This window comes from Arthrobacter sp. FB24, from assembly GCF_000196235.1.
Classification (GTDB): Bacteria; Actinomycetota; Actinomycetes; order Actinomycetales; family Micrococcaceae; genus Arthrobacter.
Genome location: NC_008539.1, coordinates 1 through 57,671 on the forward strand (window position 1 = coordinate 1; position 57,671 = coordinate 57,671).

The 57,671-nt window shown below is 64.4% G+C and carries 51 protein-coding genes; 35 read left to right on the top strand and 16 right to left on the bottom strand.

Going from position 1 to position 57,671, the window contains the following annotated elements; all coding sequences use genetic code 11:
• Positions 1-9 precede the first annotated feature (9 nt).
• From ARTH_RS22505 to ARTH_RS22525, 5 genes are all read right to left on the bottom strand, one after another.
• Positions 10-4,737 carry a helicase-related protein gene (locus ARTH_RS22505; protein ID WP_011689799.1) on the bottom strand — a complete coding sequence of 1,576 codons (4,728 nt, stop codon included), beginning with the start codon at positions 4,735-4,737 and terminating at the stop codon, positions 10-12.
• 329 nt (positions 4,738-5,066) lie between these two features.
• Positions 5,067-5,414: a hypothetical protein gene (locus ARTH_RS22510; RefSeq protein WP_011689800.1), complete on the bottom strand. Its 348-nt coding sequence runs from the start codon at positions 5,412-5,414 to the stop codon at positions 5,067-5,069.
• Positions 5,415-5,614: 200 nt separating this feature from the next.
• Entirely contained in the window at positions 5,615-5,935 is a 321-nt protein-coding gene (locus ARTH_RS22515; RefSeq protein ID WP_011689801.1) for a hypothetical protein, read from the bottom strand.
• Positions 5,936-6,706, bottom strand: coding sequence for a ParA family protein (locus ARTH_RS22520; protein WP_011689802.1), 771 nt, complete (start codon positions 6,704-6,706; stop codon positions 5,936-5,938).
• Between the two features lie 408 nt (positions 6,707-7,114).
• Complete coding sequence (locus tag ARTH_RS22525; RefSeq protein ID WP_232223693.1) at positions 7,115-8,731, bottom strand: hypothetical protein; 1,617 nt, start codon at positions 8,729-8,731, stop codon at positions 7,115-7,117.
• A gap of 864 nt (positions 8,732-9,595) precedes the next feature.
• Here ARTH_RS22525 and ARTH_RS22535 point away from each other — a divergent pair.
• The 4 genes from ARTH_RS22535 to ARTH_RS22550 all read left to right on the top strand — a co-directional run bounded on the left by ARTH_RS22535 (position 9,596) and on the right by ARTH_RS22550 (position 12,297).
• Positions 9,596-10,072: a hypothetical protein gene (locus tag ARTH_RS22535; RefSeq protein WP_011689804.1), complete on the top strand. Its 477-nt coding sequence runs from the start codon at positions 9,596-9,598 to the stop codon at positions 10,070-10,072.
• Positions 10,069-11,070 carry a hypothetical protein gene (locus tag ARTH_RS22540; protein ID WP_011689805.1) on the top strand — a complete coding sequence of 334 codons (1,002 nt, stop codon included), beginning with the start codon at positions 10,069-10,071 and terminating at the stop codon, positions 11,068-11,070. Before ARTH_RS22535 ends, ARTH_RS22540 begins: the two co-directional genes overlap by 4 nt.
• Positions 11,067-11,690 carry a hypothetical protein gene (locus ARTH_RS22545; RefSeq protein ID WP_011689806.1) on the top strand — a complete coding sequence of 208 codons (624 nt, stop codon included), beginning with the start codon at positions 11,067-11,069 and terminating at the stop codon, positions 11,688-11,690. Before ARTH_RS22540 ends, ARTH_RS22545 begins: the two co-directional genes overlap by 4 nt.
• Positions 11,691-11,841: 151 nt before the next feature.
• Positions 11,842-12,297, top strand: a complete 456-nt coding sequence (locus tag ARTH_RS22550; protein WP_011689807.1) for a hypothetical protein — start codon at positions 11,842-11,844, stop codon at positions 12,295-12,297.
• Positions 12,298-12,568: 271 nt separating this feature from the next.
• On the opposite strand, the gene ARTH_RS22555 is transcribed toward ARTH_RS22550, so the two are convergent.
• Positions 12,569-12,895: a helix-turn-helix domain-containing protein gene (locus ARTH_RS22555; protein ID WP_011689808.1), complete on the bottom strand. Its 327-nt coding sequence runs from the start codon at positions 12,893-12,895 to the stop codon at positions 12,569-12,571.
• Between the two features lie 128 nt (positions 12,896-13,023).
• Between ARTH_RS22555 and ARTH_RS22560 the strand changes: the two genes are divergently transcribed.
• From ARTH_RS22560 to ARTH_RS22590, 7 genes are read left to right on the top strand one after another with little or no spacing between them, the layout of a single operon-like run.
• On the top strand, positions 13,024-14,100 hold the full coding sequence (locus ARTH_RS22560; protein WP_011689809.1) for a CHAP domain-containing protein: 1,077 nt from the start codon (positions 13,024-13,026) through the stop codon (positions 14,098-14,100).
• Positions 14,097-14,615, top strand: coding sequence for a hypothetical protein (locus tag ARTH_RS22565; RefSeq protein ID WP_011689810.1), 519 nt, complete (start codon positions 14,097-14,099; stop codon positions 14,613-14,615). The genes ARTH_RS22560 and ARTH_RS22565 overlap by 4 nt, the downstream gene beginning before the upstream one ends.
• Before the next feature lie 41 nt (positions 14,616-14,656).
• Positions 14,657-16,114 (top strand): ParA family protein, encoded by a 1,458-nt coding sequence (locus tag ARTH_RS22570; RefSeq protein ID WP_011689811.1) that lies wholly within the window; start codon positions 14,657-14,659, stop codon positions 16,112-16,114.
• A 33-nt stretch (positions 16,115-16,147) separates the two neighbouring features.
• Positions 16,148-16,762, top strand: a complete 615-nt coding sequence (locus ARTH_RS22575) for a DUF6668 family protein (protein WP_011689812.1) — start codon at positions 16,148-16,150, stop codon at positions 16,760-16,762.
• Between the two features lie 11 nt (positions 16,763-16,773).
• Positions 16,774-17,043, top strand: coding sequence for a hypothetical protein (locus ARTH_RS22580; RefSeq protein ID WP_011689813.1), 270 nt, complete (start codon positions 16,774-16,776; stop codon positions 17,041-17,043).
• Positions 17,044-17,070: 27 nt separating this feature from the next.
• A complete protein-coding gene (locus ARTH_RS22585) occupies positions 17,071-17,817 on the top strand; it encodes a hypothetical protein (RefSeq protein WP_011689814.1) in 747 nt (248 codons plus the stop codon).
• 1 nt (position 17,818) lies between these two features.
• Positions 17,819-18,022 carry a hypothetical protein gene (locus ARTH_RS22590; protein WP_043431478.1) on the top strand — a complete coding sequence of 68 codons (204 nt, stop codon included), beginning with the start codon at positions 17,819-17,821 and terminating at the stop codon, positions 18,020-18,022.
• Positions 18,023-18,033: 11 nt separating this feature from the next.
• Here ARTH_RS22590 and ARTH_RS22595 read toward each other — a convergent pair whose 3' ends face one another.
• Both ARTH_RS22595 and ARTH_RS22600 read right to left on the bottom strand, forming a co-directional pair.
• Complete coding sequence (locus ARTH_RS22595) at positions 18,034-21,000, bottom strand: Tn3-like element ISArsp6 family transposase (protein ID WP_011689634.1); 2,967 nt, start codon at positions 20,998-21,000, stop codon at positions 18,034-18,036.
• A gap of 75 nt (positions 21,001-21,075) precedes the next feature.
• Positions 21,076-21,648: a recombinase family protein gene (locus tag ARTH_RS22600; RefSeq protein WP_011689635.1), complete on the bottom strand. Its 573-nt coding sequence runs from the start codon at positions 21,646-21,648 to the stop codon at positions 21,076-21,078.
• A gap of 575 nt (positions 21,649-22,223) precedes the next feature.
• Here ARTH_RS22600 and ARTH_RS22605 point away from each other — a divergent pair.
• The 4 genes from ARTH_RS22605 to ARTH_RS22620 all read left to right on the top strand — a co-directional run bounded on the left by ARTH_RS22605 (position 22,224) and on the right by ARTH_RS22620 (position 24,989).
• The gene (locus ARTH_RS22605) at positions 22,224-22,703 is read left to right on the top strand and encodes a hypothetical protein (RefSeq protein WP_043431415.1); all 480 of its coding nucleotides are present in this window, start codon (positions 22,224-22,226) and stop codon (positions 22,701-22,703) included.
• A 148-nt stretch (positions 22,704-22,851) separates the two neighbouring features.
• Complete coding sequence (locus ARTH_RS22610) at positions 22,852-23,493, top strand: DUF305 domain-containing protein (RefSeq protein ID WP_011689637.1); 642 nt, start codon at positions 22,852-22,854, stop codon at positions 23,491-23,493.
• An 82-nt stretch (positions 23,494-23,575) separates the two neighbouring features.
• Positions 23,576-24,466 (top strand): F510_1955 family glycosylhydrolase, encoded by an 891-nt coding sequence (locus tag ARTH_RS22615; RefSeq protein WP_011689638.1) that lies wholly within the window; start codon positions 23,576-23,578, stop codon positions 24,464-24,466.
• 115 nt (positions 24,467-24,581) lie between these two features.
• Complete coding sequence (locus ARTH_RS22620) at positions 24,582-24,989, top strand: four-helix bundle copper-binding protein (RefSeq protein WP_011689639.1); 408 nt, start codon at positions 24,582-24,584, stop codon at positions 24,987-24,989.
• Positions 24,990-25,457: 468 nt separating this feature from the next.
• Here ARTH_RS22620 and ARTH_RS22625 read toward each other — a convergent pair whose 3' ends face one another.
• Positions 25,458-25,850: a heavy metal-responsive transcriptional regulator gene (locus tag ARTH_RS22625; protein ID WP_011689640.1), complete on the bottom strand. Its 393-nt coding sequence runs from the start codon at positions 25,848-25,850 to the stop codon at positions 25,458-25,460.
• Positions 25,851-25,955: 105 nt separating this feature from the next.
• Here ARTH_RS22625 and merA point away from each other — a divergent pair, with 105 nt between their 5' ends.
• The 4 genes from merA (at position 25,956) to ARTH_RS22645 (ending at position 30,882) form a co-directional block, all read left to right on the top strand.
• Positions 25,956-27,386, top strand: a complete 1,431-nt coding sequence (gene merA / locus ARTH_RS22630; protein WP_011689641.1) for a mercury(II) reductase — start codon at positions 25,956-25,958, stop codon at positions 27,384-27,386.
• Positions 27,387-27,632: 246 nt separating this feature from the next.
• Complete coding sequence (locus tag ARTH_RS22635) at positions 27,633-29,132, top strand: alkaline phosphatase (protein ID WP_011689642.1); 1,500 nt, start codon at positions 27,633-27,635, stop codon at positions 29,130-29,132.
• Positions 29,133-29,220: 88 nt separating this feature from the next.
• Positions 29,221-29,754, top strand: coding sequence for a hypothetical protein (locus ARTH_RS22640; protein WP_011689643.1), 534 nt, complete (start codon positions 29,221-29,223; stop codon positions 29,752-29,754).
• 132 nt (positions 29,755-29,886) lie between these two features.
• Positions 29,887-30,882, top strand: coding sequence for an arsenic resistance protein (locus ARTH_RS22645; protein ID WP_011689644.1), 996 nt, complete (start codon positions 29,887-29,889; stop codon positions 30,880-30,882).
• A 67-nt stretch (positions 30,883-30,949) separates the two neighbouring features.
• Here the strand turns inward: ARTH_RS22645 and lpdA are convergent, their stop codons facing one another.
• From lpdA to resB, 4 genes are all read right to left on the bottom strand, one after another.
• The gene (lpdA, locus tag ARTH_RS22650) at positions 30,950-32,317 is read right to left on the bottom strand and encodes a dihydrolipoyl dehydrogenase (protein ID WP_011689645.1); all 1,368 of its coding nucleotides are present in this window, start codon (positions 32,315-32,317) and stop codon (positions 30,950-30,952) included.
• Between the two features lie 261 nt (positions 32,318-32,578).
• Complete coding sequence (gene lgt / locus ARTH_RS22655; protein ID WP_011689646.1) at positions 32,579-33,460, bottom strand: prolipoprotein diacylglyceryl transferase; 882 nt, start codon at positions 33,458-33,460, stop codon at positions 32,579-32,581.
• A gap of 116 nt (positions 33,461-33,576) precedes the next feature.
• On the bottom strand, positions 33,577-34,677 hold the full coding sequence (gene ccsB / locus ARTH_RS22660) for a c-type cytochrome biogenesis protein CcsB (protein WP_011689647.1): 1,101 nt from the start codon (positions 34,675-34,677) through the stop codon (positions 33,577-33,579).
• Positions 34,677-36,329: a cytochrome c biogenesis protein ResB gene (resB, locus tag ARTH_RS22665; RefSeq protein ID WP_011689648.1), complete on the bottom strand. Its 1,653-nt coding sequence runs from the start codon at positions 36,327-36,329 to the stop codon at positions 34,677-34,679. The genes ccsB and resB overlap by 1 nt, the downstream gene beginning before the upstream one ends.
• Before the next feature lie 224 nt (positions 36,330-36,553).
• On the opposite strand from resB, the gene ARTH_RS22670 reads away from it, so the two are divergent.
• The 12 genes from ARTH_RS22670 to ARTH_RS22725 all read left to right on the top strand — a co-directional run bounded on the left by ARTH_RS22670 (position 36,554) and on the right by ARTH_RS22725 (position 48,888).
• Positions 36,554-37,165 carry a TlpA family protein disulfide reductase gene (locus tag ARTH_RS22670; RefSeq protein ID WP_011689649.1) on the top strand — a complete coding sequence of 204 codons (612 nt, stop codon included), beginning with the start codon at positions 36,554-36,556 and terminating at the stop codon, positions 37,163-37,165.
• A gap of 288 nt (positions 37,166-37,453) precedes the next feature.
• Positions 37,454-38,500, top strand: a complete 1,047-nt coding sequence (locus ARTH_RS22675) for a cytochrome P450 (RefSeq protein WP_011689650.1) — start codon at positions 37,454-37,456, stop codon at positions 38,498-38,500.
• A 118-nt stretch (positions 38,501-38,618) separates the two neighbouring features.
• Positions 38,619-38,993: an ArsR/SmtB family transcription factor gene (locus ARTH_RS22680; protein ID WP_011689651.1), complete on the top strand. Its 375-nt coding sequence runs from the start codon at positions 38,619-38,621 to the stop codon at positions 38,991-38,993.
• Positions 38,990-40,942 (top strand): heavy metal translocating P-type ATPase, encoded by a 1,953-nt coding sequence (locus tag ARTH_RS22685; protein WP_011689652.1) that lies wholly within the window; start codon positions 38,990-38,992, stop codon positions 40,940-40,942. Before ARTH_RS22680 ends, ARTH_RS22685 begins: the two co-directional genes overlap by 4 nt.
• Positions 40,939-41,448, top strand: a complete 510-nt coding sequence (lspA, locus tag ARTH_RS22690; protein WP_011689653.1) for a signal peptidase II — start codon at positions 40,939-40,941, stop codon at positions 41,446-41,448. Before ARTH_RS22685 ends, lspA begins: the two co-directional genes overlap by 4 nt.
• Complete coding sequence (locus ARTH_RS22695) at positions 41,445-42,194, top strand: cytochrome c biogenesis CcdA family protein (protein WP_011689654.1); 750 nt, start codon at positions 41,445-41,447, stop codon at positions 42,192-42,194. The genes lspA and ARTH_RS22695 overlap by 4 nt, the downstream gene beginning before the upstream one ends.
• 55 nt (positions 42,195-42,249) lie before the next feature.
• Entirely contained in the window at positions 42,250-42,849 is a 600-nt protein-coding gene (locus ARTH_RS22700) for a cadmium resistance transporter (RefSeq protein WP_011689655.1), read from the top strand.
• Between the two features lie 48 nt (positions 42,850-42,897).
• The gene (locus tag ARTH_RS22705; RefSeq protein ID WP_011689656.1) at positions 42,898-44,262 is read left to right on the top strand and encodes a coenzyme F390 synthetase; all 1,365 of its coding nucleotides are present in this window, start codon (positions 42,898-42,900) and stop codon (positions 44,260-44,262) included.
• Positions 44,263-44,403: 141 nt separating this feature from the next.
• Positions 44,404-44,679 (top strand): hypothetical protein, encoded by a 276-nt coding sequence (locus ARTH_RS24585; RefSeq protein WP_011689815.1) that lies wholly within the window; start codon positions 44,404-44,406, stop codon positions 44,677-44,679.
• Positions 44,680-44,775: 96 nt separating this feature from the next.
• A complete protein-coding gene (locus ARTH_RS22715; RefSeq protein ID WP_011689816.1) occupies positions 44,776-45,837 on the top strand; it encodes a hypothetical protein in 1,062 nt (353 codons plus the stop codon).
• On the top strand, positions 45,824-47,332 hold the full coding sequence (locus ARTH_RS22720; RefSeq protein WP_011689817.1) for an SCO6880 family protein: 1,509 nt from the start codon (positions 45,824-45,826) through the stop codon (positions 47,330-47,332). The genes ARTH_RS22715 and ARTH_RS22720 overlap by 14 nt, the downstream gene beginning before the upstream one ends.
• A complete protein-coding gene (locus ARTH_RS22725; protein ID WP_011689818.1) occupies positions 47,332-48,888 on the top strand; it encodes a hypothetical protein in 1,557 nt (518 codons plus the stop codon). Before ARTH_RS22720 ends, ARTH_RS22725 begins: the two co-directional genes overlap by 1 nt.
• Before the next feature lie 59 nt (positions 48,889-48,947).
• Here the strand turns inward: ARTH_RS22725 and ARTH_RS22730 are convergent, their stop codons facing one another.
• From ARTH_RS22730 to ARTH_RS22740, 3 genes are all read right to left on the bottom strand, one after another.
• A complete protein-coding gene (locus tag ARTH_RS22730; protein ID WP_232223691.1) occupies positions 48,948-50,318 on the bottom strand; it encodes a hypothetical protein in 1,371 nt (456 codons plus the stop codon).
• A gap of 407 nt (positions 50,319-50,725) precedes the next feature.
• Complete coding sequence (locus ARTH_RS22735; RefSeq protein ID WP_011689820.1) at positions 50,726-51,076, bottom strand: helix-turn-helix domain-containing protein; 351 nt, start codon at positions 51,074-51,076, stop codon at positions 50,726-50,728.
• Positions 51,077-51,080: 4 nt separating this feature from the next.
• Entirely contained in the window at positions 51,081-52,172 is a 1,092-nt protein-coding gene (locus ARTH_RS22740) for a tyrosine-type recombinase/integrase (protein ID WP_052309843.1), read from the bottom strand.
• 227 nt (positions 52,173-52,399) lie between these two features.
• Here ARTH_RS22740 and ARTH_RS22745 point away from each other — a divergent pair, with 227 nt between their 5' ends.
• From ARTH_RS22745 to ARTH_RS22765, 4 genes are all read left to right on the top strand, one after another.
• On the top strand, positions 52,400-54,172 hold the full coding sequence (locus tag ARTH_RS22745; RefSeq protein ID WP_011689822.1) for a type IV secretory system conjugative DNA transfer family protein: 1,773 nt from the start codon (positions 52,400-52,402) through the stop codon (positions 54,170-54,172).
• A 14-nt stretch (positions 54,173-54,186) separates the two neighbouring features.
• A complete protein-coding gene (locus tag ARTH_RS22750) occupies positions 54,187-54,624 on the top strand; it encodes a DUF4913 domain-containing protein (RefSeq protein ID WP_011689823.1) in 438 nt (145 codons plus the stop codon).
• A 94-nt stretch (positions 54,625-54,718) separates the two neighbouring features.
• Positions 54,719-55,531, top strand: coding sequence for a serine/threonine-protein kinase (locus ARTH_RS22760; RefSeq protein WP_011689824.1), 813 nt, complete (start codon positions 54,719-54,721; stop codon positions 55,529-55,531).
• Between the two features lie 8 nt (positions 55,532-55,539).
• Positions 55,540-56,913 carry a hypothetical protein gene (locus ARTH_RS22765; RefSeq protein WP_011689825.1) on the top strand — a complete coding sequence of 458 codons (1,374 nt, stop codon included), beginning with the start codon at positions 55,540-55,542 and terminating at the stop codon, positions 56,911-56,913.
• Positions 56,914-57,671 lie beyond the last annotated feature (758 nt).

Genomic DNA, 57,671 nt, shown 5'->3' on the forward strand with positions numbered 1-57,671 from the left:
CTCCCGGGGTCAGCGTTCGTACTCGGTCTGGTGTTGTCGTTGTTGGTTCACTGTCCCGGGTTGGGCTTTCGTGCCGCCGGCCGGTGGGGCTGCGGTGCCTGGTTGTGCGGGGAAATCAGCGTTCATGAGCCGTTGCATCTTTGCCATGCGGGAGTCGATGTCGGCGGGGGTTTCGGGCTGCGCTGGTTCTTCCGGTTTCGCTGCCTCGGCCATGAGTTGGTTAATACGTGCCGAGTCCGTCAGGGCGGCTTTCAGGGCGTCGGCGTGTTTGAAAGGCTCCGCCAGGGCTTTGTCTGCCTGTTCGACGTGGGTGAGTGCATCTTGCCGTCGTCCTTCGACGTCGGCTGCCAGCTTCGGGAGGGATGAGACTCTGTTTTCGAGCTGTCTGATGGTGCCTAGATCGGCGGACAGCAGGCTGCGGCGGGCTATTTGTGTGGTTGCCCTGGGCACTCCCTCGATGCGTATTTCGACGGTTGCCCGGTCAAGGTCCCTGGCCGGCATGAGGCGGGCACGGAGTTCATGGCCGCCAAGGGTGGCGATCGTTCCCAGCTCGTCGTAGCCGTAGAGGTTCATGAGCCGGTGGCCGTGTTTGCCGGCCCATGCCCGGACCGCTTCGGCGGCATCCCCGCGGTTGTCGAGGAACGTTCCTTCGATGGTGGCTTTGAAGGCATCCGCGGTGGTGTCGAGGGTCCGCGCTGCTGCTGCCTGGATCAGGGGCAGGTCCTGGGCGGCGGCGTCGGCTGCCGATTGTTCACCGCGTTTGGTGTGTGCGACAGCAATCATATTGCGGTTGTAGGCCCGGTCCAGGCGGCTCAGGCGGGCTAGTTCCTGGTCGGCGACGGCTTTTTCCATCACCAGCGGGTTGCCGCTGGTGATGGCTTTGGCCTGGGCGAAGTTCAGGGTGTTGTCACCGATGTCCTCGATTTCGCGCACGTCCAGGCGTCCGCGCATGATCTGGTTGATGAACCGGGACTTTCTTTCAAGTCCCTGCCACATGAAGGAATCGAAGGATTCCTTGGTGACGACCTGGGAGATGCGGACCTCGGAGTTCTGGTTGCCTTGGCGCAGAATGCGGCCGTGGCGTTGTTCGACGTCGGAGGGCCGCCAGGGGGCGTCCATATCGACCAGGTGCACGGCGCGTTTTTGAATGTTGGTGCCAACACCCATTTTTGAGGTCGATCCCATCAGCACGGCGATCTGGCCGGAGCGGGCGGCGGCGAAGAGCCGGCCTTTCTCGGTGTCATTCTTGGCTTCGTGGATGAACCGGACCATGTGTTCGGGCACGCCGCGGCGCCGTAGCTGGTCTTTGAGTTCGCCGTAGACGTTCCACCGGTCAGAGGGTGTGCCGAAGTCGCAGAACACCAGTTGCAGGGCTCCGGGCACGGGGTCCGGTTCTCCGGTTTTCGGGTCGGTGTAAATGCGGTCCTTGTGTTCTTCGTACACGCTGGCCAGCAGGTCAGCGGTGGCGCTGATCTTGGTGGACCCCTGCTGGGACAATGCGGGGTCAACGAGTCGCATGTCCAGGGCGGCCTTCCGGCCGTCCGAGGAGACTTTGAGCATGTTGTCTTCCTCGGCGTCCACGAGCTTTTGCTGGATGCGGTCCACCCGCTGGCCGATGTCCTGGATGTACTCCCGCAGTTCCGGGCTGGGTTCCACGGTGAGCATGTTCGGCTGCCGCAGCCCGTCCCCGTCCCGTGCGGCGAGGGCCGGTACGGGGAGCTTCAGGTCCTCGGCGGTCTTCACGTCCGCGAAGGTGTGGAACATCTTCAACAGTTCGGGGACGTTCTGGAATTTCGCGAACCGGCTCTTGAGTTTGAACCGGTCGCCGCCGGCGACGGAGAGTTCCATTTCCTCGACGACCTGCCCGAAGGTTGCTGCCCAGGTGTTGAAGTCCTGGATTCCGGCAGCCTGGAGCAGGTCCGGGCGCAGGTAGCGCTGCATGACGTACATTTCCGTGACGGAGTTGGCGATGGGTGTCGCTGTGGCTCCGGTGATCACCCGCCGGCCCTCGCGCTGGCGCAGGAACTCTGTCTTCATATGCAGGTCCGATGCACGGTTGGAACCTTGGATTCCGGCGCCGGGGATGTTGCTGGGCGTCTCCAGGTTCTTGTAGTCGTGCAGCTCGTCCACCACGAGGTAGTCAATGCCGGTTTCCTCGAAGCTGATTCCCGGATCGGCGGCGGTATCGAGCTTGGCTTTGAGGCTTTCCTCCCGTCCCAGGACCACCTTTTCGAGCCGTTTGACGATGCTCGCGCTGGGCTGTCCGTTGACCTGGCCGCTGTCCCTGACTGCTTCCAGCTCGGCCCGCGCCTGGGCGACTTCGGCCCTCATGTACGAGACTTCCGCTTCGGGGCTGAGGCTCACGCGCTGGAACGCGGTGCGGGTCATGACGACGGCGTCCCACTCGTTGGCGGCCGCGCGGGCCACGAACTGCCGGCGCTTATCCCCGGCAAGGTCATTCGAGGATGCTGCGAGGATCCGGGCCTGCGGGTAGATCTGGAGCCATTCGCGGGCGAACTGTTCGAGCATGTGGTTGGGGATCACGACGGCGGGCTTGTTGACCATACCCAGACGGCGCAGTTCCATCACGCCCATGACCATCTCGGCGGTCTTTCCCGCCCCGACCTGGTGGAACAGGCCCACGGCAGGCTCCGAGAGCATCCGGGCCACGGCCGCGCGCTGGTGCGGGCGGGGGGAGAAGTCCTTGGCCATCCCGGGCAGCGTCAGCCGCTCCCCCTCGGTGGTGTAGTCGCGCAGCACGATGGAATTGAAGCGGCGGTTGTATTCGCCGATGAGACGGGTGGCCCGTTCGGGTTCTTCCCATACCCATTCACTGAAACGCTCCTGCAGCATCTGGGCTTTTTCCTGGGCCGCTGCGGTTTCTGTGGGGTTCAGGATGCGGCGCTTGTCCTCTCCTTCGTCCGTGACACGCACCGGGCGCTGTTCCAGGACCTGCTTGAGGACGTCGGAGGCGGGCATCCGCTGGGTGCCCCAGTTGCTGGTGGCGGCCAGGGTGTGGCGGTTGGCTTTGACGTCCCACATGGAGCCGGCTGCGTTGGAGACGGTGGCGTAGGGGTCGTTGAGGATTTCCCGGACAAATTCCTGGTGGGTGTCTGCGTCGATCCAGACCGCACCGAGGCGGGCTTCCACCTCATCCATGCGCAGCGGTTCCGGCATGGCTTCGGTGAGGGCCTGGACGTTGACGGCGAACCGATCATCGGAGAGCGCGGCTGCCTGGGCAATTTCAAGCTTCTCCCGCACGTTCCCGGAAAGGTATTCGGCCCGGGTCTGGAAACTCTCCCCGGTGCCGGGGATCTGGTAGATGCTCTCCCCCATGGCGGCCCGGGCGTCATCAGCACTGATGCCCAGCAGGGATGCTGCGTAGTCCAGGTCAACCTCGCCCACGGTGTCGAGGGTGACGGTGAGGGCTTCTTCTGCCGTGTCCACGCCAAGGACCGGTCGGCGCGGCTGGACCTGACGGGTCGAAAGCAGGGCGGCCGGTGCAGCTGTCTGCGTCGCTTCATCGAAGTTTTCCAACGCCATTACCAGAGGACCGAACGGGTCGCGGGAGACGATGGAGACTGCCTTGGGCGTCATGCGGGCCTGGATGGGCTCCTGCGTCTCTTCATCCACGCGCCCTGTATTCCGGAGCGTGTAGCGGTTGATCGGCCCGTAGGTTTCCGCGTACCGGCCGTAGGCGCTCTTCAGTTCCTCACGGAGCCCATCAATGCCGGCGGTGTCCTCGCGGCTTTCGGCCTCTGCGGTGAGCAGCAGCCGGGCGCTGTCGCGCAGCCCCAGCAGGGCCCTAAGTTCAGCGGCCTGGGTCTTCGGTACTGCCAACTCGGTGTGTGAGCCTTTTTCGACAACGGTAAAGCCGCTGTCAGCGGCGCTGATGTGGCCGTCCCACTCATGGGCGGCCGCCGGAACATAGGCGGCCCGCTGGCGCTCCTGGTCAGCGGTCCGCTCGGTCATCATCATTCCGGCGGTCCGGGCCTCGCGTACGACGTCGGCCAGGGCCGCGTTCAGCCGTTCCGGGACGGCGGAGAGCTCATCGGTGGTGAGCTGCAGGGTTTCGGCCCCGTACATGCCGTGGCTGACGTGCAGTTCGCCAAGGAGCCGTGCGGGGTATTCGTCGAAGTAGGAGTTCAGGCGGGTGATGGTTCCGTCGATCTGGCGGGCCGTGACGGTTTCCCAGAGGGTGGATGCCGGTTCCTGCCCGGGTTCCCGGCGGCGGAAGATCAGCAGGTCCGTCATGGCATCGGTGCCTGCAGCCTTGCGGTGTGAGCCGGTGGGTAGCCGGACGGCGCCCACGAGGTCGGCCAGCTGGTTCATTTCCCGGCGGGCTGAGGGATTTGTGCCGTCCAGGGTGAAGCTGGACGTCAGCACGGCGACCATCCCGCCCGGGCGGGTCAGTTCCAGGGATTTGAGTATGAAGTGGTTATGGATTGAATGGCCGCCGGCGTTGTGGCGGGGATCGTGCAGGGTGACGTTCGCGAAGGGTACGTTGCCGATAGCCAGGTCGAAGTGCCCGGTCGGCAGCTTGGTATCGGCAAAGGACTCGGCCCGGACGGTGGCCTCGGGGTAAAGGGCCTGGGAGATGGCCGCGGTGGTTGGATCCAGTTCCACACCGGTCATCTCGGCGGCATCCGGGGCGAAGCCCATGAAGGTGCCAACACCGGATCCCGGTTCCAGAACAGCGCCCCCGGTGAAGCCGAGCTCCTGGACGGTGGACCACATGGCCTGCACGTAGGCGGCGTCCGTGTAGTGGGCGTTGATCGTGGTCCTGCGGGCCGCGTCGTACTCGACCTCCCTCAGGAGGCTGCGAAGATGCTCACGGTCCCCGGCATATTCCTCGCGGGACTCATCGAAGATTTGGAAGACGCCTTGCGCTCCCCAACTCCCCCACCGCCCCAGTGACGCTTTCTCAGCCTCCGTGGCCTGGCGGTCCTCGCTCTGCAGCGTCCGCAGTACTTCAAGGGCTGCCAGGTTCGCCCGGATGCGGCTGCGGGCACCCGATGGTGCCAGGTCGTCCTGGGATGAGGGGCGGAACCTGTCGGGATCGGTGGCTAGAGTTGCTCCCTGAGCCTCTGCACCTCGGCCATAAACTCCAGGTGTTCCTGGATACTCGGGTTCACGTACTCGTCCTCCTCGTCCTCCGTCTCCGGTGGCGAGAGCAGGTCGTAACGGACGATCTCCTCGGCCTGGTTCCGCGCCGCGTTCAACCGGCCGACCTTCTCCAGATACCCCTCGCCCTGAGGATCCGGTCCCGCGATCTTCAGCAGCAACCCGTCCACCTGTTCCTGGGCTTCCTCCCCCAGCTTGGTGAAGAAGTCCTCCGGGTCCTGGATCTGGCTGTAGCGCGTCGGACTTGCTGCCTTCCAGGCTTCCTGAGCCTGCCTGCCGTACTTGTTCATCACGATCCTCCTCTGGTGCCGCCCACAGAGCCTCAAAGCTCAGCTGACCATCTACTTGCTTCTTACGCCCTGCCATGACCGAACCCCTCTACTGAAAATATTTCAGTATTCACGGTAGTCGGGTTGAAGGTGCATTGCCTTCCACGATGCGCGGATCGGCAGCGCGGCGACCTTGGGTTGATAATTCTGTCTAGACGGAATTATTTTTTTAGACGATCTCGTATCGCTTCATCAAGGAAGTCTGTAATCGTGATTCCGTATTCCTCGATGTAAGCATCCATTTCGTCGCGGAGGCCGATCTCGATCTTGGATGAAAACGGCTCCATCCTTCTCTTGCCTCTCGGCCGGCCCGGGCCCGGCCCTCTCGTACCAACAGGCTCGAGATTTGCCTGGGCCGACCGCGCCTCGACAACGGGCTGCACATCAGGCCTCAACGATGGTGCTTCCGCTCTAGACGTTAGGACATCAACAACATCGCCCGCTGGCGCCTTTCGAATGGATGACTTTCTATCGACGGCCATCTACTTCTCCCCATCCAAGTACCGTGCGTGGGCGACAAACTTCTCTGTCATGATGGCCGCTCCCCTGCTGTTGATTTTTGTCAGCGGCGCCCTACTGCTGATGGAATCCTGCATCGCCGTCCTAAGGGGCAGGTGCGGATCCATCACGTCGCTGCCATACTCCGCTTCCAGTTCGCCGATCTGGAACGCGTGCTCGCCGGTCAGTGGTGAGCTGGTTTTGTTGATGATGATGCCGATGAATTCCAGGGCAGGGTTCAGGTGAGGCAGCGACTGCACCTTCTTGACCGTTTCCAGGAATTCAGTCACTCCCTTGACGGAGAATGCGGCCGGCTCGGTCACAACCACGACTCGGTCAGCCCAGATCAGTCCATTCAGGGTTAGCCTCCCGAGAGCTGGCGGCAAATCAATGAGGACGTGGTCGTACTCTTCTAGTTCCTCTGCACCCCAAGCGGCAGCCTTGAGCCGCATCTCAGGAGTCATTATGCTTTCGGACTCCAGCCGCGCCAGCGACTCGGAACTCGGGATCAGGTCAATGCCAGCCCACGAGGTCGTGGTGATAGCTTGCCCGAGAGTACCGGCCTCCCCGCCGTAGAGGACGTCAAAAATGTCAAACTCTCCAGCCCCCTCAAGCGCGTCTGTGACGTTGGCCTGGGGATCCAGATCGATGACTAGAACTTTCTTGCCGATCAGCCGGAGCCCGGTGGCAAGTCCGAGGGTCACTGACGTCTTGCCCACCCCGCCCTTTCGGTTGCCTATGGCAGTCACTTTCATGTTGCTCCTTCGTTTGAATACAGACTGACAGATTGATAGATGTACGTCAATCTATCAATCTGTCATGACAGAATTATTTATGTAGTAAAAAAATTTCCATACTACGCGCGCTATGCCTCGTGCAGGTCTGCAGTCCACGGTCATCCTCTGGCATCGACCGACGCGCCCTCCTGAAATCTAAAGGCTCTGATGCAACGTGGCTCCTTCAAAGCCGGCAAGGCCCGATTGATAGACGTGCATCAATCCGTCAATCTGTCATGACAGAATTATTTAAATACATGGTTTACGCCGCCATAGCTTGATCCTCTCAACGTTCTGGGTCAGGCTCCGCCGCACAAAGAACATCGTTGCCGCCGAGCCAATTTATACCGGCAGTATTTGTTAAAGGTTCCATGATCGTGCAGAGCTTCAGGCCACTCGCCACAACGTCCCACCCCAATCCAGTTCACTTTCGGAGGGAGGGATCCAGTAGAGGTCCGATTCGCCGTCTTCCACTTCGTGTTCTGCAAGTTCAGGTACCAAGTTCCTGTCCAGCCATGCGTGCCAGGCCGCGCGCTGCAGTCGATGCCGGCGGATCTGCTCTGCTGCATCGTCAAGCGCCCCGAGCCGGCGGGCCAGCGCGGTAAGGCTTGTTGCGGCCGTAATTGCCCATTGTCCGTGCCGACGTTCGATCATGTTGTAGCTGCACATGACACCCAAGGCCGATTCAACGGCTGTACGACTGAGACCTGTAGACCGGACGATTCCTGCCGTGGTCGGGGAGAGGCGTCCGCGTTCGATAGATTCGTAGACCAAGGCAGCGGCGTCACCCAGGGCCCGGAACACAGGGCGGATGCCATGGATTTTTCCGCTGCGCCAGGAGAGTTCCCGGGCAAGTTGTTCAAAGTGCCGAGGGAGCTGGATCACGTATGCATCAGCGTTGCGGCCGCGGGCATCGGAGACTTTAGTCAGGATGCCATCTGAGGCTTGTTCGAGCGTCCGAAGGAGCCTGGCGACGGTGCCATGGTGTTTGCCCATGGCGGTAGCAAAAGTACGGCAGCCTACATCCAACAGATCGGTCTCCATGGTTCGCATGTAGCCAAGTACGGCCCGGAGCAGCAGGCGCAGGCTAAGGCCCTCGCGGCCGTGTTCTTTCAGCCGGTGGTCTAAGACTGCGTAGAGGACATTTTCGAGATCGTTCACGAGCTGGTGTGTGCCAGCCTTGCTGCTAGGTCTGCTGGCCCCCCCTGTGGGTTTTGGAGGGCTTGTGTCGTTAATACGGGTAGTCCTTTTCCCTGTTGGCGGGGTTCCCCGTTTTTGGATCCACCGGCAGGCCTCGGCCCACTCTTTGTCGATCAGGCGTTCCTGCCGGTCGGTGTTGGCATAGAGGGCCGCGAGGCCGGGGAACTGGCCGCCCAGCTCGAGGCGAACCTGATCCAGGGTCCAGCCACAGGCGGCGAAGTGGTTCAGCACCGCCATGCGGGCCTCCGACGGGCTGGCGTACTTGGCCGTGTCGTACAGGCCTGTACGGGCCAGCACCCGCAAGGGGGACTGGCTCCCACCGAAGGGAACGGGGGAAATACCGTGCGCCGTCGCGGTGGCGACCATCTTGGCGGCGCGGCCTTTGAGCTCGCGGGCGCGTCTGACCTCCGGCGCCAGAGCCAGCCGGAGCGCAGCGACAGCGCCGGCGGGATTACGGCGGCGCAGGATGTCATAGGCAGTAGCCAGGGGAGTGGTCAGGATCTGGTGACCGCCGGACTTATGCGCCGAACCCGGAACCCGGATACAGCCGTCGGTGACGTTCTGATGCGGACTGGGATCGAGACTCGGAGCCAGGAGCGTCATGGCTTCGACGAGTTCCCGGGCCTCCAGGCCGCTCACTCTTTCTGCGAGCGGGATGTAGAGGTGGCGCCCGCCGCTGGGAGAAACGTCAGCGACGTAGCGGACACCGCAACTTTCCAAGAGGTTCCCGAGCCGTTGGGCGTCGTCATCGACGACGCCCTGCAGCGCTTTGGAGGTATCCAGGTCAAGGCAGAGCGAAGCCACAGAGCCATCCGCACCATGGATAAGGACGGCCGCCGGCCGCGTCGGCACCGAAGCAGTGATCCGTGGCGGGTTCTGCGGCCGCGGGTACTGGAACCGTCCGCCAATCCAACGTCCGAGGCGGTAAACCGGGACGCCGGCGATCAATGGGGCGAGAGCCCACGCCATATCGGGCGTGACTTGACCCGCCGAGCGCGGTGCGTCCGTTGTTGACGACACGGCAGGTACAGGTACCATAGACAACAGCTAGTCCCTTCGGGGTACAGCAAATGGAGCGCCCCTCACGGGGAGCTTGGTAAGTTCAGATCGTCGTCCGGCAAGATTTCGGATCTGAACGGCATACTTTTGAAGGCCCGCGAAAGCGGGCCTTCAGTCTTTAACTGGCCTTAGCGATAGGCAAAGCCTCCTGGCCAGTGAGGTGGTCTAGATCGACGGTTTTAAGGTGTGCATGCACGAGCCTAGCGATGAGGTCACTGCGGCTTTCATTAGTGGCGTTTACGACGGCCGCAAGTTTCTCGGCGTCCGAGATGGGCAAACGCGCCGTGATTACGTGACGCTCACCCTTGCTTAGCTGTGGCACTTTCCCTCCTAGGACCGAAGTTACTTTCTATACACAACATGAATCAGATTCTATTAAGTGGGAAGGTGGTCGGCGTGTCGCCCGACGCCGCCGAAGGAAGGTTGTCATGAGCCTCCCCTTACTGTTGCTTTGGTGTAGGGCTTCGAGCCATGGGGTTCCTTTTACTCCTTTGACAGCGCCTGTTTTCGGAAGCTTGGTAGGGTGGCTCCTTGCCAAGGCGCGTCTGGCGCTGATTTCATAGTACACATTACTGAAATTTTTTCAGTGGATTACCGGAGCCGTAGGACATGGAACAGGCCACACTGACCGCTGACGTCATCGAGACCTTGAACCTTCCGGCGTACCCGGATCTGGGCGACCTCGTGACCGCGGTTGAAGAAAAATACGGCAAACCTCTGGTCTTCGAGGAGGGCACAGTGGACAGCCTCGGGGAAGGCGTCACCGGCCACTGGATCGATACCCCGAGCCATGGCATCGTCAGTTACCTGCGGGGTGCCAAGGCTTGGAGTGTTCACGTCGTGCTACATGAACTGAGCCACATCCTCTTGGGCCATAAGGGGAAGCCTCTCGATGGACTTATCTCGGGGTCTTTCTTCTCCGGTATTGGCAAACGGAACGGTGTCAGTTGGATGTGCCGTGCAGTGGACGTTCCCCTGGACGAGGCGGAAGCTGCCGCCGAAAATTTGGCCTTCGGCCTGGCACGGATTCTGCATGCTACGCCCGTGAAGGAAGCCACGAAGGCCGAACGAGTGTTTGGCCTATGATCGCTGCCGCGTTCTGGATTCTGGCAGCGGTATTTGTCTTTCGCCTCTATTTTGTAGCTCGCTGGGGCGCTTCAACGGCCTTTGCCGGTGCGATCGGCATCGGGTTCCTCGGCCTCTTTCTTACGGGCGTCGTCGTACCTGAAGCAACCATTGATGCGGCCCTGGGCGGCGTAAACTTTCTGCATCTCGTTCGCAATTTGTGTGTCACAAGCGCCGTCTGGCTGGTGCGACAGGGAATCTTCGCCGCCTATTCTGCGGATGAGAGCTACCGTTCACGCCTCAGCCACCGACCCTTGGCAGCCGGCCTTGGAGCCATCGCGATCACCGTTCCGTTCCTGTGCCAGGAGTTCGTTCCGACGACTTTGAGCTTCGTGCCGGAAAACGTCGAGCAGATGCCGGTCTTCGTCTATGCCAGCGTCTACATGGGCATTTTGGCGTTGTTGGCTGTTTCCGTCCTTCGAATTTGCCTCCGGCCGCAGGAAAGCCTGCCCGTCCGCGTGAGTTCGCGGGTTGTTGCAGCCGGCATGGCTCTGGTTGCACTCGCGTCGGTCGAAGAGATCGCCTACATGACCGCCCTGCACAACGATGTGGGCGGCTCGGCTCTCCACCAGGTTTTGTACGTCCTGTTCAATCCGCTGTTCTACGGCGGAGTTCTGTTGACTTCTCTCGGGCTGGGCATCCCGCCGGTGGTTAAGGTGTGGCGCCGCCTGCAGATTTGGGATCGGTTCGCCTTGGTCTTTCTTACGGCCACGCTGGGCAGAGCGTATTGGGGACTCTCCCGTGCGGCTTGGCTGCCGGCCGTTTTGAGCAGCTTCTATGCGAAGCACCCCACCGTCCGTCTGTACGAGTACGTTATTCGTTCCAGCGATCACAAGGTTGCTCTCTCGGGGCGATCCACACCCATGCTTGCCGGCCGTGTCCTAGACGCAGTCCAAGCCCGATTTGATGGCGGCGTCGGTTCTCTGGAATCTGTGCTGTCGGTAAAGGCACCGCAGTGACAGCAGCATCCACGACCCTAACCGCAGAAAGGTCCTCCACAGCCATTGGGCGTGTGGCCCGGTCCGCAACCGAGATTGCGCAGCCGCCTCTGGTGTTGTCCCTTCTGCTGATTTTGGCTTCTCTGCTGAGTGATCAGTGGATGGTCTCTATCTGGTCGGGCATTATCGCTGCCCTTTTCATCTGTCTGGTGCCCTTTGCCGTCGTACTGTTGCTTGCCAAGAGGGGCCAGTTGACGGACCACCATGTGGGAGACAAGAAGCAACGCCGCCCGGTCATGCTCTGGACCTTGGGCTCGTCGCTGCTTGGCTGCGCAATCCTCTCAATCATGGGCGCGCCAAAACCCGTCTGGGGGCTAGTTGGCGGGATCCTCTGCGGGATTGTGGCGCTGATCCTGGTCAGCCCGATCTGGAAGATATCGGGCCATGCAATGACGTTGGGCGGCGCGACCGTGTCAGCTGTACTGATGTTCGGCTGGCTGGGGCTTCCGTTCGTTGTGGCGGCCCCGCTTGTCTGCTGGTCCAGGGTCTATCTCCGGGACCACTCAGCTCCTCAGGTCATTGCCGGGTTCATAACCGGCGTAGTCGCATTCGGAGCCTCATATACTCTCATTGTCGGCTGATCTTTCACGTGGCATCCCACGAAGCCGCCAGGGTCTGGCAAGTGGCCTCAACAATGACGAAATTAAAGAGGAGGGCTGTGACTTCGCTACCACTGGCAGAGCGCTGCCCTCGGGATGTGGCCGCCCTCGCTGGCCGGGAGCAGGATCACGCGTGAATTCGAACGACAACCCCATAGATCCTCGCAGTGATAAAGAGGTTCTGGCATCGAAAATCCAGCTTCTTCTGGACATCGTTCATGCCAAGGACGCTGAAAGTTTCACGTACGAAGATGTTCGACAGGGACTGGCGGAGCAGGGGCTCACGCTCACAAGAACGCGTTGGCACCGGCTGCTGGCCGGCTCTCCTGATAACCGCTGGGATCCGGAGCTGCTGAAGGCACTGGCGTACTTTTTTGACGTTGACGAGAACTACCTGCTTCAGCGCAGCGGTCCCATCCCGGAGCGGGTGGAGGCCGAACTCAGACTGATAGAGGCTTACCGCATCGCCGAGGTAGAGCACTTCGCCGCGCGGGTTCTGGGAGAAGTGAACGTGGACGCGCTTCGTGCGGTGACAGAAGCTCTCCGAAACCTTCCTCCTAGGCCCGAGAAAAAAAGTCCACCTAACTGAAAAATTTTCACTACTGAATTTTTTTCAGTAGACTCTGGGGCATGACATGTTCCAGGCGCCCGCTACGGCCTGCCCATGCACATTGAGTGGCATCAATGGTGTGGCCCCTACGACAGATTTGGGGGGTAGTAGGGGCTACACCCCCGCAGCGTGCGCACCTCAGATGTGCACTCAGGCCGCCGCCCCCGAATGCTCAACTCCCGGTACTCCCGCCTTTGATCCAAGAAATCTCCGCGCTGGCTTCATTCTCGGGCGCTGCGACATTCGACGCCTATTCTCCCGACAGATAGCTCATGTAGGCGAGGCCGCACTCCCGCAACCTGCCCAGGTCTATGGAGTAGTGAATGCGCTGCCCGTTGCGGATACCGACTTCGCCCGCAGCGGAGACCAAGCCTTCGGCCTCGAGTGTCTTGATATGCGCGTAGACCTGCCGGTAGTCCACGCCGATGCGCTTTGCGATGTTTCCAGTCGTGTCGCCGTCAAGATGCTGGGCCAGGTCCCTGATAACAGCTGCCCGCAGGGTGTTGGCGTTGAACACACTCAGAGCCTTTGCAGCCTCTTGCGGCTGTCCGGGGAGTGGTTTGTAGATGCGGGGCATTCGTCAATTCTCACCCACCGCCGCGCCCTCAAGAAGTACCAACATATTTTTGGTGATGCTAGCATCACGTTAAAGATGATGGTCATGTGTGCAGGTGTCCGCCGGGAAATCCGAGAGGGGGAACTACCGTGAAGCCAAAAGGACTTTTGATCGTCGCTGCGGTTATTGTGCCGACGCTCTTCCTGGGTTTGATCCTGTCGATCGTTCTGCTCTTCGGGCCGACACCTGCTGCGGCCGACTGCGGTCCGGCCGTTGCCGTCGTCATCGACGGCAACACCAAGGTTGAGGGCTACACCCAGGAGCAGCTGAAGAACGCCGCCGCCATCATGGACGCCGGCAACGCACTGGACTTGTCGGTAAACGGCCAGATGATCAGCGTCATGGTCGCCCTGGGGGAGTCGGGGTTGCGGGTGCTGGATACCGGCGACGGCGCGGGTCCGGATTCCCGGGGGTTGTTCCAGCAGCGCGACAACGGGGCGTGGGGTTCCTACGCGGATCGCATGGACCCCACGACGAGCGCAACCAACTTCATCAAAGCCTTGAAAAGCGTGGCCGGCTGGGAGCTGTTGGAACCGACCCTTGTCGGCAACAGGGTCCAGCGCAACGCCGATCCCTACCACTACCAGAAGTACTGGCCCGAAGCCGTCAAACTCGTCCAGGCGCTCTCGAACTCGAAGTTCTCCCGGGCAGGCAGCGACTGCGCCATCCGGGGCCAGTCCGGAGTGGGGGATGACTACCCGTGGAAGAACTCCCCGACGTGGCTGCAGGCCGGCGCAAACGCGTCCAGTACCTCGCCGCTGGGCATGTACTACCGCGAGTGCGTGGACTTCGCCCTCTGGCGGGTCAACCAGCAGATGGGTTCAACGAAAGCTCCGTTCAAGTTCCTCAACGGCTCCTTCCGCCCGGACGGACAGGGGCTCGGCTCTGCCCTGACCTGGAAGGTCGGCTGGGACGCCAAGGGCTGGGACTCCGGCAGCACACCCCGGGTCGGCGCCGTTGTCTGGTACGCGCCCGGAGCCGGGGGAGCGGACCCGAACTTCGGCCACGTCGCGGTGGTCAAGGAGGTCAAGGACGACGGGACCTACGTCGAAGAGGGCTACAACGGCAACCCGGCCCCGGCGGACCACAGCTACTACACCCGGACAGTGACCAACACCGTCCCCTCCGCTTTCCTGTACCTGCCCACCCAAGAGGAGAAAAAGTGAAAAAGCCCGTGACCCTGCTCGGCGTGGCGCTGCTCTGCGTTTCGTGCGCGCCGGCAGGCAACACCACGACAGCGCCGTCGGCATCAGCGGCCGCCAGCCCCACCTCATCCGCGCCGGTCTCCCTGAGCGCCAACAGCGGACCCCAGGCACCGGGCGGCACGATCCCCGCCACCATCGGCATCAGCTGGGATCAGGCCAGCAAGGACGAAGCCGCCGATGTCGCAGAGAACGCCATGACGGACTTCGCCCGCCCCACGGTGGAGGACAAGCAGTGGGCCAATGACCTGGCCCGCTGGCTGACCCCGCAGGCCACCGCCGACTACTCGGCAGTGGACCCGGCCAACATCCCCGCATCCCGCGTCACCGGCGCCGCCACCCTCAGCGTCGATGAAGCCAACGGCTTCGGCGTCACCGCCGCGGTCCCCACCAACGCCGGGACCTACACGGTGCAGCTGCTCCGCGCCGGCAAGGACGCCCCGTGGAAGGTCAACCGACTCACCCCGCCCGCCTCCTAACCGCCGCCACGTCCACCCCCACACACGTAAGGAAGAAGCTCATGGGCACCACACCAACGCAAGTTCTGGCCTTTCCCAACATCCGCGCCATTGTCCGGGACAACGGCACCGCCGAGGTCGTCGTCGCGGGCAACTCCCGCATCGTCCCTGCCGCAGATTCGGTTCAGGAACTGCGCACCAACGCCCTGGCCCTCATCGTGGGCGAAGCCCAGACCCTCCAGCGCCCCGTGCGGGTCCAGATCGAGGACCCCGACGGACACGGCGAACTCATCGTCCACCCGGACAACACGATCGAATCCGTTTCCTACGAGCCCACGCCGGCCCGCCGCCGCGCAGAGGCCCCCGCAACCACACCCGCCACCGCAGCGCCGGCCGTAATTGAGACCGTCCCCGCACCCGCGCAGGAGCCCGCGGCCGCTCCGGCAGAGTCGGCGCCAGCTCCCGCCCCTGCCGCATCGGTGGACGCCCAGCCGTGGCCGCCCGCTCCCGCGACGGCCACCCCGGAACCGCAGATAGCTGCCGTTGTTGAGGAAGCAGCGCCGACCCGGCGCAGCCTGAAGGAAACCTCGTTCCTGGTCAGCGCCCCGGTGCTGGAACCGGCTACACAGGGCTGGCGCGGAACACTGACGCGCCTGGGACTGCGGATGGATCCCTCGGCGGAAGAACTCACCGAACGTGAGGATATTCGCACGGTCAGCCAGCACTGGCCCGGCCCCCGGACGATTGCGGTGGTCAACCGTAAGGGCGGGGCGAATAAGACCCCAACCGTGGTGATGCTCTCGGCCATCCTTGCCCGTTACAGCGGTGCGGCCACGGTCGCGTGGGACAACAACGAATCCCAGGGCACCCTCGGGTGGCGGACGGAAAAGGGTTCCCACGACCGCAGCGTCCTGGACTTGATCGATGCCTCCACCGAACTGCTCTCCCCGTCCACGAACGCGGCCGAAATCGCCAAGTTCGTCCACCACCAGACCGCCGACAAGTTCGACGTCCTGCGCTCGGACGAGAACGAGGAAGGCGACCATGAAGTCACGGCCGAGGAAGTCGACATCGCCCATCAGGTCCTCACCCGCTATTACCGGCTTGTGGTGATGGATTCGGGTAACACGGCCAGGGCGGCGAATTGGCGGCGGATGATCGACTACACCAACCAGCTCGTCGTCCCCGTCACGGCCATCGAAGACCGCGCAGAAGCCGCCCGGCTGACGCTGCAGACCCTGGAATCCCGGGGCGGCCACGACGCGGAGCTGGCCCGCAACGCGGTCGTCATCGTCTCGGAGTCTACCGACGCCAAGCGCAGCATGAGCGGCGAGGCCTTGAAGCGGGCCAAGGACGAGGCCCAGCGGATCGCTGACGGCTTCGCACCCTTCGTCCGCTCCGTTGTCCGGATTCCTTACGATCCGGCCCTGGTCAACGGACCCATCCGCTATGAAGCCCTCCAGCCCGCCACTCAGCGGGCATGGCTGGCGGCCGCGGCCGCCGTCGCCGCCGGCTTCTAAACCACCCACCACGGACTCTGAAAGGAGGCAAGCATGCAACAGTCCCTGAACCCCTGGATCACCCATCCGGCTCCGGCCGACGGCGCGGACACGGCAGCGCCGGAAGCTCACGTGCCGCCGGCGGCCGTGGTCAGTGAACCGCTCAGGGGAATGGTCGAACCGGACGCCGCAGACCGTCTGGCCCGCCGCACACTGGCAGGCTCCGCAGCACTGTGGGTCGCCGGCGCCCACGGGGGATCCGGTGAAAGCCGCATCGCTGATCTGATCGGCGGGGCGCGGGCGACCGGTCACTGCTGGCCTGTCCTCCAGGACGGCAGTAGGCCCTGGGTGCTGCTGGTTTGCCGTGCAGACATGCGGGGCCTGACAGCGGCCCGGAGCGCCCTGACCGAGTGGGCATCAGGCGCGGCGCCCGCGGTTGATCTGCTCGGCCTCGCCATCCTGGCGGACGCACCGGGGAAGACGCCCAAACCCTTGCGGGACTTCGCCGCCATCGTCGGCGGGGGAGCCCCCCGGTCCTGGACCTTGCCCTGGGTCGAGGCCTGGCGGCACGGAGATTCCACCACCGCACCGCCGGCCCGCGAGTACCAACGCTTCATCAATGACTTAGCCGCCCTGGCTACCGACACCACACCACGCACCACCCACTGAAAGGTCTCCCCATGAACTCCTTCTCCGTACTTGCGGCAAGCGTCATCCCCAACCCCACCCCCGTTGTCCCGGCACAGGCCGGCGGGCTGCTCACGATCCTGAACTGGGCCTCCGGCATCGGCCTGGTCCTGGGCGTCCTGGGCGTCATCATCGTCGGCATCGGCATGGTCATCCAGCTCCAGCGCGGCGAGGGCGCACAGGCCATCGGCAAGCTCGGCTGGGTCCTGATGGGCTGCATCATCATCACCGGTGCGTCCGGCATCGTCCGCGCCTTCGTCTAAACCAGCACCAACAACGGGAGGTTCACCATGAGCCAGTCAACAGAGAGCACCACCGAAAGCAATCCGTTCACCAAACCCGGTTTCCTCATCGCTGCCGCGCTGGTGGTCGCGCTGATTGCAGCAGCCGTCGTCATCTTCCTGCTCCCCAAAGGACAGGGAAACGCCCAGCCGGGCCCTGCCCCGGCAGAGACCAGCAGCACATCCGCAGCCAGCTCCAGCGCCTCCGCTGGGGCTGGCAAGAGCGTCTGCGGCCTCCCTGCGAGTAAGGAAACTGCACTGGGAACCGCCCCCAAATCCAAGTGGGACCTGCTCGGAACCATGGCCGTCCCCAGCGATCCATCAACGGCCGGCCCCGGCACTGTAGGAAAAGACGGTCTGAGGTCCTGCTTCGCTCAATCCCCCACAGGAGCGCTGTACGCAACGGTAAACATCTGGGCAGCGTCGTTTAACGGCTATGCAAAACAGGTTTACCTGGAACTTTCAGCTGATAGCCCCTCGCGGGACAAAGCAGTACAGGCCATAAAGGAAGGCAAGGACGTCAGCAGTGGGACCTCACCGAAGGTTCAGATCGCCGGCTTCATGATCCATTCGTACACTCCCGAAACAGCCGTTGTGGAGCTGGCTTTCGAGACCAAAGATGGCGGATACGGTGCTCTCTCGACGTCACTGCTCTGGGAGGACGGCGACTGGAAAATGGATATCCCTCCCGCTGGCGGAGGCGCAGTTCGCCAGGTCAGTGACCTGAGTTCATTTATCCCTTGGGCCGGCGTCTGACATGGCAGAAAAGGAATGCGAAGTTTGGAACGTTGTCTGCATGGGCGAACAGCGTCTCGGCAATGTTGCGGCGGGGATCGCGGACGACGCGATCAACAATCTTGCAAAAGCCGTCATGGAGGGCATGAGCCAGATGGTGACGACACTGTCTACCTTCTGGGTTTCGATGCCCACCGTGAACCTGGGGTGGCTTGTGAAAAAGTGAAATATCCGACGTTAAGGTTTTGCCGGGCGGCGTAGTGGCCTGTATTTGCCGGGTTTGATCTGGTTGGCGCGGGGCCAGGTGTAGTCGCCGGTGAGGTTGATGTGTTCCCAGCCCAGGGGTGAGAGGAACCGCAGCAGGTCAGGGTCCGTGGCGTTCCCGTCCTTATTGAGGGTGGTGATGGTGCGGTCGAGGTAGACGGTGTTCCAGAGAATAATGGCCGCGGTGAGAAGGTTCAGTCCGCTGGCGCGGTAGCGTTGCTGTTCGAAGGAGCGGTCGCGGATTTCGCCGAGGCGGTTGAAGAAGACGGCCCGGGCGAGGGTGTTCCGGGCCTCGCCCTTGTTCAGGCCGGCCGTGACTTTGCGGCGCAGGCCGGGGTTCTGGAGCCAGTCCAGCAGGAAGAGGGTCCGCTCCAGTCTGCCCAGCTCCCGCAGCGCGAGTGCGAGCCCGTTCTGGCGCGGGTAGGCGCCGAGTTTTCGCATCATCAGGGACGCGGTCACGGTGCCGGTCTTGATGGACGCGGCGAGGCGGAGGATTTCATCCCAATGCAGGGCAATCATTTTCGTGTTGATGGTCCCGCCGATCAGCGGCGCCAACGTGGCAAGTCCCGGATCGGTGGTAGGTGTGTAGAGACGGGTGTCGCCGATGTTGCGGATCCGTGGGGCGAACCGGTACCCGAGCAGGTGCATAAGAGCGAAGAGGTGATCGGTGAATCCGGCCGTATCCGTGTAGTGCTCCTGGATCGCCAGGTCGGACTCGTGGTAGAGCAGCCCGTCCAGGACGTAGGTCGCGTCGCGGTCGCCGACGTTGACGAGCTTGCTGTGGAAGGGCGAGTACTGGTCCGAGATGTGTGTGTAGATCAGCCGGCCGGGCTCGGCACCGTACTTGGGGTTCACATGCCCGGTGGATTCGGCTTTGCTGCTGGCACGGAACCGCTGCCCGTCCGATGAGGAGGTGGTCCCGTCGCCCCACTGTGCGGCGAAGGGGTGTCCGTGCTGGGTGTTCACCAGTTCCGCCAGAGCGGCGCTGTAGGTTTCGTCCCGGATGTAGGAGGCCTGGTGGCGGTCCAGCTGGGCGTAGCTGACGCCGGTGCATGACTCGGCCATCTTCGTCAGGCCCAGGTTGATTCCGTCCGCGAGGATGGCGGTGAGAAGAAGTTGCTTGTCTTTGGAGGGCTGGCCGGATTTCAGGCTGGTGAAATGGCGGGTGAACCCGGTCCAGCCATCAACTTCCATCAACAGATCGGTGATCCGGATCCGCGGAAACATTGCGCTTGCCTGATCGATCAGTGGCTGCGCGTGTTTTGGCACGATTGTCTCCAGCGGGGTGATTTTCACGCCCTTGTCCGTGACCATCACCCCGGGCAGTTCATCGCGGGAGGCGAGGTCGTTGACATGGTGCAGCCGTTCGTTGAGCAGGGCCAGCCGGTTCTGGAGATAGCTTTCGCCGCCGTCGGTCGTGACCAGAGGCAGCTTCCCGGTGGTTTTCATAACCGTGTAGTCAGGACCGGCAAGAAGGTAGTCATCGAAGTCACGGAATTGACGGGATCCGGTGACCCACAAGTCTCCGGAACGAAGCGCATTCTTTAGTTCCGCGAGGGCACAGAACTCGTAGAAGCCCCGGTCTATGCCGTTTTCCGTGAAGACCAGCGGCTTCCACCGGGGCCGGACGAACGAGGTGGGCGCATCGTCGGGGATTTTTCGGGCTCCGGCGGTGTTCAGGGTGCGGACGAGGTTGATTGCTGCCAGCAGGTCCTGTGCCGCCGGGGCCGCGTTGAGGTCAAGGACGGCAAGAAATGCCGGGGTGTAGCGGCGCAGGGTGGTGAAGTGGGCGCTGACGAGGGCGAGGGGGTCCTCGAGGGCCGGGCGGGTCAGTTCCTTGGCGTGGGCGATGCTTTCGGCCAGGGATTCCCAGCCGATGGCCGTTTCGATGGCGGCGAAGGGATCTTCGCCGTTTTCCTTGGCCTCAAAGAGGGCATCACCGAGCCTGGAATGGATGCGCATCATGGCGGCGACGGTGGAGCGGGATGCCAGGGTGGCCTGGTTTTGCTTGTTCTGTGCGGTCCGGATGAGCCGGCCGATGATCCGGTCGTGCAGATCGATGATTTCGTCGGTGACGGTGGCCATGCTTTCGGTGGCCATGGCGAAGAGGGTCGCGTACCGGCGTGCCGGTTCAAATCTGGCCAGATCCGCCGCGGTCATCGAGGCACCCTCCCGGGCAAGCTTCAGCAACCTGTTCCGATGAACCAGCCGTCCCGCAGCCCAGGGCAGCTCCAGCGCACGCCAGGTGGTGAGCCGGTCGATGTGCTCATTCATCGCCCGCGCGTTGGGTCGCAGCGGCGCCTGCCGCAGCCAACCGATTTCCGTCAGAGAACTATCGCGGCGGCGGCGCAGCAGCCCGTCGAGGCGTTGCCGGTGACCCACGGTCAGCTGCTCACCCAAAGTGAGGTAAATCCGCCTATTGGCCCTGGTCAGCGCCTGCGCACAGGCCTTTTCAATGACCCCGATCCCGGGCAACGCGACCTTCCTTGCCTGCAGGAAATCCCTCGCGCTTTCGACCAGGACCAGGCCCTTGTCCGTGTGCGCAGCCACAACACCCACATGCTCCACGAGCCAGCGGTAGTCCGCGATGCCGAACGCTGACATGCCCAGATACCCGCGGATCTCCCGTCCATGCTCCTGCCGCGTTTCCTCACGTGTTCCATACTCGTCCCAGGCATCAATGGAAACGCCCAGGCTGGAGGCCAGCCAGGCAATGAGTTCCGGCGGCACGTCGGTGTCGTCGGCCAGCCCGATGCCCGGGTGGCGCAGCAGACACAGCTGGACCGCAAAGCCCAGCCTGTTCGCGTCCCCGCGGCGTTGCCGGATCAACGACATATCCGCATCACTGAGCGTGTAGTGGGCTGCAAGGTCCTCTGTTTCAGCGGGCATTGCCAGGATTTGGCCGCGCTCGGCAGCCGTGAGCAAAGAACGCAGAGCCAACTCATGTCTCCTTTGCCGCTACGTTGCCGCCCCACGGGGTCAGCATCTGTACCTGCAGCAGCGGACGGCCACCGCTCATGGCTTCGCCAAGTGCCGGTAGATGGTGGGCCGGGTGACGCCGAATTCCTGGGCGATGTGCTCGACGGTGTGGGCCCGTTTCCCGTCGGCGTTTTTCTCCTCGTACATTTCCCGGGCAAGCCTGACCTGGCGGGGGCCGAGTTTTGGTTTCTGTCCGCCGGTCCTGCCCCGCGCACGTGCGGCGGCCAGCCCGTCCCGGGTTCGTTCGGACATGAGGGCGTGTTCGAACTCGGCGATCGATCCGAGGATCTGGAAGAACATCCGGCCGATGGCGGTGGATGTGTCGATGCCCTGGTCCAGGACGATCAGGTCCACACCGCGTTCCTGCAGCGTCTTGGACAGGTCGATGAGGTGCTCCAGGGACCGCCCGAGCCGGTCGAGTTTGGTGACGACGAGCTGGTCGCCTTCCCTGTTTGCGGAGAGCAGGGCCTTGTCGAGTTCGGGTCTGCGGGAGAGCTTTCCGGAGGCTGTGTCGATGTAGACCTGATCGCAGCCGGCCGCTGTCAGGGCGTCGTGTTGGGCTTCGGGGTGCTGGTCACGGGTGGAGACCCGACCGTATCCGATTCGCATGACCAAAACGTATCACTAACCCTGCTGTACGTTACACAGCCGCGTACACGGCAAGCGTTACAAAGCTGACCGCGTGGTTCCGCGGTTCCGAAAAACCGGTCCGAAGTGTCTTGTGAACGATCGTTACCGGACATGGTGGCGCCGGGCGGATATGGACGAATTCACAAGCCGCCCGAGCTGTGACTGTTAACCGCAAATGGCCGCCTTTTTTCACAGCTGGGTTCGCGGTTTTCGCACAGATGGCCTCGAATGAGCTGCGGTGCGTGAGGCGGTCACCTCTGCCGGGTACACGTTTAGCGGCAACTAACTCTTCGACGCGGTACACAGCCTCTGCCAGGGAAAGCGGCCGTCCCCGCCGACGGCGAGGCCGCGCGCATCACTCAGGCCAGGCACAAGGGCCCGCGTAACCCGATACCTTACTCCTGACTCCGGTCAAGGACAGTCGTAGAGCACCGGCACCGGATGGTGAAACTGAACCCCTCCCTGGCACGTTGAAACCTATGGTCGTGACCTGCGAGGAAACCCCCGGCCGGTACCCTTGGATTATCGAACCGGCACGGAAGGAAGGAAACGTTGTGACCGCAGTATCGCGCGGCCCCGTCACCGCTTTCCTCCTCCGTGCAGGATTTCTGACCGCGGCCCTGGCCATCATCGCCGGAATCTTCGGCATGCACATCATGACCGATGCGCAGAACATGACCGCGGAGCATGGCATCTCCGTGACAGCTGCGGCCCCGGCCATGGCGCAGATGGAAGGCATGCCGACCGGTGCCAACGCCGGCCACGGGCCAGGGTTGTCACCGGCTGCGGCACCAGTGGTCGGTGCGGCTACCGGGTTGTCGTCTTCCTGTTCCGCTGCAGGGTCGTGCCCCGAGATGTCCGCCACGGGCAATGCCTGCGTGCTGTCACAGGGAAACACGCCTCAGACAGCTCCCATGCCGGGAACGGCACCGTCCGCGCTGCCGGATTTCGCTGGCGCGGCCGTCGTCGGCACCAACTATTCCTACTCACCGGGCAGCCCTTCCCCGGGCGAGCTCTGTATCAGCCGGACGTAAGCCGGCACGCTTGCGCCGTGTCCTTCCCCGGCGCATAGTCCAGCCACCAGCACGCGTGAAACAGTCCGGTCTCCGGCCGGGCCGGCCACTGCGCGCAATGTCCAAGGCGCCCTGAGCGCCGCTGATACTTTTGAGGACCCTGATTTTCATGAAGAAGACCCTGACCCTTTCCGCTGCCGCCATCGCCGCAGCAATCGCCCTCGCCGGCTGCTCCGCCGGTTCGGGGACCGGCAGTCCGGAGGCAAGCACCACGTCCGGCATGAACCACGGCAGCTCCGGCACGGCTTCAAGCTCAGCCCCGGCAGCTTCGGCAGCAGCTTCGGCGGAGTTCAACGACGCGGACACCATGTTCGCGCAGATGATGATCCCGCACCACACCCAGGCCGTGGCCATGAGCGACATCATGCTCAAGAAAGAAGGCATTCCCGCCGCGGTGACAGACCTTGCCACCAAGATCAAAGCGGCCCAAGGCCCCGAGATCGAGAAAATGACCGGCTGGCTGGAAAGCTGGGGCCAGCCCACAATGATGCCCACGAACATGCCTTCGACCCACAGCATGTCCGGGATGATGGGCCAGGACGACATGGCCAAACTCGAGGCCGCGCAGGGCACCGAGGCCGCCAGGCTGTTCCTGACCCAGATGATCGCCCACCATGAGGGCGCCGTCATGATGGCCAAGACCGAAACCACCGACGGCAAGAACGCCGACGCCGTCCAGCTCAGCAAGGAGATCGTGAGCTCCCAGGAAGCCGAAATCCAGGAAATGAAAGACCTCCTGGCCACCCTGTAGCCAGCCCACATCCGGCACCGGCCCCCTTCCCGGGGGCCGGTGCCCTCCCACAGACATTCCCGTTGAGCCTTTGGAGTTCCCCGTGCCCCTGCACTCTTTGACCCGTCCCCGTCCAGCGGCTGCCCTCGCCGCAGCCGCCGCCCTCCTGCTGACCCTGACCGCCTGCACCCCCGGCTCCACCACCGATACGCCGGAGGCCGGCACCGCACCGACCACTGCGGCCCCGGGCCTTCCCAGCTCCCACGTCCATGGACTCACCGTGAACGGCACAACCGGCCAGGTGCTGCTGGCCACCCACGACGGCCTCTTCGACGTCACCAAGTCCCCGGCCACCAAAATCGGTGACACCAACGACCTGATGGGCTTCACCACAGCCGGTGACAAGGGCCCGTTTTACGCCTCCGGCCACCCTGGGCCCGGATCGGACCTGCCCAACCCGATGGGTTTGCTGAAGTCCACTGATGGCGGCAAAACCTGGGAACAGCTCTCCCGGCAGGGCGAATCCGACTTCCACGCCATGACCACCACCAAATCCGGCATCATTGCCTCCGATGGGACGCTGCGCACCAGCCCCGACGGGAAGACCTGGAAAACCGTGTCAGCCGGGTTTACCCCGGCAGTCCTGGCCGGGCATCCCGGCAGTGACACCGTTCTGGCCACCACCCAGGAAGGAATCCAGCGCTCCACCGACGCCGGCACCACATGGAAGCCGCTGGAAGGCGGCCCCGTGATCCAGTTCGCCGCCTTCGCGAACCCGACCGAGGCCGTAGGTGCTGAACCCAACGGTACCGTGCACTACTCCGCTGACACCGGACAGACCTGGACGAAGAAGGGCCGCATCGAGGCCCAGGTGCTGGCCATCGCCGCAGTCAAGGGCGACGACGGCAGTCCACGGATCTGGGCTGCCACCCCGGACGGGATCGTTGCCTCCACGGACGGAGGAATGACGTTCCAGCCAGCCGGCGCCGAATAGCCCCGTGATTCCGGGTTGTCCCTGACCTGTCGGGCGTACCGCCGGCGGGTCTAGGGTGAGGGGGACGGCCGGGAACGGCCCGGCCGCCCCCTCGCCCAGCGACAGGAGCCACCCCATGAGCCACCACGTCAGCGCCATGCTCAACGCCCACCCCCAGGCAGACCCTGCCATGAGCCGGGACAGCCTGGCCGGATGTATTGCCGCCTGCTTCGAGTGCGCCCAGACATGCACGGCCTGCGCGGACGCGTGTCTGGGCGAGGACATGGTCGCCGAGCTCACCACCTGTATCCGGACAGATTTGGACTGCGCCGATGTCTGCGCGGCCACAGGGAACCTCCTGTCCCGGCAGACCGGAGGGCAGAGTCCCATCACGCTTGCGGCGTTGGAGGCCTGCCGGGCAGCGTGCGCCGCCTGCGCCGAAGAGTGCCAAAAGCACGCGGGGATGCACGAGCACTGCCGGATCTGTGCCGAAGCCTGCCGCCGCTGCGAAGCCGCGTGCGGTGTCCTGCTGGCCGCAGGCTAGGACCTTTCGGTAGCTGCGCGTTCTTAGGGCACGGGGGCCGGGGCCGGGCACAAGGCGTTCAGGACGACGACGTTAACCAGCCGGAGTACACCGTCAAGAACACGCCCGTGGTCTGCACCCCGTTCAATGAGCCCTACCAGGAAGCCTGGAGGTTGTGCCGGCGCGGCCGCACGGGTGCAGCCGTGACCTCGACGGCTGCGCAGACGAAAAATTCGTGCGGACGACTTCTGAACTGACAGCGACGTTCCAGAACAAGTGCAGACGAGTGTGAAATTCCGTGCAGATGGCTCCTGAGAATGTCAATCTGATTCGGTCCCACTTTGAGCGGAAATCGCAGTTTGAGGGGGCCCACTGGGGGGGCGTGATGCGGCCGGGCCGCTTGCACTTTCGTCGCAATTCCAACACGAAAGTGACAGCCTGGTACTCGTTGTCTTTGAGTGCGGGTAGCCTCGGCGGGACGGTGACGGGTCAGAGGTAGCGGCAGATCTCGTCTGGGGGGCAGGCCTCGGGTTGTTTGGGTTCGGCTGCCTGGGCGTAAAGCTGGGAGATCGTTTCCCTAAGGGCCAGGAGCTCAGTGGTCTGGGCATCAAGCTCTGTCAAGCGCTGCCCGAGCAATTCCCGGACGTGCGAGCACGGCGTCTGGCCTCGGTCGCGGATGTTCAGGATCTGCCTGATCTGGGCGAGGGTGAGCCCTGCGGCCTGGCCGCGGTGGATGAAACCGATCCGGCCCACGACGTCTTCTGAGTAATCGCGGTAGCCGGAGGCGGTGCGTTCGGCGGGAGGAAGCAGCCCTTCTGCTTCGTAGAACCGCAGGGTCTTGGTCGTGGTCCCGGTTGTTTCTGCGACCTGCCCGATCTTCATCTTCGCCGCTCTCCCTCATGCAATGCATCGACTTGACCTTCCACTGTACTGGAAGGTTGATGATGGTTCCAAAGGGCTTTTTGATGCATTGGGAAGGACAGCGGTATGGGAAACGAACGGTTCGATCTGGCGATCATCGGTTCCGGTGGCGCGGCGTTTGCGGCCGCGATCCGGGCCAGGGGGCTGGGCAAGCGGGTAGTGATGATTGAGCGTGGCACCTTGGGCGGGACATGCGTGAACACCGGGTGCGTGCCGTCGAAGGCGCTCCTGGCTGCCGCGGACGCCCGGCACGTGGCGTTGGACTCGGCCCGCTTCCCCGGCGTGATGGCCTCGGCCGGGGCCGTGGACATTTCGGCCCTCATCGAGGGCAAGGCTGCACTTGTTGAAAGCATGCGGACAGAGAAGTACGTCGACCTTGCCGCGGACTATGGCTGGGCCATGCTCCAGGGAGACGCGGTATTCACCGGGACCCAGGACACACCTCTGCTCCAGGTCACCTCACCGGGCGGTGCCGTTGAGACGATCGAGGCCGCACACTACCTTGTGGCCACCGGCTCCACACCATGGGCGCCGCCCGTTCCCGGACTGGCCGAGACCGGCTACCTGACCTCGACCACGGCGATGGAACTGGACGAAGTGCCCGAATCGTTGCTGGTCCTTGGCGGCGGCTATGTCGCCCTAGAGCAGGCGCAGCTGTTCTCCCGGCTCGGCTCCCGCGTGACTATGCTCGTCCGCTCCAGGCTCACCTCGCACGAGGAGCCGGAAGTATCCAAGGCGCTGGCCGGGGTCTTCGCGGATGAGGGGATCCGGGTGGTCCGGCGGGCCACCGTGGACTCAGTGAGCCTCGATGAGGCCACCGGCGGGGTCAGCGCCACCGCTTCGGTGGCCGGTGGACAGGAAGTGTTCCGGGCCTCCCGGCTGCTCGTGGCCCTGGGGCGCCGGCCCGTCACCGAGGGGCTGAACCTCGACGCCGTCGGGGTGAAGACCGGCACGTCCGGTGAGATCGTGGTCGATTCCCGTCTGGCCAGCTCGAACCCCAGGATCTGGGCTGCAGGGGATGTCACCGGCCACCGTGAGTTCGTCTACGTCGCCGCGGCCCACGGCGCCCTTGCCGTGGAGAACGCGTTTACCGACGCCGTGGATGAGGTCGACTACCGGCATCTGCCGCGGGTGACCTTCACCAGCCCGGCTGTGGGTGCCGTCGGGATGACTGAGCAGGACGCGGTCGCTGCCGGTATCCGCTGCGACTGCCGGGTGCTGCCCCTGAACTACGTCCCCAGGGCCCTGGTCAACCGCGATACCCGGGGATTCATCAAAGTCGTTGCCGACCGTGACACCGGCCGGATCGTGGGCCTCACCGCCGTGGCCAAGGACGCGGGCGAGCTGGCCGCCGCGGGCGTCTACCTGCTCGAGGCGGGGATGACCACCGGGCAGGTCGCCGGCATGTGGAGCCCCTACCTGACCATGGCCGAGGGCATCAGGATCGCCTGCAAGGCCTTCACCACAGACGTCTCCAAACTCTCCTGCTGCGCCTAAAACGCGGCCCCCTCCGCCTGAAGAAAGGAAACGCCATACCACCACGTGAGAATTGGTGAAGATATCCGGCCTTCGGCGGTGATTCGTGTCGCACCGTTGATCTTGTTCTCAGAATCGATGTTCACCTCCCGGCTACCGGCCGGACACAGGGAAGTCCGGACATGTGAAGGTTTCGCTCTTAGGGTTTCAACCCGGGCACCAACCCCTTCATTCACTCGTTCGCAGTTTTTCCTTGGGAGATCCCTGATGCGCCGCACCCTATCCATGCTTACTTCAACGGCGGCGGTTGCCGCCGTGCTAACAGCCGTCGCTGTCAGCGCCCCCGCCACCGCCGCCCCGGAGGGGAACAACGGCCGGACCAAGAACGTCATTTACCTGCTCGGCGACGGCATGGGCCGTACCCACGTCACCGCCGGCCGTGAACGCTTCTACGGAGCCGCAGGCAAACTGGCCATGGAAACCCTTCCGGCCCAGGGCTACGTCAGCACTTACGCCGTGGAAAAGAACTCCGGCCAGCCCGGTCAGACTGACTTCAAACCGAACCTCGTCACCGATTCCGCCTCCGCCGCCACCGCCTGGGCCTCCGGGGTGAAGACCTACAACGCCGCCCTCGGCGTGGACGCCAAGGGCGCAGTGGTCCCGACAATGATGGAACTGGCCAAGAAGGCCGGCTACCGCACAGGCAACGTCTCCACCGCCGAGATTACGGACGCTACCCCGGCCTCGCAGATGAGCCACTCCCTCGCCCGCGGCTGCCAGGGTCCTGTCTACTCAGCCGCCGCGTGCCAGGACACCAGCATCACCGGCACCCCGCTGCCGACCAGTGACGTCCGCGTCACCCCGATTGCGGACCAGATCGCCCGCAACGGCACAGCAGACGTCATCTTTGGTGGCGGCTTAAGCCGTTTCGACGCCACGGACGAAACCGCGTTGAAGGAGCAGGGCTATTCGGTCCTGGGCTCGGTCTCGAGCCAGATCCCCGCCACCCGCGCGGACCTGAACGGGGCCGCCGGTGAGAAGGTCTTCGGCTTGTTCAACAAGGGCAACCTGACCGTCGAGAAAGCCAAGCAGGACAACCCCGCCGCGCCTCAGGCGCAGGAGCCCTCCCTGCCGGAGATGACCAAGAAGGCCATCGAACTGCTCGATAAGAAAAAGGAAAAAGACTCCAAGGGCGACGGGTTCTACCTGCAGATTGAGGGGGCTTTGATTGACAAGCGCTCCCACGCCAACGACGCGGCCCAGGCCCTTGAGGAAATCAAGGCCTTCGACGACTCGGTCGCCGCTGCCCTGGATTTCGCCAAGAAGGACGGCAACACCTTGGTCATCGTGACTGCAGACCATGAAACAGGCGGCTTCAGCGTCATCGAAAAGGGCTCCTTCACCAACGCCGAAGCAGCCGGGCCCCCGGCCAACGTCGATTCCGGCAACACCGCCAATAGCTCCACCCCGACCCGGCCTGGCGGAAACGTCAAGGACCCGACCCGCTCGAGCGGCATCATCAACGGCGCCGGCGCTGCAGACCCGAAGAACTTCGGCCCGGCCACCTTCCGGACCCCGAATGACCCAGCCGAGGTCAAGGACGGCTCCAAGGAGGCCAGTCTCTGGCTGAACTACCTTTCGGGCAACCACACCGGTGCCGACGTGCCTGTTTACGCTTACGGCTCAGGATCAGAACAGTTGCAGGGCAGCGTGGACAACACCGATCTGTTCGACATCGTGGGCAACGCCTTGCGCGTCCTGCGCTGACCTTCGCGGAGAACTAAAACTGCAAGACTGGCCGTGGCCCGGGGGGACAAGAACGAACCCCGGGCCACGGCACATCCAAAGGAACACCATGAACCGCAAATCCCGGATTCTCCTGATGGCAACCCTCGTTGCTGCATCCCTCGCAGTACTTGCATTCGTCGTACTGGGCAGACAGGGCTCTACCTCTCCGGCCGGCGACAAGGTCCCGCTGGCCGCCGCGAAAACATCTTTCCCTGGCCTTGCCGCTGCCGAGGGTGAACCGGACCTGCCCGGACTCCAGACGACCCGGCCGGCCCCCGGCCAGGTCCTCCATGTCCGGGGCCCCTTTGATGACAGGCTGGTCTTTGAAGGCCTGACCTTCGACGGTCAGGCAGCCACAGGAGCGGTCAGGATCACCGGTGATGTCAGCAAACTGCTCGATCTCCAGATACTCGCCGGGTTCTACGATGACCGGGGCACCATGGTCGGAACCGCCCGTTTCGTCCACCACCTCGGCAGCCAAGGACACAGCCACTCCGGAGCGCCGGAAGAACGTGAAGAGTTCAGCATTCCCGTACCGGCCGAGATTAAGGCCAAAGCCGTTTCAACGGCAGTAGGCGTACCCGTCCTCGTCAATGAATAATTTGTCCCGAAGACCCAGGGACCAGCTGTCTTGCCCGCGGATGCCACCACCCGGCTGAACGAGCCTGCCGCCTTCGCTCAGCTGCTGCAGGGTTCCTCGCCACCGGGAGACGCAGGAAGCGCATCATCTAGCATGGGTACGGTGAAAACCCGCAATCTCCCCGCGTGGGTGGAGCGTCATCAGATCGGCCTGTACCTTGCGGCCATCGCTGTCGGCGTTGCCCTCGGCTTTCTTGCTCCCGGCTCGGTGGGGGCGCTGGAGCGCTCGATTTACCCGGCCCTCGGACTGCTGCTCTATGCGACTTTTCTCGGGGTTCCCTTTGCCTCCATCGGCGCGGCAGTCAGGGATCTGCGGTTCCTGGCGACAGTGCTGGTCCTGAACTTCGTCGTCGTTCCCGCTGTGGTGTTTGGTCTGACTCGGTTTGTCGCCGGAGATCCGGCGCTGGTGGTCGGCGTCATGCTCGTACTCCTGACGCCGTGCATCGACTACGTCATTGTCTTCACCGGTTTGGCCGGAGGGGCCAGTGACCGGCTCCTGGCCGCCGCTCCGGTATTGATGTTCGTGCAGATGCTCCTGCTACCGGTGTTCCTGTGGGTTTTCATCGGCCCCGACGTGGCTGGGGCTATTGACCCGGCACCGTTTGTCGAGGCCCTGATCGTTCTGATCATCATTCCCCTGGCCGCAGCGGCCCTGACCCAGGCGCTGGCCCGCCGGACAAACCTGGGCCGGACCGTCATGGCGGCCATGCAGGCTTCGATGGTTCCCCTCATGATGGTCACGCTGACCGTGGTAGTCGGTTCACAGATCACAGGAGTGAGCAGGGAACTTGGCTCGCTGCTTGTGGTGGTTCCGGTCTATGTGGCTTTCCTGCTGGTGATGGTTCCGCTGGGACTGTTGGCGGCCAAAGGCGCCCGCCTCGATCCTGCGTCCACCCGTGCCGTTGTCTTCAGTGGCGCTACCCGAAATTCGCTGGTTGTGCTGCCGCTGGCGCTGGCGCTTCCCGGGCCGCTGGCCTTGGCCGCGCTGGTCGTCGTCACCCAAACTCTCGTCGAACTGATCGGCATGGTCCTCTACGTCCAGTTCCTTCCCCTGATCGTGCCCAAGGAACCCAACCGGCAGCCCGCCTAAGCACAGGCGCGCCGTCCCGGGCTCCGCTTCAATCAACCACCTTGAACGCCCAGCCAGGAAGCGCCGGTCAGCCGTGGGCGTGCAGGGGCTTGCCGGCCAGGGCGAGGGCCGCTTCGCCGATGGCGTCGTTCTGGGTGGGGTGGGCGTGGAGGAGGCTGGCGACGTCCTCGGGATAGGCTTCCCAGTTGACCATGAGCTGGCCTTCGCCGATGAGCTCGCTGACCCGGGCGCCGAGCATGTGGACGCCGATGATCGGGCCCTCCTTTTGGCGGATGAGTTTGATGAAGCCCGCGGTCTGCAGCATCTGGCTTTTGGCGTTCCCGCCGAGGTTGTACTCGACCGTCTCGATGCCGTCGGCACTGAACTGTTCCTTCGCCTGGGCCTCGGTGAGGCCGACAGAGCCGGCCTGGGGCTCGGAGTAGGTCACGCGCGGGATGCCGGATTCGATGATGGGTGCCGGGCTCAGACCGGCGATTTCTTCGGCGACGAAGATGCCTTGCTGGAAGCCGCGGTGGGCCAGCTGAAGGCCGGGCACGATGTCCCCGATGGCGTAGACGTTGCCGACACCGGTGTGCAGCCGGTCGTTGGTGGGCACGAAGCCGCGTTCCATGGGGATGCCGGCGTCCTCGTAGCCTAGCTTCGCTGTCACGGGGCCGCGGCCCACGGCCACGAGCAGTACTTCGGCCTCCAGGGTTTTGTCGTCCTGGGTGGTGACGGTGACGCCGTCATCGTTCTGGGAGACACCGGCGAACATGGTGTTGGTGAGGAACTTAATGCCGCGTTTCGTGAAGGCCCGCTGGAGGCCTTTGGACAGGGATTCGTCCTCGTTGGCGATGAGGCGCGGAAGGGCTTCGATGATGGTTACTTCGGTACCGAAGGAAGCCCAGACCGAGGCGAATTCCACACCGATCACGCCGCCGCCGAGGATGAGTGCGCTCTTGGGGACGAAATCCATTTCGAGTGCCTGTTCGGAGGTGATCACCCGTCCGCTGATGTCCAGGCCGGGCAGGGATTTCGAATAGGACCCGGTGGCCAGCACAATGTTTTTGCCCCGGTAGCTGGTGCCGTCGACTTCTACCGTGTCTGCGGCGGCCAGCGTACCCCAGCCCTGGATCAGGTCGACGCTGCGGGAAGAAACGAGGCCTTGGAGTCCTTTATAGAGGCGGTCAACGACGCTCGCCTTGAACTTTGTCACCCCGGCCATGTCGACGCGGCCGAAGGCGCTCTCCACGCCAAATGCTTCGCTCTCCCGGATGGTGTCGGCCACTTCTGCTGAATGCAACAGCGCCTTGGTCGGGATGCATCCACGGTGCAGGCAGGTCCCGCCAAGCTTGTCGCCCTCAATCAGGGCCACCGTCATGCCCAGCTGCGCCCCGCGCAGCGCGGCGGCGTAGCCGGCGCTGCCGCCGCCGAGGATTACGAGGTCATAGGTCATGGTTTTCCTCCCGATGGAGCGAATTGAGGGGCGAGTCCGTGATTGAGGGAGCGGCGTTGCCCGCACCTAGGGGGAGCACAGGAGCCCCGAAGGTCGCCGTGGTGGCCAGTGTGCCTTGCCCATGAAGCCCCCGCATCTACACGGCTCCCGGATGTGAGTCCTGTCCCGATATTATGCCTGATACGGATCCTCAGGGGTCTTTCCCAGACGGGTGGTTGTTCCGTTGGCATGATGTGCGGAGCGATTGCGGCCTCCGGGTCTTTAGCGGGCCGGGTCCGGCAGCGTGCCGTTCGTTTCCACCTTTGACCGGGTACGGGATCTGAGCTGTTGGAAGAAGGCCAGCCCGGCGATGAAGACAACTCCGGCGACCCAGGTGTTGACGCGCGCACCCAGAATCGTGTTCGCTTCATCGGAGCGCATCAGTTCGAAGGCAAACCGGCCGGCCGTGTAGAAAACAATGTAGAGGGAGAAGACCGCTCCGGCTCCGAGCGTATATTTGCGGTCCAGGAATATCAGCAGTGCCGCCGCGGCCAGGCACCAGAGGGACTCGTAGAGGAAGGTCGGCTGGAAGTACCCGATGACCTCAGGGGTCCCTTCTGGAGTGGTCACTGCCTGTCCTGTGGTTGGGTCCATGGTGTGGATTTGCAGTTTCCATGGCAGGTCCGTGGGTGCGCCGTAGATTTCGTTGTTGAACCAGTTTCCCCACCTGCCCAGGGCCTGCGCCAGGAGCAGTCCGGGAGCGGCGGCGTCAGCGAACGCGGCGAAGGGGACTCCGGCGCGGCGGGCACCGATAGCTGCCCCGACCAGCCCGAGGGCAACCGCACCCCAGATGCCAAGGCCGCCTTCCCAGATCCGCAGGGCACCCCAGGGGTCCTTACCGGGCCCGAAGTAGAGCTGGTTGTCGGTGATCACATGGTAGAGCCGGCCGCCGACGATGCCGAAGGGGACGGCCCACATCACAATGTCCAGTGCCTGTGACGAGGTCCCGCCCCTGGCCTTGAGACGGCGGACGGTCAGCCAGGTGCCGACAGCGATGCCCGCGAGGATGCAGAGCGCGTAGAAGCGGATCGTCAGGGGGCCGAGCGCGACGGCGCTCAGCGTTGGTGAAGGCAGGAAGATCTCCTGCGTGGAGAACGATTGCATGGTTCGAGCTCACTGAAAGTAGGTGTCAGGAAGCGGCCACAGGACGGCGGCCGCCGAAAGCAGCATGCCCTGGTCCCGCCGCGGCAGGTTGGTACGCCCGGGCAGCTGTGAGGACGTCACAGGCCGGAGTAGGAGTGCAGGCCGTTGAAGAACTGGTTCACGATGGTGAAGTTGAACACCACGCACAGGTAGCCGACGATGGACAGCCAGGCGGCGCGGGTGCCGGTCCAGCCGCGCGTGGCGCGGGCATGGAGGTAGCCGGCGTAGACCACCCAGATGACGAAGGTCCAGACTTCCTTGGTGTCCCAGCCCCAGAAGCGGCCCCAGGCCTTTTCGGCCCAGATGGCCCCGAACATCAGGGTGAAGGTCCAGCCGATGAACCCGAGCGCGTTGATGCGGTAGGAGAGGTTCTCCAGGCTGAGCGCCGAGGGAACCAGACGCATGAACCCGAGCCTGTCCGCGCCTCCGGCAGCTACGGTTTTCTGGCGGTGGGACTGGACCAGCTGCAGGGCGGACATCGCGAAGGTCAGGGTGAACAGTGCCGAGGACAGTACGGCGATGGAGACATGGATGATCAGCCAGTAGCTCTGCAGCGCCGGAACGAGGTGCCCCACGGGCGTCCAGTAGGCGATCGAGGCGGCCACCTGCATGATGATGGCCAGACCGATCACGAAGGTGCCCAGGAAGCGCAGGTCGCGCCGGGTCAGCGCGAGCAGGAATACCGCCACGGCCACGAAGGCGCCGGTGGTAAGGAACTCGTACATGTTGCCCCATGGCACCCGGCCCGCGCCGAACGCACGGGTGACCACACCGGCGCCGTGGATCAGGGCGCCGAGTATCGTGAGGGCCACCGCCACCCGGGCCGGGACGCGCCGCCCGGGGGCGTAGCGCATGCCGGGTTCGGCAGTTTGGCCTGCGCCGGCCGCATCCGTTCCCGCTCGGCGGGCGGTTGAGCTCGGGCGTTCGGCTATGCCGGCCGGGCCGCCGACGTGGGAGGCCAGACGGTCACCGGAAGCGGCGGCGCTGATTCCGGCGCTGACCGGAACGCCGGCACGTGCAGGGGCCGCCTCTGCGGCTTTGAGGTCCACCGCGCGCAGGACCTTGCTGCTGCGGGCCAGGTCCCAGGCGAAGGCGATGAACGCCACGGTGTAGGTGCCTGCGGCCAGGAGCATGAACAGCTCGCTGTATTGGCCCATGGTTTCGTTGATGTCCGGCATTAGTGCTCCTTCGGTGAGCGGGCAGGGACGTTGGCGGCGTCGGTCGCGTGGGGCTCGGCGAGGTTCCAGCGGGCCATGAGCCGGGCGCGGATGGCCGCGGCCTCGGGTGCGAGCCGGTGGTCTTCGCCGCGGGCCAGCAGCCCGTATTCGATCATGGTGCGGCCGTCCTCGTGGGAGCCGGCGCGGAGCCAGACGCGGCGGCGGTTCACGTACAGGGACACGATCAGCCCGGCGACGGCAATCAGGGAGAAGATCAGGACCCCGTCCTGGCCCGGGACTGTGCGGATGTCCACCCCGATGTAGCGTTTGAGCCCGTCAAAGCTGATCGAGCCTTTGCCCTCCGGGAGGGTGTAGCTCTGCCCGGCGTCCAGGACAATCCCGCCGGCCGGCAGATCCCGGCCGTTGAGCTGGGTCAAGGTCTTTACGTCCAGGTTGTAGACGTTCTGGGGTTTGCCTGTATCGAGCCCGAGATCACCGTAGTAGGAGTTCAGGTTCAGTTGCGGGTTCAGCGGGTCCGGGTCGAAGCTGTAGGACACACCATCCTGGTTCTTGATGGCCGAGGGCAGGAAGAACCCGACGAAACCCAGCTGGGAGGGCGAGGCGTCCGGGACCTTGAGGACAATGGTGGAGGTGTACACGGCGTCGTTGGGGACGGATACGACAGGGCCGCTGAACGCGGTGTTCCCGTCCCCGTCTTTGACGGTGACGATGGGTGCGTAACCGTTGCCGACGAGGAAGATGCCGGTTCCGCCGAAGTAGACCGGTTCGTTGACTTTCAGGACCTGCTGCTGCGGGGCCGCGTCCGGGCTGTTCCGGGTCGTCAGGGAGGCTTTGAAATCGATGGGCTGGCCGAACTGCCGGGTGGATTCGCGGTCGAAACGGACGTCGAACTTGTCCAGGGTGACGGCGAAGGGATCCAGCCAGGAGGTCTGGAAGTTGGTGCCGGGGGTGAAGTTGTCGTAGCCGACGAGGGTGTTGACGAACGTGTCGCCTTCGATGATGATTTTTTGGCCCCGGTAGCCGAACAACCCGCCGACCGCGACGCTGACCAGCACGCCGATCAGGGCGGTGTGGAAGAGGAGGTTGCCGACTTCCCGCAGCAGCCCCCGTTCGGCTCCGAGGGAGGGCATCGCGCCGTCGGCGTCGCGGATGTCGACGCGGTAGCCGCGTTTCTTCAGTACTGCGGCTGCGTCCCGGACGGCGTCGCCCGGGCCGACAGCGGCGTCTGCCGGCAGCACGAGCGTGCCGTATTCGGGCAGACGCGACAGCCGCCGGGGGGTCCGCGGCGGGGCTGAACGCAGGGCCTTCCAGTGTGCCCGGGCCCGGGGTATCACGCAGCCGATCAGGGAGATGAACAACAGGATGTAAATCGCGGAGAACCACGCCGAGGAATAGACATCGAAGAGCTGAAGGGAGTCAAGGATTTTCCCGTACTCCGGACGGTCCTTGATGTACTGGGTCACCACGGCAGGGTTAGCCGGGCGCTGCGGGAACAACGAGCCCGGCACCGCGACCACGGCCAGCAAAAGCAGCAGAAAAAGTGCCGTCCGCATGCTCGTCAGCTGGGTCCACGCCCAGCGCAGCGTCCCGGCGGGGCCCAGCGGCGGGAGGACCGGCGCTGCCTTAGCATCCGGGGCGTCAGGTAGGGACATCGCTGCCTTCCAGTCGGGGTGTCAAGGGCGGGTGAGGTCTGCAACCCCGCAGTTCTACCTTACGTAGAATTAGTACAAGTGGGTGGCCGGCGCTTCGCCACGCCCCTTCCTGATAATATCGTCTGAAGACGATTGAACCGATTCCGGTTGAAACCTGAGCCTGGGCGTGGCGTGAAAACGGCACGTCCAGGACCACCATCCACGTCATAGGAGGAAGCCATTTGATGAACACTCCATCCGGCGGCGGCAGCCTGACCCGGCGCAGCATCTTTACGGGCCTGGCGGCTGTGGCCTCCCTTGGCTTGGCCGCCTGCGCCGGACCCGATCCGCTCGTCCAGCAGGCGGCGGCGGGGGATAACAAGAACTACATTGCCGGTGACGGATCGGTGCAGGAATACGCCGAGGGGTCCCGCGGCGCTCCGGTGGCCTTGAACGCGAACCTTTATGACGGCACGCCCGTCAGTTCCGGTGACTGGGCGGGCGCGGTCACAGTGCTCAATTTCTGGTACGCAGCCTGCGCCCCGTGCCGTGTCGAGGCCCCGCACCTGGAATCGCTGTACCAGGAGTTCTCCCCGCAGGGAGTGAAGTTCCTCGGGATTAACGTCCGGGATGAGAAGCCGACGGCGGAAGCCTTTGAGCGGACCTTCGGCGTGACGTATCCGAGCGTGCAGGACAAGGACGGGAAGGTACTGCTCGCCATGAGCCGCTTCGTCCCGCCCCAGGCGGTCCCGACCACCCTCGTCCTGGACAAGGAAGGGCGAGTTGCGGCGAGAATCCTGGGTGGACTGGACAAGAGCACCCTCAAAGCCCTGATCACTTCCGCACTCGAGGCCTAGGAAAAGCCGGGACGCGGGGGTTCCCGGACGCTCCGGCCGCATGCGAACACCCGGAATTCCGGCCATGCCGGAGCGGAACGAGAGAAGGCTGGTCCGTCATGACAGTGCAGTTGCCTGAGGGTTCCTTGGCTCTTCTGCGTGAGGGGTACACGTTCATATCGAGCCGGTGTGACCGGTTCGGCACCGATGCGTTCCGCACCCGGCTGATGCTGCGCCCGGTGATCTGCCTTCGCGGGGCGGAGGCGGCCGAGTTCTTCTACGGCGGTGGCCGGTTCGGCCGCAAGGGCCATGCCCCGCTCTGCCCAGCACCTGCTGCAGGACGCCGGCAGCGTGCAGTCCCTCGAAGGGCCCGCCCACCGGCACCGGAAACAGCTGTTTCGTGACCTGATGACCAAGGAATCGGTGGACCGTCTCGGCCAGGCTTTCGACACCGAATGGCGCTCCGCGGCGGAGCGGTGGCGTGGCGCGGGCGCGGTGGTACTCCATGACGAGCTGCGCCGGATCCTCACCGCAGCCGCCTGCGAATGGGCCGGAGTGCCGGCAGACCAGGCTACAGTGGGCCGCCGCGCCCGGGAACTGAGCCTGATGATCGAAAAGGCCGGCGCGGTCGGGCCGGCGAACTGGTATGCGCGGTGGCGCCGCCGCGGAACCGAAAAATGGGCCGCCGACTGCCTCGACACCATCCGCCGGTCCGGCCCGGACGCGGCCAGGGACACGCCGGCCGCGTCGATCGCCTTTCACACCGACGAACACGGCAACGCACTCCCGGTTGACACCGCGGCGGTGGAACTTCTCAACCTGCTCCGGCCCATCGAGGCCGTCAGCCGCTTCATGGTCTTCGCAGCCGTCGCCCTGCAGCAGCACCCCGAATGGAAAGACATCCTGAACGCAGGCCAGGACGCAGACCTGGACTGCTTCGCACAGGAAGTCCGCCGGTATTACCCGTTCTTCCCCTTCGTCGGCGGCACGGCCCGCCAACCACTGCAATGGAAGGGCCAGACATTCAAAGAGGGTCAATGGGTGCTGCTGGATCTGTACGGCACGAACCACGACGGCCGGATCTGGAAGGATCCGGAGAGCTTCGACCCTGCCCGGTTCCGCGCCTGGCGGCCGGACCCCCACACCCTGGTTCCCCAGGGCGCCGGCGACCCTGCCGCGGGGCATCGCTGCCCCGGTGAGGACATCACCGTTGACCTGATGCGGCGGGCCGTCCGGGCACTGGCCGCGGAGACCGGCATGAGCGTACCCGCCCAGGACCTGAGCATCGACCTTACCCGGATGCCCGCGCTGCCTCGAAGCGGTTTCATCCTCTCAGGACGCCCCGGACCGCACTGACACGGCTCCGCACATACCCCTGCCGCGGCGCCATAAGCGCGCTGGCCCCGGACCTGCACGCGGAACGCCATGAAGGTTGCGGCTGGCACATATCACCGACTTTGGATATCATCGGTGTATGACGATTGATACGAGAAGTGGCACCCGGCTGGAACCGGCCGCCGCGTTGTTCCATTCCCTGGCCGACCCCGCCCGGCTTGCCATCGTAAAGCGTATCGCCCGGGGCGAGGCCCGTGTCGGTGACCTGACCCAGGTACTGGGTCTGGCGCAGTCCACTGTCTCCGCGCACGTGGCCTGCCTGCGGGACTGCGGCCTGGTCACGGGCCGGACGGAAGGCCGGAAGGTGTTCTATTCCCTGACCCGTCCGGAACTGATCGATGTCCTGGCCCAGGCCGAGATCCTTTTGGCCGCCACCGGCAACGCAGTGAGCCTGTGCCCGACCTACGGCGACGCATCCCGCGACGCCGAAACCACCAAAGAGGAGCAACTGTGAGCGACGCGTGCGGATGCGGCGATGATAAGCCGGAAACAGAAGAAGGCCAGGAAGAAGCCGAGGGCTTCTGGCAGGTGACCGAGGTCCGCGCGGCCGCGGTCTCCGGAGTCCTGCTGCTGGTGGCGTGGATTGCTTCGCTGCTCGACGCATCCGAGTGGGTCACCCTGCCGCTGGAGGCCGCGGCGCTGCTGGTCGCAGCGTGGACGTTCGTTCCCTCCACCCTGCGCCGGCTGGTCAAGGGCAAGATCGGTGTCGGCACGCTGATGACGATCGCGGCCGTGGGCGCCGTCATCCTGGGCCAGATCGAGGAAGCGGCGATGCTGGCCTTCCTCTATGCCATCTCCGAGGGCCTGGAAGAATACTCGGTGGCACGCACCCGGCGCGGGCTGCGGGCGCTGCTGGACCTGGTCCCGTCCGAGGCCAGGGTGCTGCGCAACGGAACCGAAGTTACCGTCTCCCCGTCCGAGCTGGTGCTGGGTGAGACCATGGTCGTTCGCCCGGGCGAGCGTCTTGCCACCGACGGACGCGTCCTGACCGGGCGCACCTCCCTGGACACCTCAGCCCTGACCGGCGAATCAGTCCCTGTCGAGGCCGGACCCGGCAGCGAAGTCTACGCGGGGTCGATCAACGGCACCGGTCCGCTCGAGGTCCAGGTCACCAGCACCGCGGAGAACAACTCCCTGGCCCGGATCGTGCACATAGTTGAGGCCGAGCAGTCCCGCAAGGGCCCCGGCCAGCGCCTGGCCGACTCCATCGCCAAAAAGCTTGTCCCCGGGATCCTGATCGCCGCCGCGCTCATTGCCGTCTTCGGTTTCATCGTGGGCGAACCGGTCCTGTGGATCGAACGCGCCCTCGTTGTCCTGGTGGCAGCCTCGCCGTGTGCCCTTGCCATCTCCGTGCCCGTGACCGTGGTCGCCGCCGTCGGCGCGGCCAGCCGGATGGGCGTCCTGATCAAGGGCGGCGGCGCGCTGGAAACCCTGGGCAAAATCCGCACCATCGCCCTGGACAAGACGGGGACCCTGACCCGGAACAAACCCGCCGTGATCGAGGTCGCGGCCACCGCCTCCTCCACCCGGGAACGGGTGCTGGCCGTCGCCGCCGGCCTGGAAGAACGCAGCGAACACCCGCTCGCCCGGGCCATCCTCGCCGCCACCACGGACCGGGTCACCGTCACCGACCTGAACACGGTTCCCGGTGCGGGGCTCGAAGGGACCATTGACGGGCACAGTGCCCGGCTCGGCAGGCCCGGATGGATCGCCCCCGGGGAGCTGAAGGAAGCCGTCCGGCGGATGCAGGCCGGCGGCGCGACAGCGGTCCTGGTCGAGGAGCAATCTGTCCTCATCGGTGCCGTCGCCGTACGGGACGAACTCCGCCCCGAAGCCAGGGCCGTCATTGAACGCCTGAACCGCGCCGGCTACACCACCGCCATGCTCACCGGGGATAACCGGCTCACCGCAGAGGCCCTGGGCAAGGCAGCGGGCATCACCGAAGTCCACGCCGACCTGCGCCCCGAAGACAAGGCGGACATCATCCGCACCCTGAAGGAGCGGCAGCCGACCGCCATGGTCGGGGACGGCGTGAACGACGCCCCGGCCCTGGCGACCGCCGACACCGGCATCGCGATGGGCGCGATGGGCACCGACGTGGCCATCGAAACCGCCGACATCGCCCTGATGGGCGAGGACCTGCACCACCTGCCCCAGGTACTGGAGCACGCCCGCCGTACCCGCCGGATCATGTTCCAGAACGTGGGCCTGTCCCTGGCCCTGATCGCGGTGCTGATCCCGCTGGCCCTGTTCGGCATCCTGGGGCTGGCAGCCGTGGTCCTGATTCATGAATTGGCCGAAATCGTTGTCATCGCCAACGGCGTTCGCGCCGGCAAGGTCAGCAAGTACGCCACCATCCCGGTTTCCCGGGACGCCGTCCCCAACCTGGAACCGGCCCGGTGAGCCAAGCGGCACCGGTCCGGGACAGTGCCCCGTCCCGGCCGTGGATACGGCGGGGCGGGCTGCTGCTCGGCGCGCTACTGCTCGCCGGAGCCGACTTGCTGATCAAGGCCCAGGCCGAGGCAGGCCTCTCCCGGGGAGAGGTAATCGAAACCCCGCTGCTGACAATCAAGCTCCTGTACAACACCGGGGTTGCCTTCAGCCTCGGCGCGACCCTGCCCACCGGTTTTGTCGTGGCCGGTACCGGGGTCATCATCGCCGCGCTGCTGTCCTGGCTGACGGTCAGCGCCCCGAAGATGTCCAGGACCTCCTTTGCGGGTGGAATCCTTGTTGCCGGCGGCGCCGTCGGGAACTTCATCGACCGGCTTGACGGGCGCGGGGTCGTGGATTATCTGCACAGCGGATGGTTCCCGACGTTCAACCTCGCCGACGTCTTCGTCACGCTCGGCGTCGCCGTCCTGGTGCTGGGCATGTTGCGGCCCGGTAAGGACCCGGAGAACGGGACGTGAGTCTGGGCGGGTTCTTCGCCGAGGGTGTGCAGTCAGGAGCCCTGCTCCTGGCGGTGCCACTGGCGGTCATCGCCGGTCTCGTCTCGTTCATCTCGCCCTGTGTCCTACCCCTGCTCCCGGGCTATCTGGGCTACGTCTCCGGTCTGGCCGGAACGGATGAGAAGGCCGCACGCCGGCGGACCACCGCCGGCGTCGGGCTGTTCATCCTCGGTTTCGCCGCGGTTTTCACCCTGTATGGTGCGGCATTCGGGACCATCGGGCTCTGGCTGGTGAGCTGGAGCGATGTGATCACCCGTGTCCTGGGTGTGGTCGTCATCGTCATGGGTGTGGCCCTGTCCGGGAAGATCCCGTTCCTGCAGAGCACGGCGAAACTGTCCTGGAAACCGAACACCGGCCTGGCCGGGGCCCCGTTGCTGGGCATCGGATTCGGGCTCGGCTGGACCCCCTGCATCGGCCCGACCCTCAGTGCCGTCCTGGCGCTGAGCACCACCACCGGCTCGGCCTGGCGCGGGGCGCTGCTCGGTTTCGCCTACTGCATCGGCCTGGGCATCCCCTTCCTCCTCGTCGCCCGGGGCTTTGGCTGGGTCACCGGCACCCTGGGCTTCGTCCGCCGGAACATCAGGACCTTCAATCTCGCAGGAGCCGCGACCCTGATCCTGGTCGGGATCCTGATGGTCTCCGGTGTCTGGACCACCTGGATCCTGAGCCTGCAGAACCTGATCGGAACCTTCACTACTCCCATCTGACCCACCCTGCGGGTATGCAACCCGCGGCCGGACACACTGAGAGGTACACGGGCCCATGCTTGGCATCATCGCAGCCGCGGCAGCCATGTTCGCCGCCACGAATATCGACGACATCGTCGTTTTGACCGTCCTGTTCCTGGCCTCCGCTAAAGGCCGGCCCCGGCCCTGGGAGATCGTCGGCGGGCAATACCTGGGATTCATCACCCTGGTCGGCATCAGCGTCCTGGCCGCCCTTGGGCTGACGCTTGTCCCGGACGAATGGGTCGGCTGGCTCGGCATGGTCCCGCTGGCCATCGGGGTTATCGGCCTGATCCGTTTCCTGCGCAAACGCGGGGAAGAGGACGAAGAAGGTGCCATCAGTGCGATCGGCCTGCTCAGCGTCGCCGGCATCACCATCGCCAACGGCGCGGACAACATCGCCATCTACACCCCGATCTTCCGCACCATGGCGCCTCAGGACACCGTGGTCACCATCGTTGTATTCCTCATCCTGGTCGCCGTCTGGTGCGCGCTGGGACGTGTTGTAGGCACCCACCCGAAAGTCACCGAGACCCTGGAAAAGATCGAACACTGGCTGGTCCCTGCGGTGTTCATCGGGCTGGGCCTGTTCATCCTCATCAGCTCCGGGGTCGTGCCCCGGCTGTTCGGCGCCTGACCGTCATAAATCTTTTGGGACGAACACAGACCAGGGTCAGGAGGAATCATGAGGGAAACACCGTTCCGGTTGTTGCTCGATGCCCGCGCCTGCCGGAAAAAGGGCAGCGCTGCGATCCTGCAGCGCCAACGCGAGCGGCTGGTGGAGATGGTGACATACGCACGGACGTGCTCCCCGTACTACCGCCAGCTCTATCAGGGCCTGCCGGCACGGATCACGGACCCGCGTCTGCTGCCCGTGACGACAAAGGCCGCACTGATGGCACATTTCGATGACTGGGTCACAGACCCTGCGGTGACCCTGGAGGGAACGCAGTCGTTCGTCGCGGACCCGTCGCTGCTCGGTGAGAAGTTCCTCAACCGCTACACGGCCGCTACGACATCCGGGACGACCGGCACCCGCGGACTGTTCCTGCTCGACACCCGAACCCTGGCCGTATCCAAGGCCCTGACGTTCCGCATGCTCAGTTCCTGGCTCACCCCGGCAGACCTCATGGGGATCATCCGCGGGCGCGGGCGGATAGCCATGGTCGTCGCCACCGGCGGCCACTTCGCCTCAGCAGCAGCCGCAGCCGCGCTACGAAAGGGACCAGCCCGGCACAGCGTGCGCGTGTTCCCGGTCCAGACGCCGATACCGGACCTCGTCGCTCAGCTGAACAGCTTCCGCCCGGCCCTCCTCGCCCCCTACGCCTCCACTGGCCGGTTGCTGGCATCCGAGCAGGAAGCAGGACGTCTGACCATCCAGCCCGTTGCTGTTATTCTCTCGGCCGAGGGACTGCCTGCGGGAGAGTACGCCAGGATCAGCGGAGCGTTTGGGGCGAAGGTCCGGCAGGGCTACGCAGCGACTGAATGCCCCTTCCTGAGCTACAGCTGCCAGGAAGGCTGGCTGCACGTCAACAGCGACTGGGCCATCCTGGAACCGGTGGATGCAAACCATGAACCCGTCCCGCCCGGGCAGCCCTCGCACACCGTGCTGCTGAGCAACCTGGCCAACCGCATCCAACCCATCCTGCGCTACGACCTCGGCGACAGCGTCACCGCAAGGACTGACCCCTGCCGGTGCGGGGACCCGACGCCGGCCATCCACGTGCAGGGACGGAACGCCGAGCTGCTGACCCTCCAAGGCAACCGGCTCGCCGTCGCAGTGACACCCCTTACGCTGAGTACCGCCCTCGACAGGGTGCAGGGCCTGAGTAAGGGCCAGATCATCCAGACAGGACCCCAGAGCCTCAGCCTCCGGCTGCAGCCCGCCGCCGGTGCGGATCCTGAGAACGTATGGGAATCCGCCCGGTCCGAAATCACCCGCGCGTTGACCAGTCATGGGCTGGGCAACGTCACCATCACCAGGGACGCCGGGCCACCGCTACTCACTCCAGGCGGCAAGCACCGCACAGTCGTCCCGCTGCCCCCGTAAGAGCCATCCCATCTTGTCGGCGAATACATTGGTGATGCCGACGGCCACTAGAGCATCCAGTCGCCGGGCCCAGGTCCGGCTTGGCCGTTGAGACCCGCGCATATCCAATATCCATCCCCGCACCGTACCGGAATTTGCCCCGTGACGCTCGGAAATGAGTTCGCGTTCAAACTCGGCCAGGAGCCCGAAGACAAGCTTCCCGGAGGCCCTAGTGGTATCGGATGGCGGCGCCCTTCCGATGAGGACCTTCAGACCGATCCCACGCCCGGTCAGGTCATGGACGATGTTGACCAGGTTGGGCTACACCGCGGCACACCGATGGGCTGGGAACAGCTCACCGGCGACTACACGTGGCCCCGCCCCAACCAGATCAAACCCGGCAAATACGGGCCACTACCCCGCCCGGCCATACCCTAGCGTCGGATATTTCACTTTTTCACACGTCACCCCAACCTGGCCAGCCAGGACGGCACCGCGCCAAGTCCCGTTGTTTCTGCGGTCAATAGCGAATTGATGCCCTGGACGCTGGCGCTGGCGGTACTCGCCGTCATCCTCGGAGGCATCCGGATGATCTGGGAACAGCGTGGGGCGCCGCTAAAGGACCTGCTCCGTTCGCTGCTCACGCTCACTCTGGTGTCGGGCCTTGGCCTGGGTGTCATCTCAATTCTGGTGATCGCGGCCGACGCCTTCGCTGTCGCCGTCATCGAGCGTTCGACAGACGGGAAGGGCTTCGCAGAGGCGATGAACATCCTGGTCATGACCAACCAGACCGGCGTCGGGGTGTTTATCCTGATCGTTCTGGGGCTGATTGGTCTGATTGCATCTCTCGTCCAGGTCGTGCTGATGGTGGTGCGCAGCGGCATGCTGGTGATCCTGGCGGGCATCCTGCCGACCACGGCCGCGTTCACCAACACGGAGATGGGCAGGCAGTGGTTCCAGAAAGCAGTTGGCTGGACTATCGCGTTCATCCTCTACAAACCTGCCGCAGCCATCGTCTACTCGGTCGCATTCCTCCTCATGGGCAGCAACAGTGGGAAGAATTCGTTGATCACGTCCATCACGGGCTTCACGTTGATGATCGTCGCGCTGTTCGCTTTGCCGGCGCTGATGCGATTCGTGACGCCGATGGTCGGTGCCGTCGCCTCCGGCGGGGGAGCAGGAGCAGGAGCCGCCGTGGGGGCCATGGCCACAGGTGCCGTCTCCATGGGCCGCAGCGGAAGCGGTAAAGGCAACGCCACCCCGACACCGGCCAGTACACAAAACAACCAGTCAGGCTCATCTCCGAAGGGCAGCACCGGAACCACCGGCCTCAGAGGGAATGGCGGGAAGCCGACGCCCGGGGCGACCGGTCCGGGCGGGGCCACCAGCGCCGCCACAGCCGTCGCGCCAGGCGCTACCGGCGCAGGAGCAGGGGCAGCCGCAGGCAGCGCAGGCGCCGCCTCGGGTGCAGCGTCAGCTGCAGGTCCGGCCGGCATGGCCGTCGCCGTAGGAGCACAAGCAGCGTCCAGGGTTTCCCAGGCCGCACAACAGACCGCGCAGGATTCAACCGGGGAGGGCCCCAGTGGCAGCAATTAATACCGAATACAAGGAACCGTCCTACGGCAACTGGCGCGTCCCGCGTTCTGCCGGGCTGGGCAACCTCGGCGCTATCGGCACCGGCATTGTCATGGCCGGTTTGTTGCTGGGCATCATCAGCTTCGCCATCTGGGGCCTGCTCCCGGGCCTTGCTGTCCTTGCCGTCGCCGGGGCGGCCGCCCTGCTGCTGACGGTCAAGGACAAGCACGGCCAGTCCGTTGTTGACCGGTTCGGAACACGGATGAGCTTCCGTCTCGCCAAGTCCTCCGGAACGAACCTCTACCGTTCCGGCCCCCTCGGGGTCGCCGAGTGGGGCATGTACCAGCTGCCGGGACTTGCCGCGAAGTCGACCCTCTACGAATTCACCGACTCCTACAAGCGCCCGTTCGCACTCCTGCATGTCCCGGCCACCAGCCACTACACCGTGATCTTCTCCACCGAACCCGACGGAGCGTCCCTGGTGGACCCGGAGCAGGTCGATGCGTGGGTCGCGAACTGGGGCGGCTGGCTCGCCGGCCTCGGGGACGAAGCGGGCCTGGACGCCGCCGCCGTGACGGTGGAGACCGCACCGGACTCCGGCTACCGGCTCCGCAATGAGGTCATGATGAACATCGACCCGAACGCCCCGGAATTTGCCAAAAAGGTGCTCAACGAGGTCGTGAAAACGTATCCGGAAGGTTCGGCCACGGTCCGGGCCTGGGTGTCCCTGTCCTTCAACGCCTCCCTGCGGGCGGGCGCGAAGAAGCGCACACCCGAGGACGTCGCCCGTGACCTCGCGTCCCGGATCCCCGGGCTGTCGGCCCGGCTGCAGTCCACCGGCGCCGGGATCGCCCGGCCGATGTCCGCGCAGGAACTCTGCGAGGTCGTCCGGATCGCCTACGATCCGCCCGCGGCCCTGATCATTGACGAAGCGCACTCCGCCGGCTCCCCGGTGTCCCTGACCTGGGGCGAAGTCGGACCCTCCGCGACGCAGGCGTCCTGGGATGACTACCGGCATGACAGCGCGTTCTCCGTCTCGTGGACCATGACCGGTGCCCCGCGCGGGTCGGTGAACTCCTCGGTCCTGTCCCGGCTGCTGGCCCCGCACGGGGACATCGACCGCAAGCGCATTTCACTGCTCTACCGCCCGATGGATTCGGCCCGTGCCGCGGCCGTGGTTGAGAGGGACCAGAACAACGCCAACGTGCGCATCACCTCCGGGGGACGCCCGTCCGCCCGTGCCCTGGTCGATGCCCGCTCCGCCGTGCAAACCGCCCAAGAAGAAGCCCAAGGCGCCGGGCTGGTGAACTTCGGCATGGTCGTCACCGCCACCGTGACCGACAAGGAACGCCTCGCAGATGCCGTGGCCGCCGTGGAGCAGACCTCCGGCACCGCCCGGGTGCTGCTGCGCCGCGCCTACGGCGCCCAGGACACCGCGTTCGCCGCGTCCCTGCCGCTCGGGCTGGTCCTTCCCAAGCACAGCCTCCTGCCCTCCGAAATCAAGGATGCCCTGTAATGGCCCGCATGAAACTCTTCACCCGCCCCGCCAAGAAGGCCGCAGCACCGGTCAAGAATGCGCCGAAGAAGAAGGCGGAGAAGGAACAGCGTCAGCCCGGGCCCTCTGCCCGGGGCTGGACCGGACGCGGCGGCGGCATGGCCGCCCTCGTCCCCTCCGTGAAGGAATACCGGGGAACCACGGTCCAGGTGTGCGGGCTGTGGCCGTTTTCCTCCGGGGCCTCCTCACCCATGATCGGCGTCCCGCTCGGACGCCACGAGGAAACCCAGGCCACGGTCTGCTGTGACCCGATCAGCTGGTTCCAGCGGGCACGCCTGATTTCCAATCCGTCTGCGTTCATCCTGGGCAAGCCGGGGCTGGGAAAGTCCACCGTGGTGCGCCGGATGTTCATCGGTCTCTCCGCTCAGGGCGTCCACCCTCTGATCCTGGGGGACTTGAAAGGCGAGCACGTCAAAGCGGTCCAGGCACTCGGCGGACAGGTCATCAAGCTCGGCCGCGGCGTCGGGTACCTGAACATCCTCGATCCCGGCCAGGCCGTCGAAGCGGCGCAGCTGCTCGAAGCCAGCGGCCATCACGAGGACGCCGCCCGGGTCCGCGCCGACGCGCACGGCCGTCGCCTGACAATGGTTGTCTCCCTGATCACGATCAGCCGGAACAACCCGCCCACCGATCAGGAACAGACAATCCTGGACCGGGCCTTGCGGGTCCTCGATGACCGGTTCGACGGTGTTCCTGTCCTCAAAGACCTCCTGGACGTGATCATCTCCGCACCCGACGAGCTGCGGCAGGTCGCCTTGGACCGTGGGGACATGGCCGTCTACCTGCAGGAGACCCGGGCACTGGAAGCAACCCTGCTGGGCCTGACCGGTGGCGGGAAGCTGGGGGAAATCTTCTCCCGGCACACCACCAACCCCATGATGCGCGACCGCGCCGTGGTCTTCGACGTCTCCAGCATTGACGAAACCGAAACCGACCTCCAAGCTGCAATCCTGCTCGCGTGCTGGTCCTACGGCTTCGGCACCGTCAACGTCGCCAACGCCCTCGCGGACGCCGGCCTGGAACCGCGCCGAAACTACTTCGTCGTCCTCGATGAACTCTGGCGGGCGCTGCGCGCCGGTAAAGGCATGGTGGATCGGGTGGACGCCCTGACCCGGCTCAACCGCTCCGTCGGTGTCGGGCAGATCATGATCTCCCACACCATGTCCGACCTGCTGGCACTGCCGGCAGAAGAGGACCGGATGAAAGCCCGCGGCTTCGTGGAACGCTCCGGCATGGTCATCTGCGGTGGCCTCCCGGCCTCCGAGATGCCGCTGCTGACCTCGGCCATCCCGTTGTCCCGGCAGGAACAGCAGAAGCTCATCTCCTGGCAGGACCCGCCCGCATGGGACTCCCGCGGGCTCGACGTCGAACCCCCCGGACGCGGGAAGTTCCTGATCAAGGTCGGCGGCCGTCCCGGCATCCCCGTCCTGGTGGGCCTGACGTCCCTCGAACAGGGCCCGGACGGAGTCAACGACACCGAAGGAAAGTGGCATGAGAACGTTGAGAAGTTCGCGTGAATTTTGACGCTTTTGGCGGGAACTTGAGCATGCCCGGGGGTTGCAGCGGGTGTGGGTGCTCAGGTTCGGGGAACCTGTTCGCCTTCAAGGGTGAGGTCGGGGTGCTCGACGGTGTTGAGGTAGCGGGTGGCGCCTTCGACGCTGAGCCCGAACAGGTCGCAGATGCGGCGGATGTCGCCGCCGGTGGCGTGGATCTCGTGGAGGATTCGGTCCTCGCGCAGCGCCTGGGGCCGCAGCGTCAATCCGGTCCAGGGGTACTGCCGGCTGACGGGCAGGAGCCGGGGCGCCGTACGCCGGTTGATGAGCAGGTGCGGGTTGGCACTGCCTGGCCAGGTTCGGTTGCGCTGGTCGAGCCAGGCTGCCAGGCGGGTGCGCACGGGCGCGGCCAGCGGAATGTCGCGGGTGCCGAGTACCAGGTGTCCGTCGCTGATGTCGGTGAGGCGCAGCTCGCTGAGCTGTTTCTTGGTCAGTGCGTGGAAGGCGACCAAGGCAACCGCGAGGGCGACGACCGGCTTCGGGGAGTTCAGCTCCTCGCGGATCGCTGCGGCGTCCAGGGCGAGAGGGATAGTGCTGGCCTTCGGGGACGCCTTCATCCCGCGGGTCGGATTGGCGAAGATGAGCCGGCGGCCTTTGAGGGTCGTGAAGAGCGACTTGAGTCCGTTCCCGGCGATGTGGCGGCGGGCCGTCGTTTCGTCCAGCGCGGCTGTGATGTCGGTGCGGGTGACCTCGGCGAAGGATTGGAGGCCTGCTCCGGCCCAGGCGTGGATGATGGGTTCGATGCCCATGATGTGCGCCCTGATGGTCTGTGGGTCGCGCGGGATCTGCCGTGGCGCCTGGTGGGCGCCGTTGGTCAGGACCTGCAGCCACACCTCGAGCTGGTCCTTCATGACCGGTGGCAGGGTGCTGGTCTTGGCAGCGAAGTAGCGTTCGAGCCGGGTCGGCCGGTCCTCGATGAGCAGGCCGGCCGCGGCCAGCACGTCGATCGTGGAGAGGACGTTGCCGGAGTATTGGCGCAGCTGGAGGACGTCGGTGGCGCGGATCTTCGCGGTCGGGCTGAGCCGGAAACCCTGCAGCAGCCGCAGCGAGCGGGTTACGTCGTTGCGTTGCCGCTTGCTCCAGCCGGCCCTCTCGGCGTGTTCACGGACGATGGCGGCGCAGTAGCGGGTCAGGTCCCTTTCTTCGAGGCGGAGACGCGCTGCGACGACGGCGGGATCGGGCGCCATATCGAACAACGTCATCTGCCCGCCGTGGTCGGCAGCAGATCCGGGGCCGGGCGGGTTGTTCTTGTCCCGCCGTTTCCATGGGGCGCGCTGGTCCGGGCTCAAGTGTGGTGCTCCGCGGCGGTGGAAGCTCATGTTGGCGAAGAAGAGCTGGTGGCCATCCCTATTCGCGCCGGCCAGGTCCAGGCCGTGTCCGGGCTCCTGGACCATTCGGGCCTGCTCCAGACACAGCCGGCAGGCCCGCCGCTCTCCGACACGGGCGGCGCGCCCGCAGAAGTCGCAGACTCCTTCCGGGTAGTGGGAACGCCACCATCGACACGGCCAGCACGTCCACTTGTAGCGGCGGTAGACACCCCACGCCAGACAGTCCTTGCACGAGCCTGGGTATTGTGGGCTGCCGGGATGGCAGCCGGCACACATGCCCTGGCTGAAGTAGCCCATGTCGGTTCCGCACTTGGAGCACGGCGGTGCAATGAACGGCCCGCCGGGAAGGCAGACATAGCAATAGTCCACCCGAGGGAAGGTCCAGGCGACACGGTTGATTTGGCAGCGGGGGCACATCGATGGCGGCCGCAGCGGCGCCGTCGGGCCCGGGGCAGGACTCACAACAGCCCTGCCTATAGGGGCGGTTCGGACCGCGGCTTGCCGAATCTCGGCGTGACGACCGGCGATGCCCCGCCATTGCCGGCGCCGTGGCCCTGGTCATCGCCGTTGACGGTCTCGGTGGCGCGTGGACGACGTGCCGCGACCTTGTCCGGCTCGGGGCTCATCAGGTCCGTCGGCGTGCACTTCAACACTGAGCAGAGCACGTCGAGCTCTTCGAGTCTCATCGTCGCCGGTGTCCCGGCCCACCACGAGGACATCTTCCCGGCGCTGATCTCCAGCCCGGCATCGGCGAGCATCCGGCGCATCTGCGCTGACTTCCAGACCCCGCGTTCGGCGGCTCTGATCCGCAGATTCCACAGCACGGCATCATCCTTCCTTCTGTGTGGTTGCGAAGCGGGATTCGACCCGCTCATTGGCGTTCTTCCAGGCCAGCTCGACGTGCTCGCTGCGCACGTGGATGTAACCCGAGGTAGTCGAGAGCCACTGATGCCCCAGCAGCTCTTGAAGCGCTTTGATGTCCATTCCGGCCCCGTAGAGCGAGGAGGCGCAGTAATGCCGCAGAACGTGGGGCGTCATCCGTCCCGACCAGGCCGGCAACCACTGCTCGACCTGCAAGCCCAGGCTGCGCCGCAGCGCGTTGCCACCGACCCGGCCGCATCGTCCCAGCTCGCGGTCGAACCGCTCCGAGGGGAGCAGGGGTGCGCCGGGGTCGCCCCAGTCCTCGCCGTACTGGTGTCGGACCTCGCCCAGCCACCAGTCGATCAGCTCGGCCGCGCCGTTGATCGCGGGTACCAGACGCGGCTTCGGGCCACGGCCCTGTGCTCCCTTGCCGAACCGGACGTGGAGCTTGCCGAACCCGCCCAGGTCCGGGCGCCAGTCCCGGATGTCGAGCATCACCGTCTCGTTGATCCGCAACCCCAGCCGACGCCACAGCGAGGCAGCGAAGTAGTCCCGCGCGGCGGGCAGATACTTGCGGGCCTGCGGGATCGAGTGCCGCCAACAACTAAAGAACGCGTCGATCTCGGCATCGGACGGCGGCACTCTGACGTTGCCCAGCGACGCCCCGGACTGGCGGTTGAACTCATCGATGGGCTGCTCGACCAGTACCCCGGCCACCCGATGGATCCGGCCCTGGTAACGGCTGATCATGAACTCGTAAAACAGCGCCAGCGTCCCGGCCTTGCCGGCTCTGGTGCTCACACTGCGACCCAGCCTGCGCTGTTCGGCCAGGAAGCGGTCGGCGTCCTGGCAGGTCGCCGCCCACAGCGGGCCCGTCACCGACCGGGCGAATTCAATAATCGTCGCCCGGGTATTGCGGATATGCGGATCGCTCAAACCAGCCGCTGCCATCGCCAGCGCGTACTGGTCAACGATCTCCTGCTCGAAATCCTCGGCCGCCTGCACACTCCAGAACGCCGGATCCATGGCGCCGCCACCGGGCAACGCCACCAGCACCATCAGCTACCAACTTCAGAAGGAGCGAGCATGCGTCGACATTACGCCCAAACCGTCACTCTCGTCGATGGTTCGTCGGTTCGGGCCCCAAGGGGCTCCGAACCGAAATCACCTGCTCAAACGCGAATCCCGGCCGCAGAACAGGCCAACGAACCTGAGCGAATAGAGATAGCCCCGGAAACCCTCCTCGAGCCAATGACCCCTGACCTGCCCCTTGAAGGAGGCACACTGTGAGTGCACCGAACCGTAAGGGAATGGGCCTGGGGGATGCCCTGCTGGTCTGGTTCGCCATCGGATTCATCGTCATCGTCGGCGGCGGGACTTACGCGGCCGTCCACCTGGGATCTTGGATGGCCGGCATAGACGCACCCCCCAAACATCCCATCGACCTGATCGCCGGGCTGGTCAAGGGCCGCGTGCCGTGGCCCGTCCAGTCCACCGTCGCGGCCGCCCTCATGGCCGGCGTGGTCCTGGCCCTGACCATCGTCGTTCTCGTGGCCTGGAGGAAGGGTGCCTCCAAGCGTGCCCGCGTCGACAAGGCCGCACGGTACCTGGGTCGAGGGAAGTCCTTGGCTGCGTTCTCCGAGAAGGGCGCGAAAGCGACGGCGGATCGGCTGGGAGTGACAGGCACGCCGGGCATCGTGGTGGGCAAGGTTGTCTCCACCGGCCAGACGTTCATTCAGTCCTGGGAAGACCTCAGCCTCGATATCTGGGGGCCGCGTACCGGTAAGTCGACCTCACGGGTTATGCCCGCGATCCTGGACGCACCGGGTGCTGTGGTGTCGACCTCGAACAAGCGTGACGTGGTGGACGGCACCCGTGGCGTCCGCGAGCTCACGGCCCCGGTATGGGTGTTCGATCCGCAGAAGATCGCGCAGGAGGAAGCACAGTGGTGGTGGAACCCGCTCTCTTACGTCACCGACGAAGAGAAGGCCTACAAGCTCACGCAGCACTTCTCGGTTGGGTCGCGGGTCCCGGGTTCCAAGCCGGATGCCTACTTCGACCCCAAAGCCGAAGACATCCTCTCCTCGTACTTCCTCGCGGCCGCCCTCGGGGGGCTGCCCATTACGCAGGTGTACCTGTGGGTGACGGAGCAGGTAAACCGGGAACCAATCAACATCCTGAAAGAGCATGACTACGAGCTGCAGTACAAGGGCCTGGAGTCCACGCTGGAGCTGGCCGACAAACAGCGCGACGGCATCTTCGGCACGGCCGAGAAGATGATCCAGTGCCTCAAGAGCAGGAACACGCTGCGCTGGGTCGCTCCCATGGGCGGTGCGACAGTGGCCACGGATACCCGCCGGCAGTTCAACCCGCACGCTTTCGCCGCCTCCCAGGAGACGATCTACATCCTCTCCAAGGAAGGGGCCGGCTCCGCCTCCCCGCTCACCACAGCGTTGACGGTGGCGATCGCCGAGGCGATGGAGGAACGGGCCGAACGCAGCGGCGGCCGCCTGCCCAGACCGGCACTGTTCGCCCTCGATGAGCTGGCCAACGTCGTCCGCTGGGCAGCCCTGCCGGACCAGTTCAGCCACTACGGCTCCAAGGGCCTGATCGTCATGGGCATCCTGCAGTCCTGGTCACAAGGCGTTGAACTGTGGGGCGAGGCGAACATGCGGAAAATCTGGTCAGCCGCGAACGTCAAGGTCTACGGCGGCGGCGTCGCCGAAGAAGGCTTCCTACGCGCCCTCTCGGACCTGATCGGGGACTACAGCTACACCAACGTCTCCGTCTCCTCCGGCAAGTCCGGCTCCAGCCGCTCCCGCCAGGAGGGCAAGGAACGCATCTTCGATGTCTCCAACCTCGCGGAGCTGGACCGTGGCCGCGCCGTGGTCCTCGCCTCCGGCGCACCCGCCACGCTGGTCCGGACCATGCCCTGGTACACCGGCCGGCACAAGGAAGCCGTGGAGGCGTCCATCAGGAAGTACAGCCCCCGCCCGGAGGAACCGGAGGCCGTCCCGGTGCCCGCCGCTCCGGTCGCTAATCCCTGGGTCACCGGGTAAGGAAGCGATCAGCCATGGCAGATGATTTCGGATTGTTCGACACGGACACCCCCGCCCTCAACCCCGGCGTTGGCGAAGACGGCAAACCGGAGAAGGCACCGGAGCTCGTCTACGGCACGGCCGAAGAGTTCCTTCACGAACAGCTGCTGCCGACATACGTCCGCAGCGTCACCGGAAAGACCGCGAAGTGGTGCATCGAGTGGTATTTCCACCCCGAAGCCGTCTCCCGCGTTGCGGCCTTGTGGCGTTCCTGGGAGCACCTGCGTCTCGACCCGGCAACCGGCATGAGCGTCTGGTGGCGGGATCATGCAGACCACCACATGGCCGTCCTGCTGAACCCCCAGGGGCCGTTCTACAACTGCGACATGAAAGAACACCGCGACCCCGACCATCTGGAACCAAAGAAAGCACCCGACGGCTGGTTCCGCGACGCACGGACACAAGCTACCTAAAACGACATGCCTAGGAAAAGGTGAGACTCCAGATGGAGGGCGCCACCGGATTCTCAAGTATCTTTACTAATGACTGCCTATCGAGGGGTGTAGCTTGCAACAGATATTTCCACGGGCCGCCATTGAAGACGCCTTGCAATGCAGCAATGTGGAGTATCGAGGCACCGGAAGCTTCGGAGAAGTCTGGCGAGCTCCCTACAACGAGGCGGACGCCGCATACAAGATAATTCATGGAGACGGCTACGACACTCAGCGGATCCTGCGCGAGATCCAAGGTTATCGTCGAGTAAACCATCCAAATGTGGTCAAGCTCTTTGACGTACAAACCATGAGTATTGCAGGTACACAAAGGCCAATCATGGTCTTCGAATTCATCCCTGGCTGCGACCTCGCCGAGGCAATCTCTGCAGGTCGCCCCACCGGTGACGAACTCCGCGGCCTGGCACACGGACTCTTGGACGGTGTTTCTGCGATGCACGCCGCCGACCTCCTGCACCGCGACCTCAAACCGGCGAACATCGCCCTCAGAGACGGAAAGTTCGACTCTGCTGTGATCCTCGACTTGGGTCTGGCGAAACTCCTCGACGTAGAGTCAGTCACCCGATACCCGTCGCTCGTCGGCACGACCTTGTATATGGCCCCGGAACAACTCCGCGGAGAGCGGGCGCTCAAGGCAAGTGATCTATGGGCCATTGGCGAAATCCTTTTCGAAGCTGCCACGGGAAACCACCCATATTTCAAGGCCGGCGAAAAGATCGGCATAGACGAGGCCTTTAGAAGATTCGAAGACTCTCCCGTCGTCCCTCAGGAAGTTCCCGATGACCTACGGGAACTGATAACGCGCTGCTTATCGGACGTTCCTCACCGGCGCGGAACACTTGCTAAAGCGAAAAGCCGACTTTCCTAGGAGATAAAATGTCACGCGATGATGATGAGAGCACGCTTGAGTTCATAGTCGACTCTCTTGAGGCCAACGCCCTGGACGAATCCGATGACTTTGAGTTTGATCCGGAAACGGCAGAAATATTGTCTGATCCCGAATCGGATCCTGGAATCACCATCGAAGACACCGAGGAGGCCCAAGACCCTGTGGCTCAAGCGCTAAAGCCTGGGGCGCCCCTTTTCTTGCTCCATAAGAGCGCCCACCACTCTGCGATCCTTCCTGCAGTGGCAGCCGATATAACAGTCAAGCATGGCGGAGCACTTCACGTTGGCGTCGCCGCGTCCGTGCCGAGAACTACTCCGCAGGCCCTGAAACGATTCTTCGAGTCAATGCCTTCCACGACCCTTCGTTTCGCGGATCCGGAAGCTTTCGCACGACACGATTCCTTGGGACCGTATATTGCCGCTCAACGGGAGGACAAGCCGTTGGTGGGCAGGACTGGCGCTCATTGGAAATACTTTGGGGACCCACAGGTTGGAGGAAGGAATGCGACCTGGGTTAAGGATGTATTGGACGCCCAACGATCCATGGGCGCGTCTGTCCTGCTGACCCCCGGAGTCTGGGCCGATCCCACAAGCGCTCAAACTGCACTTACGGAGGCTCGGCAGCACGCTTCATGGGCGCGCACTGCGCTGACTCCAGGGGAACACCTTGCGGTAAACATTACGCTGTCATGCCAGTGGCTCACCAATATCCACCTGAGAGACAAGCTCCTCAACGAGATCCTCGACATGGATGAAGACGTTTTTTACATCCGCGTCAGGTGGCCCTTGATGCCCCAGACTTACGGACAGCTCCTAGACCAGGCCATTCTTGATGGTTATGTCGAGCTTGCCAATGTGTTTGAAGACAACGACAAAGTGTTGATCCTCCCTAACACGGGCCTCACCGGGTGGGCAGCACTTGCTTGGGGAGCCCACGGCTACTCCACTGGTATCGGCTCCGGCGAGCGAGCCTTTGCTGACACCCGCGTCATCCGGATGAAAAGGACGAACCCCCGACCTGCCCCCACGAACCGCACGTTCGTTACAGATATCCTCCATGTCACTGACGTGACCACTGCAACCCAGTTGGATCAATTGGCTGGCGGAGCTTGCCGATGCCGATTCTGCGCAAGTCAGCGGAAACTCACTCAGTGGAACAAGGCACTTGCGGGAGCACACTATCTGCGGCAGGTGGCCGATATTACGGCCACTATCTCAACAAGCGCTCGAGGCCGCCGGGCGGGCGCCCGTCGTATCGTTCGGGCCGCAGCCACCCAGGCTGCGACAGCCACGCGGAGAGTGCCCCTAGCCGCGACTAACGAACCAAAGCATTTGCCTCTATGGAGCGCCCGTCTGCGCTAGCCCTCAGGGCACTGACGAAAACGAGGATCTAACCCCGAGGTGGTCGTCAGGAACTGCCCGAAAACAAGGCCCACTTCACCTGATCTGCTTTCGTTCTTGATGAGGTCAGCGATGCGCTCGGCGACAACGGCATGCGGTAGACCCCGGCGACGTCGCCTGCGGGCATTTATCCTCCGTTGGACGCCTTTGGCCCCTTCGTCCGAGCGCACCGTCAGCAGACCCACGCCGCTGAAGTTGAAGGCTGGACTCATCGCAGCGGTGTCCCTCACTCGCGCACAATCCATTGCTACATAGGCCGCATCTGAAAAGTCAGTGTAGGAATTAGCTTGGGACAACGCGCGCCGCCAATCTGTCCTTTTAATTTCAACAGCGGTCATCGACCTCACCGGAGGAATAAAACTGGCACTAAGCGCCCAGCCGCCTCCTCTAGACAGGATCCATCCCCTCTCCACCAGCCGAGGTAGAATTTTGGACCTTAAGTGCCCGGGGCTGATTCCCGTCCGTGCTGCGAGCGACGCGGTCTGCAAAAACTGAGGGGCTTCCTGGTCTTTACCTGACTGGAAAGCCATCAGCGTGGCAACCTCTGATATCTCAGTGACGGCGCTCAGCCCTAACCGAGTTCTCGCGGACATGACCTCCTGGTCCACGTCCGCAAACACTACGTCAGCGATTCCGTGTAGGGTCTGCACTTCAAAAAACGGCTCCCCCCGGAGGGCGAGTACACCATCGGCGATCCCAGTGAGCAGGGGAAGCAGCAT

Excerpts from the sequence above, each read along its gene's own strand:
- ARTH_RS22590 (WP_043431478.1), top strand. The coding sequence starts at position 17,819 with ATGGCAGAAAAGGAATGCGAAGTTTGGAACGTTGTCTGCATGGGCGAA.
- lpdA (WP_011689645.1), bottom strand. The coding sequence starts at position 32,317 with ATGACCTATGACCTCGTAATCCTCGGCGGCGGCAGCGCCGGCTACGCC.
- ARTH_RS22600 (WP_011689635.1), bottom strand. The coding sequence starts at position 21,648 with ATGCGAATCGGATACGGTCGGGTCTCCACCCGTGACCAGCACCCCGAA.
- ARTH_RS22515 (WP_011689801.1), bottom strand. The coding sequence starts at position 5,935 with ATGGCCGTCGATAGAAAGTCATCCATTCGAAAGGCGCCAGCGGGCGAT.
- ARTH_RS22635 (WP_011689642.1), top strand. The coding sequence starts at position 27,633 with ATGCGCCGCACCCTATCCATGCTTACTTCAACGGCGGCGGTTGCCGCC.
- ARTH_RS22620 (WP_011689639.1), top strand. The coding sequence starts at position 24,582 with ATGAGCCACCACGTCAGCGCCATGCTCAACGCCCACCCCCAGGCAGAC.
- ARTH_RS22645 (WP_011689644.1), top strand. The coding sequence starts at position 29,887 with ATGGGTACGGTGAAAACCCGCAATCTCCCCGCGTGGGTGGAGCGTCAT.
- ARTH_RS22625 (WP_011689640.1), bottom strand. The coding sequence starts at position 25,850 with ATGAAGATCGGGCAGGTCGCAGAAACAACCGGGACCACGACCAAGACC.
- ARTH_RS22680 (WP_011689651.1), top strand. The coding sequence starts at position 38,619 with ATGACGATTGATACGAGAAGTGGCACCCGGCTGGAACCGGCCGCCGCG.
- ARTH_RS22610 (WP_011689637.1), top strand. The coding sequence starts at position 22,852 with ATGAAGAAGACCCTGACCCTTTCCGCTGCCGCCATCGCCGCAGCAATC.
- resB (WP_011689648.1), bottom strand. The coding sequence starts at position 36,329 with ATGTCCCTACCTGACGCCCCGGATGCTAAGGCAGCGCCGGTCCTCCCG.
- ARTH_RS22675 (WP_011689650.1), top strand. The coding sequence starts at position 37,454 with ATGCCCCGCTCTGCCCAGCACCTGCTGCAGGACGCCGGCAGCGTGCAG.
- ARTH_RS22575 (WP_011689812.1), top strand. The coding sequence starts at position 16,148 with ATGCAACAGTCCCTGAACCCCTGGATCACCCATCCGGCTCCGGCCGAC.
- ARTH_RS22580 (WP_011689813.1), top strand. The coding sequence starts at position 16,774 with ATGAACTCCTTCTCCGTACTTGCGGCAAGCGTCATCCCCAACCCCACC.
- ccsB (WP_011689647.1), bottom strand. The coding sequence starts at position 34,677 with ATGCCGGACATCAACGAAACCATGGGCCAATACAGCGAGCTGTTCATG.
- ARTH_RS22570 (WP_011689811.1), top strand. The coding sequence starts at position 14,657 with ATGGGCACCACACCAACGCAAGTTCTGGCCTTTCCCAACATCCGCGCC.
- ARTH_RS22505 (WP_011689799.1), bottom strand. The coding sequence starts at position 4,737 with ATGTGGTCCACCGTCCAGGAGCTCGGCTTCACCGGGGGCGCTGTTCTG.
- ARTH_RS22510 (WP_011689800.1), bottom strand. The coding sequence starts at position 5,414 with ATGAACAAGTACGGCAGGCAGGCTCAGGAAGCCTGGAAGGCAGCAAGT.
- ARTH_RS22540 (WP_011689805.1), top strand. The coding sequence starts at position 10,069 with ATGATCGCTGCCGCGTTCTGGATTCTGGCAGCGGTATTTGTCTTTCGC.
- ARTH_RS22640 (WP_011689643.1), top strand. The coding sequence starts at position 29,221 with ATGAACCGCAAATCCCGGATTCTCCTGATGGCAACCCTCGTTGCTGCA.
- ARTH_RS22520 (WP_011689802.1), bottom strand. The coding sequence starts at position 6,706 with ATGAAAGTGACTGCCATAGGCAACCGAAAGGGCGGGGTGGGCAAGACG.
- ARTH_RS22535 (WP_011689804.1), top strand. The coding sequence starts at position 9,596 with ATGGAACAGGCCACACTGACCGCTGACGTCATCGAGACCTTGAACCTT.
- ARTH_RS22730 (WP_232223691.1), bottom strand. The coding sequence starts at position 50,318 with ATGGTCCAGGAGCCCGGACACGGCCTGGACCTGGCCGGCGCGAATAGG.
- ARTH_RS22705 (WP_011689656.1), top strand. The coding sequence starts at position 42,898 with ATGAGGGAAACACCGTTCCGGTTGTTGCTCGATGCCCGCGCCTGCCGG.
- ARTH_RS22740 (WP_052309843.1), bottom strand. The coding sequence starts at position 52,172 with ATGGTGCTGGTGGCGTTGCCCGGTGGCGGCGCCATGGATCCGGCGTTC.
- ARTH_RS22725 (WP_011689818.1), top strand. The coding sequence starts at position 47,332 with ATGGCCCGCATGAAACTCTTCACCCGCCCCGCCAAGAAGGCCGCAGCA.
- ARTH_RS22555 (WP_011689808.1), bottom strand. The coding sequence starts at position 12,895 with ATGCCCCGCATCTACAAACCACTCCCCGGACAGCCGCAAGAGGCTGCA.
- ARTH_RS22700 (WP_011689655.1), top strand. The coding sequence starts at position 42,250 with ATGCTTGGCATCATCGCAGCCGCGGCAGCCATGTTCGCCGCCACGAAT.
- ARTH_RS22670 (WP_011689649.1), top strand. The coding sequence starts at position 36,554 with ATGAACACTCCATCCGGCGGCGGCAGCCTGACCCGGCGCAGCATCTTT.
- lgt (WP_011689646.1), bottom strand. The coding sequence starts at position 33,460 with ATGCAATCGTTCTCCACGCAGGAGATCTTCCTGCCTTCACCAACGCTG.
- merA (WP_011689641.1), top strand. The coding sequence starts at position 25,956 with ATGGGAAACGAACGGTTCGATCTGGCGATCATCGGTTCCGGTGGCGCG.
- ARTH_RS22750 (WP_011689823.1), top strand. The coding sequence starts at position 54,187 with ATGGCAGATGATTTCGGATTGTTCGACACGGACACCCCCGCCCTCAAC.
- ARTH_RS22765 (WP_011689825.1), top strand. The coding sequence starts at position 55,540 with ATGTCACGCGATGATGATGAGAGCACGCTTGAGTTCATAGTCGACTCT.
- ARTH_RS22585 (WP_011689814.1), top strand. The coding sequence starts at position 17,071 with ATGAGCCAGTCAACAGAGAGCACCACCGAAAGCAATCCGTTCACCAAA.
- ARTH_RS22715 (WP_011689816.1), top strand. The coding sequence starts at position 44,776 with ATGCCCTGGACGCTGGCGCTGGCGGTACTCGCCGTCATCCTCGGAGGC.